The sequence below is a fragment of the Microbulbifer sp. S227A genome, assembly GCF_049800935.1.
The window spans coordinates 115,344-171,751 of the sequence record NZ_JBNAFZ010000004.1 but is presented as its reverse complement, the minus strand read 5'-3'; the positions used below and the strand labels follow the sequence as shown (position 1 = coordinate 171,751).

Genomic DNA, 56,408 nt, shown 5'->3' with positions numbered 1-56,408 from the left:
AATTCGGCCCGACCCAGAAGGACCGCGTGAGCGAACATCTGGCCAAGACCTTCAGCGGCTGGCTCGGCACCGGGCCGGACAATCGCGACACCTTTGTGAGCGTCGGTCAGTAGCCCCTCGACCGGAGCGCCCGAAACATGGCCGAGACGCTTGCCCAGATGGCGACCGTGGTTCTGCAAACTGCGGATGGGCGGGAAAAAACCAGGGTGTCGCGGGAATGCGCGGCGCGCTGGTTCGCGGCGCGCAAGGGTCAGGCCAGCGACATTCCCATCGGCACCGCCATGCCGCCGCTGCACCCGTCGCGGCCCCAGCGGCCCGAACTGTTATCCCCGCGCGACGTTCCGCGCCGGCGTCCTGGCAGCCCGGCGGGCCGGATCGCACTGCTGCACGCGGTGGCCCATATCGAGCTGAACGCGGTCGATCTGCACTGGGACATCATCGCGCGCTTTGGCGACATCCCGATGCCGATCGGTTTCTATGACGACTGGGTCAAGGCGGCGGACGAAGAAAGCAAGCATTTCAACCTGATCTGCGATTGCCTCGAAGAACTTGGCAGCCATTACGGCGCGCTGCCCGCCCATGCGGGCATGTGGCGCGCAGCCGAGGACACGGCGGATGATTTCATGGGACGGCTCGCGGTTGTTCCGATGGTGCTCGAGGCACGCGGTCTGGATGTGACACCGGGCATGATCGAGCTGTTCCGCAAGGCCAGGATCGATCATGCGGTCGCGGCACTGGAAACCATCTATGCCGAAGAGGTCGCCCATGTGGCCTATGGTTCGAAATGGTTCCACTTCCTCTGTGGCCGCCACGATCTTGACCCGCGCGAGGTGTTTCACAACCTGGTCAGGCGTTATTTCCACGGCCAGCTCAAACCGCCGTTCAACGAAGAGAAACGTGCCGAAGCCGGGATTCCGCCCGACTTCTACTGGCCCCTGGCCGAGCGGCAAAACAGCGCGGAGTAATTCGGGTGCCCAATAAACGGGCGGCAATTCCTTGCCGATGGAGCAATCAGAGCCCATTGATTTCGGCGGGATTTCGCCGGTTTTGCCCGACATCCCCTGTCATCGGCCCGTTACAGACTGCGGGAACTTGCCCAAAAGTCACGCGATGAGTACTCAGCGCTCAGGCGCGAGGTCCTGAGCAGGTCCGTCAGCCGCCAATGGGGATGGATCAGGGATGAGCGCGTGCGGACAAGGCTTGCGATAAGAATTCATGCGGTGATGGAACGGTTGTTCCCCGAACGCCGGGTATTTCTCAAGTCTGACACGGACACGCGCTTTGTGCGCCTGCGCCCGTCGACGCAGTTGTTTGTCGGTATCGGAGCTTCGGCAATTGTCGCCTGGGCGATCATCGCGACGGCAGTGTTGTTGATGGACAGCATCGGGTCGGGAAATTTCCGCGAACAGGCCAAGCGCGATCAGGACATGTACCAGGACCGGCTGAATGCGCTCGCCCTGGAACGCGACGCCCGCGCCGAAGAGGCACAGGCCGCGCAACAGCGCTTCAATGCCGCCCTCGCCCAGATCTCGATCATGCAATCCGACCTTCTGGCCTCGGAAACACAGCGCCGCGAGCTTGAGACCGGGATCGAAGTGATCCAGTCGACCCTGCGCGACACCATGGGAGACCGCGAGTCCGCGCGTTCGGAACTCGCCGCTCTGCTGGCCGAACAGGCGGAACCCGGTGCCTCCACCGGCAGCGCCACCGGTTCGCCCGCTTCGGTCGATTTCATGGCAGAGGCGCTCGCCCGGACGGCACGCGAACGCGACGAAATCGAACAGAATGCCCGGCACGCCATTGAGCGGGCCGCCGAGCTTGAGCTCGACCTCAAGCTCAAGGAAGAGCAGAACGATCAGATTTTCCGCCAACTCGAAGAAGCCATGACCATCTCGGTGGCACCGCTGGACAAGATGTTCCGCTCGGCAGGCATGCCGACCGACAAGATAATCGAGCAGGTTCGCCGCGGGTATAGCGGTCAGGGCGGTCCATTGACCCCCCTTACCTTTACCACCCGCGGCGAAGATGAACCCACCGTCGACGAATTGCGGACCAACCGCATCCTGTCGCAGATGGACCTTCTGAACATGTACCGAATCGCCGCCGAGCGCGCGCCATTCGCCAGCCCGGTGCGCGACGCGGTGCGCTATACCAGCGGTTTCGGCTATCGGCGCGACCCCAAGACAGGCGGTCGCCGGATGCATAACGGCTCGGATTTCGCGGGTCCGGCGGGCACCGATATTCTCGCCACCGCCGATGGGGTTGTGATCCATGCAGGCTGGCAATCGGGCTATGGCCGGCTGGTCAAAATCCGGCATGATTTCGGTATCGAAACCTACTATGCCCATAACTCGCGCATTCGCGTTAAGAAGGGCCAAAGGGTCTCGCGCGGGGAACACATTGCTGATATGGGTAGCACCGGACGGGTGACCGGCACGCATTTGCACTATGAAGTGCGCGTAAACGGCACACCTGTTAACCCCATGATCTACATCAAGGCTGCAAGTAATGTTTTCGAAGAGCAAGATAAACGAGCCAGGTTCCAAGACGTCCGATGAGGCGAAACCGGCGGCTCCCACAGGGGCCCCTGCCGCACCCGCACCGGCCGGTGACTACAAGGCCAGCGCCCCCAAGGCCAAGCCTCCCGCATCGACCCTGTCGTCTGACCTGCACATCACGGGCAACCTCAAGACAACCGGCGACATCCAGGTCGAAGGCACCGTCGAGGGCGACATCCGCGCGCATCTGCTGACCATTGGTGAGACCGCCACGATCAAGGGGGAAGTGACCGCGGATGACGTGGTGATCAATGGCCGAATCGTTGGCCGTGTGCGGGGCCTGAAGGTCCGCCTGACCTCGACCGCCCGTGTCGAAGGCGACATCATCCACAAGACCATCGCCATCGAGAGCGGCGCCCATTTCGAAGGCTCGGTCCAGCGTCAGGACGATCCGCTGAACCCCGGCGGCGCGGGCAAGGCCCAGGGCGCAAACCCGGCCACCGCCAAGGTATCGTCGTAAGCCGAAACCCTATGAACCGGCTGATGGGGCACCGTTTTTGACAAACGCGTGCCCCTTGTCATGCGGGGCTATCCGGTCGCCATCTCATGCCCCAGACGCGCCGGCCCCGCCCCAGACGCGCACCGGCCCCGGTGGGTGTTGCAAATAAAAAAAACACGGCCCCGCGCGTTGCGAAACCGTGTCTTTCATATGCGCCCGGCGGGACGCAGGTCATGTTGCGCGCCAATACAGGCGCGGATCAATCGATGACGGTCACCGATTTCATAGTGTCTGGCGTGCCGATTACTGCCCCGTTCGGACCGGTGCCTCGCTTGATGGCATCGACCACGTCCATACCATCGGTCACACGCCCTACCACGGTGTACTGACCATTCAGGAAATGGCCGGGTTCGAACATGATGAAGAACTGGCTGTTGGCGCTGTCCGGGCTTTGTGCCCGGGCCATACCGACAACGCCGCGATCAAACGGAATATCCGAAAATTCGGCGGCGAGATCCGGACGCGTCGACCCACCCGTGCCCGCCCGGCTCAGATCACCCCCAAGTATGCCGTTCTCGACATCCCCGGTCTGGGCCATGAACCCGTCGATCACACGGTGAAACACCACCCCGTCATAGGCCCCTTCCGAGGCCAGCGCGGCGATCTGTTCCACGTGGCCCGGTGCCACATCTTCCAGCAGGTCGATGACCACGGTGCCATTGGCCCCCTCGCCTTCGATCTCGACCTGTAGCCCGGTGGCCAGCGCCGGGCTGGCAACCAGCGCAAACAGCGCGGCCAGCTTACGCATCTGCCGCCACCTTGACGCTGATCATGCGGTCGGGCGACGCGGGCGGCTCGCCACGGGTGATGGCGTCGACATGTTCCATACCTTCGATCACGCGGCCATAGACGGTGTACTGACCGTTCAGGAAGCTGTTGTCCTTGAAGTTGATGAAGAACTGGCTGTTGGCGCTGTTGGGGTTCTGCGAACGCGCTGCACCCAGCGTGCCGCGGTCATGGGGCAGTTTCGAGAACTCCGCCGGAAGGTCGTCCATGTCCGAGCCGCCGGTGCCCGCACGGCCAAGGTTAAAGCCGTCTTCCATGTCGCCGTGCTGCACATCGCCGGTCTGGGCCATGAACCCGTCGATCACGCGGTGAAAGCACACGTTGTCATAGGCACCGGAACGGGCCAGGTCCTTCATCCGCTGGGTGTGCAGCGGTGCCACGTCGGGCAGCAACTCGATGGTGACGGTGCCGTCCTTCAGTTCCATCAGGATAGTGTTTTCGGGGTCTTTGATCTCGGCCATCTGGCTCTCCTGTCCAAGCTGTGTTGCGCAGATACCTAAGCCGGAGACGCGGGAATGCCAAGTGAACCATTGACCATGAGCAGAAATGTGAGAAAAAAGCGCGGGAATTGATATGGGCACAGGGATTGACCGATGAGCTGGAACACGCTGGACAACATGGAAATCGCAGGCAAACGGGTTCTGGTCCGGGTCGATATCAACGTGCCGGTCGAAAATGGCGTGGTCACCGATGACACGCGGATCCGGCGGGTGAAACCGACCATCGACGATATTCTGGCCAAGGGCGGAAAACCGGTGCTGCTCGCGCATTTCGGGCGTCCCAAGGGGCAACATGTGCCCGAAATGTCGCTGTTGCCGCTGGTTCCGGCGCTCGAGGCCGGGCTGGGCGTGGCGGTGTCATTCTGTGCCGATTGCCGGGGCGATGCGGCCAAGGCCGCGGTGGGAGCGATGGCCGAGGGCACGGTTCTGCTGCTCGAGAACACCCGGTTCCAGCCCGGCGAGGAAAAGAACGATCCCGCGCTTGCCGCCGAATTTGCAGCACTTGGCGATGCCTATTGCAACGATGCCTTTTCCGCGGCGCACCGGGCACATGCCTCGACCGAGGGCGTGGCGCGCTTGCTGCCCGCTTGCGCCGGGCGCTTGATGGAGGCAGAACTGACCGCGCTCGAAGCTGCCCTGGGCACCCCCGAACGCCCGGTGGCGGCGGTGGTGGGCGGCGCCAAGGTCTCGACCAAGCTCGACCTGCTGGGCAACCTTGTGGACAAGGTCGATCACCTGATCATCGGCGGTGGCATGGCCAATACCTTTCTCGCCGCGCAGGGAATCAATGTGGGCAAATCCCTGTGCGAACACGACATGACCGACACGGCGCGCGCGATCATGGCCAAGGCGGAAACCGCGGGCTGCGCGATCCTGCTGCCGGTGGATGCGGTCGTGGCACGCGAATTCAAGGCCGGGGCGGAAAACCAGACGGTGCCCGCCGATCAATGCCCCGATGACGCGATGATCCTGGATGCTGGCCCGGAAACGGTAAAACAGGTGGCGGCAGTATTGGACACGGCCCGCACCCTGATCTGGAATGGGCCGATGGGAGCCTTTGAAATCGCGCCCTTTGACGCCGCCACCAATGCCGCCGCCCGCAGCGCCGCCGAACAGACCCGCGCCGGTGCGCTGATCAGTGTCGCGGGGGGCGGTGACACGGTTGCCGCGTTGAACCAGGCGGGCGTTGCGCAGGATTTCACCTATATTTCCACCGCGGGTGGCGCGTTCCTCGAATGGATGGAGGGCAAGACCCTGCCTGGCGTCGCGGCGCTCCAGGGCTGAGCCCGGTGGCCGGGGCCCTGTTCGCGCTAACGCAATTGCAACCGGCAGGTCCCTGTTTTAAACCCCTGCAAGACAACGACAATGCCCCGCGTGGGCCAGAACCAACAAGGTAGATGACCCATGGCAGACCCCCGGCAAACCGAACAGATGACCTCGGGCAAGGGATTCGTTGCGGCGCTTGACCAGAGCGGCGGATCGACCCCCAAGGCGCTCAAGCTCTATGGCGTCGAGGAAACCGCCTATGGCTCGGATGCCGAGATGTTCGACCTGATCCACCAGATGCGCAGCCGCATCGTCACCTCGCCGGCCTTTGGCGGCGAACAGGTTGTCGGTGCCATCCTGTTCGAGCAGACCATGGACCGCGACATCGACGGCATCCCCACCGCGCAATACCTGTGGGAAAGGAAATCGGTGGTGCCTTTCCTCAAGGTCGACAAGGGGCTGGAAGACGAGGCCGACGGCGTGCGCCTGATGAAACCCATGCCCGGCCTTGACGCGGTTCTGGATCGCGCCGTGGCCAAGGGGATTTTCGGTACCAAGATGCGCTCGGTGATTGATGCCGCCTCGGCCAGCGGCATCGCCGCCAACGTGGCGCAGCAATTCGAGATCGGCGCGCGGATCCTCGCCAAGGGCCTTGTCCCGATCATCGAACCCGAAATCACCATCAGCATCAGCGACAAGGCCGAAGCCGAAGCGATGCTGCGCGACGAGCTGACCCGGCATCTTGACGCCCTGCCCGCCGATCAGCAGGTCATGCTCAAACTGACCCTGCCGGAAACCGCCAATACCTATGCGTCGCTGGTGGATCATCCGCGCGTGATGCGGGTGGTGGCATTGTCGGGCGGCTATTCGCGCGAGGAAGCCAATGCGCGCCTGAGCGTCAATCGCGGGGTGATCGCCTCGTTCTCGCGGGCGCTGACCGAGGGGCTTTCGGCCGGGCAATCGGATGACGCGTTCAACGCAACCCTGGGCGAAACCATCACCAGCATCTACGACGCATCGGTCGCGGGCTGACCCGGTTCTGCGGCCTTTTGGCCACGCGGTCCGAAATTTCGATTTTCGCCTGTGCCTCCCCATAAACAGGGATTCACAAGGCGAATCGCCTATGTCATAGTGCAGCGAGAACGCCCATCAAGGGCGCCATGAGGCAGTGCAGTTTGACCCGTCTGACGCGCCCCGGCTTTGGGGGCCTGATCTATTTTGCCGCGACCTTTGCGTTGTGCGCCTATTTCACCTTTGCCGCCGTGCAGGGGGATTTCGGCCTGTTCCGGCGCGTCGAGATCACCGCCGAGGCCGATGCGCTGCGCCAGACGCTGATCCGGCTTGAGGCCGAGATCGCATCCACCGAAAACCTGACCCACCGCCTGTCGGACGAATATCTCGATCTCGACCTTCTCGATCAGCAGGCCCGCTCGGTTCTGGGCCTGTTGCGGGCCGACGAGATCGTCATCCGTTAGGCGCGCCACGTCAATTTCACTCGCCATCCGCCCGCCAAGCCGTTATCCATAGTTTAGCACTAAACTATATGGACGAAGAGGGGGTGCGCCGCGATGGTCACGCGAAAGAGCAGCAGGAAGCCGAATGTTTCCGCCGAGGAACTCAAGACCTTCTACCGGGAAATGCTGTTGATCCGGCGCTTCGAAGAGAAGGCGGGACAACTCTATGGCATGGGGCTGATCGGCGGGTTCTGCCACCTTTATATCGGTCAGGAAGCAGTGGTGGTCGGGCTCGAATCCGTGACCGAAGAGGGCGACAAGCGCATCACCTCCTATCGCGACCACGGCCACATGCTCGCCTGTGGCATGAGCCCCGACGGCGTCATGGCCGAACTGACCGGGCGCGAGGGCGGCTATTCCAAGGGCAAGGGCGGCTCGATGCACATGTTCTCCAAGGAAAAGCACTTTTATGGCGGCCATGGCATTGTCGGCGCACAGGTGCCCATCGGCGCCGGGCTGGCCTTTGCCGACAAGTATCGCGACAACGGGCGCGTGACCTTCACCTATTTCGGCGATGGTGCGTCGAACCAGGGGCAGGTCTATGAAACCTTCAACATGGCCGCGCTCTGGCAATTGCCGGTGGTGTTCGTGATCGAGAACAACCAATACGCCATGGGCACCGCACAGCAACGCTCGACCTCGACCCCCGACCTGTTTACCCGCGGCGAGGCGTTTGGCATCCCCGGCGAGATTGTCGATGGCATGAATGTCGTCTCGGTCAAGGAAGCCGGGGCCAAGGCCATCGCCCACTGCCGGGCGGGCAAGGGTCCCTATATTCTCGAGGTCAAGACCTACCGCTATCGCGGCCACTCGATGTCCGACCCCGCCAAGTACCGCACCCGCGAAGAAGTGCAGAAAATGCGCGAGGAACGCGACCCGATCGAACAGGTGCGCAGCATGTTGCTGACCGGGAAACATGCCAGCGAAGACGATCTCAAGGCGATCGACAAGGAGATCAAGAACATCATCAACGCCTCGGCCGATTTCGCCAAGGACAGCCCCGAACCGCCGCTGGATGAATTGTGGACCGACATCTACGCCGATGCGGCCCCCCGGAACGAGGTCGCCTGATGCCACATTTTGAAATCCAGGTGCAGGATATCGACGCCGCCAAACGCTTCTATGCCGGACTGTTCGGCTGGCAATTCGAGATGATGCCGGGCCTGGAAGAGGCCGGTTATCACCTGATCCGGGGCAAGGGGATCGACGACGGCACGGGCCTGACCGCCGCCCTGATGCTGCGCGCGGGCGAGTCCCCTGCCCCGGGCTCCCCGATCCGTGGCGGCACCATGACCTTCGAGGTCGCCGATTGCGACGCGCGCTATGACTGGGCGCTGGCCCATGGCGGTGCCGAGGCGCTGCCGCCAACCGATTATCCCGGTATCGGGCGATGCGCCTCTGTCGAGGATGGACAAGGAAACGTGGTCGGGCTGATTACGCCGGCCGGGGAGGATCACTGAACATGGCAACCGAAATCCTGATGCCCGCCCTGTCTCCCACGATGGAAGAGGGAAAACTGGCGAAATGGCTGGTCAAGGAGGGCGACAGCGTATCCGCCGGCGATCTGCTGGCCGAGATCGAAACCGACAAGGCGACGATGGAATTCGAAGCAGTCGACGAAGGCACCATCGGCAAGCTGCTGATCGTCGAGGGCAGCGAAAACGTGGCGGTGAATACCCCGATCGCCCTTCTCCTCGCCGAAGGTGAAAGCGCGGCTTCGGTGCCGCACGCGCCGGAACCCGCGCAAGCGGGTGACGCGGACGCCAAGGCGGTCCCCGCAGGGGGCCCCGCGAAGTCCGCCGCCCCTTCGCCGCAACCCCCGGCGGTCCCCCTCACCCCGGACTGGCCCGAGGGCACCAGGCTCAAACAACAAACCGTCCGCGAGGCGCTGCGCGACGCGATGGCCGAAGAAATGCGCGCCGATGACAGCGTGTTCCTGATGGGCGAAGAGGTGGCCGAGTACCAGGGCGCCTACAAGATCAGCCAGGGTCTGCTCGACGAATTCGGCAGCAAACGGGTCATCGACACCCCGATCACCGAACATGGCTTTGCCGGTGTTGCGGTTGGCGCGGCCTTTGGCGGCTTGCGTCCGATTGTCGAATTCATGACCTTCAACTTCGCCATGCAGGCCATCGACCAGATCATCAACTCCGCCGCCAAGACGCTCTACATGTCCGGCGGGCAAATGGGCGCGCCCATGGTGTTCCGTGGTCCAAACGGGGCCGCCGCGCGAGTCGCCGCGCAGCACAGCCAGGACTATGCCGCCTGGTACATGCAGATCCCCGGCCTCAAGGTGGCGATGCCCTATTCCGCGTCAGACGCCAAGGGGCTGCTCAAATCCGCGATCCGCGATCCCAACCCGGTGGTGTTCCTGGAAAACGAAATCCTCTACGGACGCAGCTTTGACGTACCGGTCTTGGATGATTTCACCGTGCCCTTCGGCAAGGCCCGTATCTGGAAACAGGGCGATGACGTGACAATCGTCAGCTTTGGCATCGGCATGAAATACGCGCTCGACGCCGCCGAAAAACTCGCCGAAGACGGCATCAGCGCCGAGGTCATCGACCTGCGCACCCTGCGCCCGATGGATACCGCGACGATCATCAACTCGGTGATGAAAACCAATCGTTGTGTCACCGTGGAAGAAGGCTGGCCGCAGGGCTCGGTCGGCAACTACATCGGCGCGGTCCTGATGCAAGAGGCGTTCGACTATCTCGACGCGCCGGTCATCAATTGTGCGGGCAAGGATGTGCCAATGCCCTATGCCGCCAATCTGGAAAAACACGCGCTGGTCACCACAGACGAGGTGATCGCCGCCGTGAAACAAGTGACCTACAGGTAAGGAGCAAGCGATGACGACGGAAATCCTGATGCCCGCCCTGTCTCCGACCATGGAGGAAGGTACGCTCGCAAAATGGCTCGTCAAAGAGGGCGATAACGTCGCGTCCGGCGACCTGCTGGCCGAGATCGAAACCGACAAGGCGACGATGGAGTTCGAGGCGGTCGACGAAGGCACCATCGGCAAGCTGCTGATCGCCGAGGGAACACAGGGGGTCAAGGTCAACACGCCTATCGCGGTGCTGCTCGACGATGGCGAAACTGCGGACGACATCGCCGCGCCCGCCTCATCCGCCACCAACAGCGACACACCGGCCCAGCCCGGGGAGGCCGCAACACCCGCGCGGGCCCCGGCTGCGCCCGAACGAGAGGGTGACCGGGTGTTTGCCTCGCCGCTGGCGCGGCGGATCGCGGCGGACAAGGGGATCGACCTGCGCGAGATCACCGGCAGCGGCCCACGCGGGCGCATCGTCAAGGCGGATGTCGTGGCAACCCCGGCCAGCACGGCCAGCCCCACCGCTGAACCGGCCACAGCGCGCACAGTATCCGCCCTGCCCCCTGCGCCGGCTACCCCGATAGCCACCGGCCCCTCGCCAGACACGATCACCCGGATCTATGATGGGCGCGCCTATCAGGAGGTTGCGCTTGACGGCATGCGCAAGACCATCGCCGCGCGGCTGACCGAAGCGAAGCAATCGATCCCGCATTTCTACCTGCGTCGCGATATCCGGCTCGACGCGTTGCTCGCCTTTCGGGGGCAGCTGAACGCGCAGCTGGCAAACCGTGGCGTCAAACTTTCGGTCAATGATTTCATCATCAAGGCCTGCGCCCTCGCCCTGCAAGCGGTGCCCGATGCCAACGCGGTCTGGGCCGGCGATCGGATCCTGCGGCTTGCCCCTTCGGATGTGGCTGTCGCGGTTGCCATCGATGGCGGTCTCTTTACCCCGGTTCTGAAAGACGCCGAACTGAAATCGCTCTCGGCCCTCTCTGCCGAAATGAAGGATCTGGCCAGCCGCGCCCGCGATCGCAAGCTGGCACCGCATGAATACCAGGGCGGCAGTTTTGCGATCTCCAATCTCGGCATGTTCGGCATCGACAATTTCGATGCGGTGATCAACCCGCCCCACGGGGCGATTCTGGCGGTCGGTGCCGGGGTCAAAAAGCCCGTGGTCGCCGAGGACGGCACGCTGTCGGTCGCAACGGTGATGTCGGTCACGCTGTCCGTCGATCACCGCGTCATCGACGGTGCCCTGGGCGCACAATTGCTTCAACAGATCGTGGACAACCTGGAAAACCCGATGGTCATGCTCGCCTGACACCGGGGGCAACGCGCCGGGCGACGCCATGCTGCCGGGCAAGCCCCTGGCACAGTGATCGCTCGCCCGGCGCGCCAGTTCCGACATGTTTCGCGGCAACCGGGCTGACCCAGCTTTCCGGCACCAACCGGCCCCTTCAAAGCGTCCAGCAGCCAGCATGGGCAAGTTCCTTGGCTACCCCTCGGAACCCATGTCCTCGATCAGTTCTTCGCCATCATCATGCAGGCCGAATCTTTGCACCCGATGATGTTTCAACGCCGTTCCACGCCCCAGATCGGGATCGTTGCTCCCTGCGAGCCACGCCTCCTGCTCGGCGGTGTTCAACAGGACCGGCATGCGATGGTGGACCCCGGACACGCTGTCATTGGCCGCGCGGGTCAGCATCGTGCAGGTCAGCAGGTCATTCCACCGAGACGCCAACCCGGCGGCGAACAGGTTTTCCTCATTGCCCGCCGACTGGATGAAATGCGGCGTCTTTTGACCCTTGTCGCCGGTCCATTCATAATAACCGCGCATGGGGATCAGGCACCTGCCCTTGTTCCACACGGCCCGGAATGACGGTTTCCCGGCCGCATCCTCAAACCGCGCGTTGAACGTGATGGCCTTCCAATCCTTGACCTCACCCTTGTGCCAGGACGGGATCAGCCACCAACGCGCCAAAAGCGGGCGCAAATCCGGTGCCAGGATCACAACATCCTGCGTGGGCTTCACATTGAACCGAGGCTCCCAACCCGCGAAGGGCTCGATCCTGAGCCAGGACGTATCCAGCCCGGCGCTGCGAAGGTTCGGATCGACAAACCGGCCGCACATTTTGGCCCCTCATAAATTGACTGCACCGTCGCGAGCCTGTTCCGACTAAGATGGCTTGCAACGCAAAGGTATCGGGCCGGCTATACTCAATCAACGGTGCCGATCACATCGCGGTCGCCCAAACGCGGCAAAGCGAAAGACAGGCAGCAGGCAGGTTGTCGGGTTTATGGTACCACCTCCCCGGCTCGAACGGGGGACCTCCTGATCCACAATCAGGCGCTCTAACCAACTGAGCTAAGGCGGCACTGGCACGGGATTTAGCCAAGCCACGGTATGAATGCAAGTGGGTTAGAGCACAATCTGCCAGCTTTGTTCCACCAGATCGACGCCAAATGAGCGCACCGGCCGGCTCTCGACAAGTTGCCAGCCCGACGCCCGGTACAGCCCACAGGCAGCACGGTGACTTTCATGGGTCCAAAGCCGCATGTCCCGATAGCCATGGTCGCGCGCGAACCCCGTGCAGGTCGCCAGCAATCGTTTGCCCACCCCCTGCCCCCGCGCCTCTGGTATCAGCAGGAACAGGCGCAGCTTGGCGGTGTGCTGCCGCTCGGCAACACAGAATATGCTGCCCAGCCGCTGTGCCCCGCGCATGGCGATCCAACCGCGCTCGCGGGTCGGGTCATGGTTCGCGATGAAGTCATCGAGAACCTCGGCAACAAGCTTTCCAAAGCTCGCATCAAACCCTTCATCCCGCGCATAGAGATCGGCGTGCTGGCACAGCAGCCACCCGGCATCTGACGGCGCAAACCGGCGTATCGTCACCTCATCCATATGTCACACTGACCGCGCGGGCGCTTGATTCTCAACCCCTGCCAAGCTAGCAGGAACAACAGAGTCACGGAGGCACCCCATGGGCATCAACACCGAACGCGATATAGAAGCGAACATGCAGATCGGGCCGACCGATGCCGGCATGGTGCGTATCTTTATCGAATCCCAGGGGTTTGAGGTGCCGATGGACTTTGACCCGGAAGAAGCCGAGGAAATCGCCGAAGAGATCCTCGCCGCCGCCAAGGCCGCGCGTTCGGTCGCCGAGAAACCGCGCCGCTGACCCAACGGCTCAGCCCGCATCGCCCCCCGCCGGCTCACCGGAAGACACCAGCGCCGCCACCCCGGGATCACGCAACGCCTGTAGCCTTCGCGCCGCGTGCACCGCGAATTTATGCACCATCACCTTGCGCCGCGCCGGGGGCAGCTTGTGCTCGGGTGCCATGCGGATGATCTCGGCATCATACGAATCGGCGATGATCAGCCCGGTTTCCGACGGCAGCAGATCGGTCGGAAAATCCTGGTCGACCGCCCAGAAATAGCGGTCACACCATTCAAGATAGCCCTGCCACTTGCTATCCGACTGATAATCCGCGCGGCTGGATTTGCATTCGATGACCCAGATTTCGCTCTTGGGGCCAAGCCCCATCACATCCACCCGCAGCCCGCGGGTTGGTACGAGTTCTTCAACGGAAACAAAGCCATGCCCCTTGAGATGGCGACAGACACCGCGCGCGAGCAATTGCCCTGGTTTGACCAGTGAAGATTGCGTTTCCAACATCCCCCAACCATGAACAAGACGTGAACATTATGCAAGCACCCGGCATGGCATCGGTTCAGGCTTGACATGATACCTTTTGGTATCGAAATAATGGGATACCAAAAGGTATCTCAAATGACATCCGATCCGATACAGCCCTGCTTTCGCGCCCTCGCCGATCCGACCCGGCGCAACATCGTCATGATGCTGACCAAGGGCGACATGACCATTGCACAACTGACCGACCAGTTCGACATGACCCGCGCCGCCGTCAAGAAACACCTGACCGTTCTGTCCGACGGCGGGCTGATCACCGTGCACGCCCGCGGGCGCGAGCGCGTCAACAGCCTGAATCCCGAAGGGCTCGGGCCGGTTCTGGACTGGCTGTCGCATTTCGACAGCTTCTGGGATGCGCGTCTGGATGCCCTCAAATCCGCCATCGAAGGGAAAGACACATGAGCGACAACATCATTCAAAAGTCAATCTACCTTAAGGCCAGCCCACAGCAGGTCTGGAGCTTTCTCACCGAACCGGACAAGCTGGCGCTGTGGTTCCACCGCCCTTCCGCCCCGCTGTTGCAGGGCAACGTGTTCGAAATGCATGGCTCCGAGAGCGGCAAGCGGCTGATCTGGGGAAAGGTCACGGTAGCCCGCGCGCCAGAATATCTCGAATACACCTTCACGGTCGAGCCGATGGGTGACAGTGAAAGCCTCGCCCAGTGGGAGCTGACACCGGTTGCCGGCGGCACGCGCCTGTCCCTGGTGCATCGCGGGCTGCCGCAAACCGCCGAGGCATTTTCCCTGCTCCTCAGCCTCGATGCCGGTTGGGAGGAACATATGGGCCGGATGCGCAGTCTTCTGCATGAATCCGGCTGATCCCCCTTGCCCGGTGCGCCAACTGCGCCTATCTGGGGGCGGTGGCGGGTTCTGCCCTGCGCGTGAACGGTTGCATTCCGGTGGCCTTAAGCAAATCCGAGGGAGCTGGCTCTGTGCGGATCCTGGTCCGTTTACCTGGCGCCCACCTGTATATACAGGTCCTCGGGAATCAGAACCACACGGTTGATTGGTGGTCCCGTCACATTATATTTTTCAACACCTTACAGGCAATTTTTGACGTGATGGTTCCGTTTGTACGCGCGCGCCACCGCAGGCTGAAAATCGCGTCGCGCCGGTGTTCCGCCGCGCCCACCGCCCGCGTTCCCGGCCAACGACATCACTGCCCATGCAAACTGTACCCCGGCGAAAACGATGCCATGCATGAACCACAACAGGAACACAGCGAGAATGCCCACATCGGAATGCGTGACGAGATGCCAGATGTTCATCACGTTGAACCACAGCAGCATCGCCACAAAGGCGGCTGCAATGGCAAAGCCGATAATCACGTTGCGAATATAGAGTTTGACCAGTTTGGGCATGAGCCGCCTCCGACATTCCGATCATAGCATATGACCGATGCCCGGCAAAGCACCCCCGGCCTGTCAAATCGTCGCGCCAGGCAGGTTCAAAAGGCTTCGGGCCTGGCCTCGCGCGCCATGTGATCGAGCACCGCGTTCACGAATTTCGGCTCTTTGCCTTCCGGAAAAAACGCCCGTGCAATTTCGACATATTCAACGATCACCACCTTGGGTGGCGTGTTGCTGTTGGTCAGCTCCGCCCCCGCCGCCCGGAACAGCGCGCGCAATGTCGGGTCGATCCGCGCGATCGGCCATTTCGCCACAAGGGCACGGTCGGTCATCTGGTCGATCCGTGCCTGGTGGTTCACCGCATCCGCGACCGAGAGGCGAAACAGCCCGATGTCACCATCCAGCATCTCGTCGCCCTCATAGGTCGCACCAAACCGATGTTCGAGAAACTCGGCGATCACCTGATCGCTGGTCTGCCCGCTCTGCTCCATCTGGAACAGCGCCTGCACCGCATACAGCCGCGCGGCGGATTTCATCTTGCGTTTCTGATTGCCCGACAGGGCGGTTTTCGAACTGGTCATGCCGTGGTGGATCCGTCGCCTTTTTCCGCCAGCAGGATCGGGTCTGATGGGGCACGAAACCCGACACCCTTGCGCTGGCCGCCCCACTTACGGGCGAGCGCGACCAGATGCAAGGCCGCGGCGGCGGCACCTCCACCCTTGTTCTGGCCGCCGGTCTCGGCGCGCACAACCGCCTGGTCACGTGTCTCGACGGTCAGAATGCCATTTCCGATACACAGCCCCTGCAAGCCCATCAACTGCAACGCGCGGCTGCTGTCATTGCAGACCGTCTCGTAATGCGTGGTCTCTCCCCGGATCACGCAGCCAAGCGCCACGTAGCCGTCGAAATTCGACTGCCGGTCCGAAATCGCAATCGCGGTCGGCACCTCGAGCGCCCCCGGCACCTCGACCAGGTCCCAGCTCCCCCCGACCGCCTCGATCTCGGCCTTGGCACCGGCCACCAGGTCGTCGGCGATATCCTTGTAATAGGGCGCCACGACGATCAACAGCTTGACCGGCTTGTCAAATTCCGGACGCGGCAGGACGTAATGTGTTTCTGATTTGGCCATGGTCTATTCCTCGGACATGATCGGGCGGGTATCGACGATCGACAGCCCGTAGGCATCCAGCCCCAGATACCGTGTGCGCGGTGAATCCGTCAGCAGGATCAGTTCCTTGACACCCAGCTTGGACAGGATCTGCGCGCCAAGCCCGGTCCGCTTGATGGTGCGTGGCCCCTCTTCCTCGCTGGCATAGAGCGAATGGCGCGGCTCCCGGAACAGGCAGACGACACCGCGCCCCTCCCGGGCAATCAACTCCATCGCCCGCGACAATTCGCTCGCCGGCTTTGGCCCCAGCCCGAGCAGATCGCTCGCCTCGTGCAATGCATGGGTCCGGGTCAGAACCGGCTCGGGCGTGGTGATGTTCCCCTTGATCAGGGCCACATGCTCCACCCCGTGGGTCTGGTCGGTGAATATCCGCATGTCCCAGTCGCCGCCAAATTCCGAGGTCACCGCCTGCTGCGCGGTCTGGTCCACCAGGTTGTCATTGAGATTGCGATAGGCGATCAGGTCCGAGATCGTACCGATCTTCAGATCATGGGTCCCGGCAAACTCCACCAGCTCGGGCAAACGCGCCATGGTGCCATCCGCATTCATGATCTCGCAGATCACCCCCGCCGGGTTCAGCCCGGCCAGACGGGCAATGTCCACCGCCGCCTCGGTATGCCCCGCGCGCACCAGCACTCCGCCATTGCGCGCCCGCAGCGGAAAGATATGCCCCGGCGTCGCCAGCGCCGCCATGGTGTTCTGCTCGTTGATCGCCACCGAAACCGTATGCGCCCGGTCCGGTGCGGATATCCCGGTGCTGACCCCTTCGCGCGCCTCGATCGACACGGTAAACGGCGTCTCGTGCCGCGATGAATTGTTGACCGCCATCATCGGCAGCCCCAACCGATCAACCCGCTCCGCCGTCATCGGCAAACAGATCAACCCACGCCCATGCGTCGCCATGAAATTGATCGCCTCGGCATCGGCAAACTCGGCGGCAATCACCAGGTCGCCCTCGTTTTCGCGATCCTCGTGATCGACCAGGATGAACATCTGGCCGCGCCGCGCCGCGTCGATGATATCCTCGATCGGAGAAATGGCATGGCGCAGATCCGTTTCGACCTGACCCGGGGTTTCAAAGCTCATGAAATCGTCTTTCCGTGCGCAGTTGGCTCGGGGCGCAAATACCCCACGCGCGCCGCGATGGCCAGCCCCGGAACGCTGCGACTTCGGCGAAAACCGGTCCGCCGCCTCTTCATCTTTGGAAAAATACTCCGGGGGTGAACGGCGGAAATCCCTGATTTTCGCCGGAGGGGGCAGCGCCCCCTGCCCGGGCGCCTATGACGCGGTGGTCTCCGCCAACCGCGCCACATAGCGCGCCAGCGTATCGATTTCGAGGTTCACCCGATCCCCAAGGCCGACATCCCCCCAGGTGGTGGCCTCCTTGGTATGCGGAATGAAATTGATCCCGAACGACGCCCCGTCCACCTCGTTCACGGTCAGCGAGGTTCCGTTCAGCGCCACCGATCCTTTCGGGGCGATGAACCGCGCCAATTCCCGCGGTGCGCGCAGGGTGACGCGGGTGCTGTCCCCCTCGTCCACGACAGCGATCACCTCCGCAACCCCGTCCACATGGCCCGACACGATATGTCCGCCCAGCTCGTCGCCCACCTTCAGGGCCCGCTCCAGGTTCACCCGCTTGCCGGCGCGCCAGTCGCCCAGGTTGGTCTTGGATACCGTTTCGGCGCTCACCTGCACGTCATACCAATCCTCGCCCAGGGCAATCACCGTCAGGCACACGCCGTCGCTGGCGATCGACGCGCCGATGTCGATCCCCGCCGTGTCATACCCGGTGGCGATCCGCGCGCGCAAATCACCCTGTTGCTCCAGTTCGCGCACGGTGCCGATATCGGTGATGATGCCTGTGAACATGCCGTTTCCCTTCGAATTCCGCCTATCCACGTAACCAGCGCCACCGCGCACGACAAGCCCCGGATCTTGCAAATCACCGGCCTGCGGACAATAATTCACATGTTTCCCAGTGCCGGTGTCATCAGATCGAACCTTTCAGCCCACCCCCTCCCCCCATGACCCGGCCGGGCCGCGTGTTCCTGTTCCTGCAGGGCCCGCACGGGCCGTTCTTCAACGCGCTTGGCCGTATGCTTCGCAAGACCGGGGCGCAGGCTCTGCGCGTCGGGTTCAACGCCGGTGACCGGGCTTTCTGGTTCGACCGGACGAGCTATATCCCCTTTCGCGGCCTGCCCCGGGACTGGCCCGCCACACTGGATGACCTGTTCGATCGGCATGGCGTCACCGACATCGTGCTCTACGGCGACACCCGCCGCATTCACGCCAACGCCATCGCCGCCGCACGCGCTCGCGGGATCACCGTTCATGTCTTTGAGGAAGGCTATCTGCGCCCCTATTGGGTGACATACGAGCGCGACGGATCGAACGGCCATTCCCGGCTGATGACCATGGATGTTTCGCAGATGCGCGCACAGCTGGAACAGGCCGATTGCGACGCGCCGCCGCCGCCCGCCCATTGGGGCGATATGCGCGAACACATGTTCTATGGGGCCGCCTATCATTGGTTCGTGATGTTCACCAATCGCGGATACCGGCATTTCCGCCCCCACCGGGCGCTGCCGGTCACGCGGGAATTCCTGTTGCATCTCAAACGGCTGTTGCTGATCCCGTCACATGCCGCCGAGCGCCGTCTCCGGACCGCGCGCATCCGGCGGGGCGGCTACCCCTATCACCTCGCACTGCTGCAACTCGAACATGACGCCAGTTTTCGCGAACACTCCCCCTTCAACAGCATGACGGATTTCCTCGCACAGGTCATCGAGGGCTTTGCCCGCGGCGCGCCACGGCACCATCACCTCGTGTTCAAGGCGCATCCGCTGGAAGACGGGCGCACTCCCCTGGCACGCGATATCGCGCGCCTCGCGGCGGCGCAGGGGCTGCGCGAGCGGGTGCATTTCGTACGCGGCGGCAAGCTGGCCCGGCTGATGGACGATGCCCGCAGCGTGGTCACCGTCAATTCCACCGCCGGGCAACAGGCCCTGTGGCGCGGGCTGCCGCTGCGCATCTTCGGACGCGCGGTCTATGACAAGCCCGAGTTCATCTCGGATCAGCCGCTGCATGACTTCTTTGCCAATCCGCAGCGGCCCGATACCGCCGCTTACCTGCTGTTCCGCCGCTACCTTCTTGAAACCAGCCAGGTGCCCGGGGGGTTCTATTCCCGCCGTGGGCGGCAAAGGCTGCTGCGCCGGGTTGTCGACATGATGCTTGCTCCGGATGACCCCTATGCGGCGCGCAAAGCCGGCAAAGAGGCACAGAAACCACATTTGCACCTGATCCGCTGATCCGGCGTTACCACGGCTGGCTATCCCCCGCCGATTCCTCTAGGTTGCGCGACAATGGTTAACGCACATATCGGGTCGAGGGGGCCGCTCCGTGAAAACTGTTTCTTTTCGATGGGTTAGAGTCGCCGCAATCACCGTCATCGCCGGCACGCTGAGCGCCTGTTCTCTGCCGCAGGCCGGCCCCACCAAGGACCAGATATACGACGGATCGCTGCAAAAGGATGGCGACGCCTTCATTGTCGCGGTCAATGATCGCGTGACGCGCGCCACGGCGGTGGTTCCGGCGCTTGGCTTTTCGAGCGATTTCCGCACCACCCCGCAACTGACCTCCGACACCATCCGGCCCGGTGATACGCTGGGCCTGACGATCTGGGAAAACGTCGATGACGGGCTGCTCGCCGGGGATGTGGGCAACTCGACCGCCCTCGAAGAAGTGCAGGTCGACAGCGACGGCTTCATCTTTGTCCCCTATGGCGGGCGCATCCGTGCCGCCGGCAACACGCCCGAGCAACTGCGCGCGATCATCACCGAACGGCTGATGGATCAGACCCCCGATCCACAGGTCGAGGTGCGCCGCCTCGCCGGTGACGGCTCGACGGTTTCGCTGGTCGGCTCGGTGGGCGCGCAGGGCGTTTACCCCATCGAACGCCCCACCCGCACGCTGGCCTCGATGCTGGCCAAGGCCGGCGGCGTGGTGATCGAGCCGGAAATCGCCCTGGTGACGGTTATTCGCGGCACCCGCAAGGGCACGGTCTGGTTCCAGGATCTCTACAAGGACCCCAACCTTGACATCGCCCTGCGCGGCGGCGACCGGATCCTCGTGGAAGAAGACAGCCGTGCCTATACCGCGATGGGCGCCACCAACCAGCAGGCGCGGGTGAAATTCGAAACCCAGACCCTGTCGGCGATGGATGCGCTGGCACAAGTGGGCGGGCTGATCTCGGTGTCGTCCGACCCTACCGGCATCTTTGTGTTCCGCAATGAAAAGGCCGCGATCGCCAACCAGGTTCTGGGCCGCGACGATCTGCAAGGCGCACAGCGCCTGGTCTATGTGCTGAACCTGAAAGAGCCCAACGGCGTGTTCCAGGCCCGCGATTTCGTGATCCATGACGGCGATACCCTGTATGTGACCGAAGCGCCCTATGCCCAGTGGAGCAAATCGATCTCGCTCATCGTGGGCGGCCTGACCCCCATCGCGAACGTCGCCACCCTGACCCAATAGGCATGCGCGGCCCCCGGCGGTGCCCCGGAACGGATAGCCGGTCGCGGGTCTATGCCTATAGTGGCGGCTTTCTGACCCAGCGACGGCTCCACCGTATCCTGCATCTTGCGGGGTACGATCTGCGCCTCGGACTGCCCGGGCCGCAGGATCTCGTCGCGATCTGGGGCGACAGCCCGACAGCGCATCGTGGCCGTGCCATCGCCGACCGGCGCGGGGTTCCCTTGTTGCGGGTCGAGGATGCGTTTCTGCGTTCCATTCATCCGGGCCGCGCGGGCGAGGCCCCTGTCGGGCTGCTGCTTGACCGGTCGGGGGTGCATTTCGACGCGTCCGAACCCTCCGATCTCGAACAGATCCTGTTGCACGATCCGCTGGATGACACCGCGATCCTTGACCGGGCACGCGGTGCGATGGCGCGGATACGCGAGCATCACCTGAGCAAGTACAACAATCACGACATGGCCCTGACACCGCCGGACCCCGGCTATGTGCTTCTTGTCGATCAGCTCCGCGATGATGCCTCGGTACGGGCCAGCAAGGGCAATGACGCGCTGTTTCGCGAGATGCTGGTCTTTGCGCAGGAAGAAAACCCCGGTGCCCCGATCCTCATCAAGACCCATCCGGAGACACGTGCCGGGTTCCGCCCCGGCTATTTCACCATGAACGATGCCAATGACCGCATCCGCCTGTGTGACGACCCGTTCAGCCCGTGGAGCCTTCTGGACGGGGCCATCGCGGTCTATACCCTGTCTTCGCATCTCGGCTTTGAGGCCCTCCTTGCCGGGCACAGGCCGCGCGTGTTCGGGCAACCGTTCTATGCCGGCTGGGGGCTGACACGCGACGAAAACCCGGTGCCGCGGCGCAACCGGCAATTGACACGCGCACAGCTTTTTGCCGCCGCGATGATCCTGTATCCGACATGGTATGACCCGTTTCACGACCGGTTATGCGCGCTTGAAACCGTGTTGGACAATCTCGAAGCCCAGGTCGGTGCCTGGCGCGAGGATCGGAACGGCTGGGTGGCTAGCGGTATTCGGCTCTGGAAACGCCGCCAGATGCAAAAGACATTTGGTCAGGTCAAGCGCGTCACCTTCGGGACGTCCCCGCCGGGTCAAACGGATCGCCGCCACATGACCTGGGGCAGCCCCGCCACCAGCAGCGGCAACACGGTGCGTGTCGAAGACGGGTTCCTGCGATCACGGGGGCTGGGTGCGGAGCTGGTTCCGGCGATGTCGCTGGCGCTGGACGATCTGGGCATCTATTACGATCCCCGCCAGCCCAGCCGGCTTGAGGCGCATATCACCGCCCGCGCCACCCTGAGACCCGACCAGCGATTGCGCGCCGAGCGGCTGATCGCGACGCTGACCCGTGGCGGGATCAACAAGTACAACATCGGCGGTGCCGCCCCGCCATTGCCCGACGGGCATCGCATCCTGATCCCCGGTCAGGTCGGGGATGATGCCTCGATCCGGCTGGGCACCGGCGACATCGCGACCAATGCCGACCTGTTGCGCGCGGTGCGGGCGGCGCGCCCCGATGCGGTGCTGATCTATAAACCCCATCCTGATGTCGAAGCCGGGCTGCGCCCCGGTGCGATCGACGCGAAAGAGGCCGATATCGTGGTCTCGGACACCAGCCCCTCCGCCCTGCTCGGACAGGTGAACGAGGTCTGGACCATGACCTCGCTGCTTGGCTTTGAAGCCCTGATGCACGGGGTGCCCGTCACCACGCTGGGCGCGCCGTTCTATGCGGGATGGGGGCTGACCACCGATCTGGGCGACGTGCCGACACGTCGCCGGGCGCGCCCCGAATTGCCGGGGCTGGTTCATGCCGTGCTGATCGATTACCCGCGCTATGTCGATCCGGTGACCGGTGCGATCTGCCCGGTCGAAGTTGTCGCCGCGCGGCTTGGCGATGCCGATTTGCCGCCGCCGGGACCGGTCAACCGAAGCCTGTCGAAATTACAAGGGCTGCTTGCCACCTATGCCCACCTGTGGCGCTGAACCGGGCGCTCACTGACCGCCACCAATCCTCGCTCGCCCTAGATCGCGCGACGCCAGCGGTGCATCACATCGGGCCCGACCATCCGTGTTTCAATCAGGTCAAAACGAGGGGCCCTGGCCAGTTGCGAAATTCCGATCCCGCCGATGGCGGGCAAGCCGTCGCCACCGATGGTCAGCCCGGCGGTGAATCCCACCAGCTCATCCACCAAGTCCGCCGAGAGCAGCGAGGCCGCCAGCGCGCTGCCGCCTTCGCAAAACACCCGCGTCAGCCCCGCATCGCCCAGTTGCCGCAGGATGTCATGGGGATCAAGCTGCATCCCCCGCGCCCCGCAGGGCAAGAGACGTGCGCCCAACCCATCCCAGGCCCGCAACCGCTCGGCATCGGCCCCTTCGCCGTGACAGAGCCACAGCGGGATCTCGTTGGCGGTCCGGGCCAGCGTGCTCATGAAAGGCAGATCAAGATAGCGCGACACCACAACCCGCACCGGTTGCCGTTCGATCCCGAGATCACGCACGGTCAGCGACGGGTCATCCGCCCGCGCCGTCCCGGCCCCCACCATCACCGCATCATGGCACGCCCGCATGCCATGCACCGCACGCCGCGCCATGGGGCCGGTGATCCACTGGCTCTGGCCCGTCGCGGTGGCAATCCGGCCATCAAAGCTGCTGGCGAGCTTCAGCGTGACCAGCGGCCGCCCCTGTTCCGTCCTGAGAAAAAACCCTGCATGGTCACGCGCCGCCTCGTCGGCCAGTACGCCAGTGGTCACCGCGATGCCATTCTCGCGCAGCCGGGCAAACCCCTGACCTGATACCCGCGCGTCGCTGTCTTGGATCGCTGCGACCACCCGCGCCACGCCCGCCGCAATCAGCGCGTCGGTACAGGGCGGTGTCCTGCCATGATGCGCACAAGGTTCCAGCGTCACGTATACCGTCGCGCCGCGCGCCAATTCGCCCGCCTGGGCAAGGGCAACCGGTTCCGCATGGGGGCGACCACCGGGCTGGGTCCAGCCACGACCGACGATGCGCCCGTCGCGCACCACCACGCAGCCCACCGCAGGGTTGGGCCAGCAGCCCCCCTGTCCGCGACGGCCCAGGGACAGGGCCATCGCCATGAAACGTCGGTCGGTGTCGCTCACTCTTCCGGCGGCTGCGGGCGCAGTTCGTGGACAAAATCCTCGAAATCATCTGCGGCCTGGAAGTTCTTGTAAACACTGGCAAACCGCACATAGGCCACGGTGTCGATCCGGGCCAGCGCCTCCATCACGATCTCGCCGATCTTGCTCGACGGAATATCGGTTTCGCCCATGCTTTCGAGCCGGCGCACGATGCCCGAGATCATCTGGTCGATACGCTCGGGTTCGATCGGGCGTTTCTGCATCGAGATACGGATCGAACGCTCAAGCTTGTCCCGGTCGAAATCCTCGCGCTTGCCATTGGTCTTGATCACCACGAGGTCGCGCAACTGCACCCGTTCATAGGTGGTAAACCGACCGCCGCAAGCCGGGCAAAATCGCCGTCGCCGGATCGAGACATGATCTTCGGCGGGCCGGGAATCCTTGACCTGCGTGTCGATATTTCCGCAAAACGGGCAGCGCATCAGCCGTCCCCCTATGGTTTCTGCCACTCGTTGTGGGTGCTCAAACCCTCTTGCCGAGAACTATAGGCCAGCCTCTAGGATTTGGGTAGGGGGGAATTCACACCCCAAGATGCGGATATCACCCGAAATGCGCCGCCACCCGGCGACGATGCGGTGCCGTGCGGTGTTCAAACAGGTAGACCCCCTGCCAGGTGCCCAGAACCGGGGCGCCGCCGGTGACCGGGATCGTCAAGCTAACCGGCAGCAGCGCCGACTTGATATGCGCGGGCATGTCGTCGGGCCCCTCATAGGTATGGCGCAAATAGGCCATCGACGGGTCGGTGCTTGGCGGCACCAGCCGGTGAAAGAACGCGGTCAGATCGTCCCGCACCTCGGGATCGGCGTTTTCCTGGATCAGCAGCGAACATGAGGTGTGGCGCACGAACAGCGTCAGCAGCCCGTGGGCCTGGCCGGTCTTTCGCACCCAATCGACCACGTCGCGCGTGAATTCATAGAACCCCGCGCCACGACTCTGGATTACGAATTCGGTCTGCGCGGCCATATTCGCCCCGCCCCTAGCCCGCCTGTCCGGTTTGCGGGACGCACAGGTTCCACGCCCCCCAGGCGCTGAGATTGTCGCCAGGCCGGGTCACGGTCAGCAGCAGTCCGGGCTTCAAATCTGCATCCGCAGGCGGGTCCAGCGAGAATTGAACCGCCGATTTCGCGTTTTCGGTTTCCGCATGACCGCGTGGGCGCGAGATATAGATCCGCTGGTGCAACGGCGCCTCCAGCACCCGCCGCGCGTAATCTCCGGCAGCACACCAGTAGTCCACGCTGGATATTCCGCCACGCCCGATCACCTCGAACGCGGTTGGCGAGAGCGGATTGACCGTGTGGCTATTGGTGGCCCGCCAGGCCAGCGACGGCGTCGCGGCGATCATGATCGCGCTGACGACCGCCAGCAATCCCGGCCCTTGTCGCAAGGTCATCTCCACTTACCACCTGTTCCAGATATCGGTCTCGTCGAATTGATAGCAGTATTGAACCGCCGCGTGACGCGCAAGATTGTCGCCCGCCCGTTTCACGGTCAGGGAATAGCCCGTCGACGTATCCGCTCCGGGGGGCGGCGACATCGAGAACTGCACTGCTTTTTTTCCCGGACGGTTCACGCTCGGGCCGACCGGCTTCCAGATATAAATCCGGCTGGTGGCGGACACGCCGAGCACCCGCTGGGCGAAATCGCCAGCGCCGCACCAGTAATCCGCGGCACTGGTGCCGACACCGGCGACAACCTCCCATACGGTTTCAGAGACCGGGAACACTTCGAGCCGGTTGAACGCCCACCAAGCCGACCCCCAGGTCGGAACAATCGCCAGGCACGCCACCGCCGCCGCGCGAATCGCCATTTTCATCATTTCACCTCGCAACGCGTCAGACCGTCCATGATTTCAATATCCTAGCATGATCCAACGCCGCTTGTCCCGGGCAACATCGTCCCCGGCCCGCAGGCCCCACCGATCAGAAGACCGGCGCAATGCGACAGAAGCCATGGGCCTCTTGTACCGACATGCTCTCTCCGACCTTGAGCGCGTTCAGGCTGAGCGAGGACGGGGCCGGCGTGATCCCGGCGGCTTGTGGATCGAGGGTGAACTGAACCGATGATCGCCGCCCCGTTGTCACGCTGGGCGCGCGTCCTCGGGCGATATAGATCTTGTCCCGCCATGACGCACCAAGTTCACGCTGGGCATAATCGGCGGCACTGCACCAGAAGACCTGGCCATCGCCGCTGCTCTTGGGAACCACCTCGAATACGGTCGAATTGACCGGGTTCACCCGCGCCCCCAGGGTGCTGGTAAAGGCCTCGCCGGTCTGTGGCAGCGCCAGCGCCAGGCCGGTCAACAGGGCAAAGCTCGCGATTTTCGTATGCATGTCGTTTTCCTTCCGGTTGCAAAGGCGACATTAGGCCTGAATGCGCCCGGGCAAAGGGGCCATCACGTCCTGTTTACCCGATTTGCGCCAATGGTCCCGGTTCGCCCCCCTGCAAATGAAAACCCCGCCGGCTCGCGGCGGGGTCCTGACACGTCTACTGGTCCAGAAAGCTTCGCAACTTGCGGCTGCGGCTGGGATGCTTGAGCTTGCGCAGCGCCTTGGCCTCGATCTGGCGGATACGTTCGCGGGTCACGCTGAACTGCTGGCCGACCTCTTCCAGCGTGTGGTCGGTGTTCATGCCGATGCCGAACCGCATCCGCAGCACCCGTTCCTCGCGCGGTGTCAGGCTGGCCAGCACGCGGGTGGTGGTTTCCTTGAGGTTTTCCTGAATCGCGCTGTCCAGCGGCAGTACCGCGTTCTTGTCCTCGATGAAATCGCCCAGCTGGCTGTCTTCCTCGTCGCCGATGGGAGTTTCCAGCGAAATCGGCTCCTTGGCGATCTTCATCACCTTGCGGACCTTTTCCAGCGGCATTTGCAGCTTTTCCGCCAGTTCCTCGGGCGTCGGCTCGCGGCCGATCTCGTGCAGCATCTGGCGGCCGGTGCGCACCAGCTTGTTGATGGTTTCGATCATGTGCACGGGAATACGGATCGTGCGCGCCTGATCGGCGATCGAGCGGGTGATCGCCTGGCGGATCCACCAGGTCGCATAGGTCGAGAACTTGTAGCCGCGGCGGTATTCGAACTTGTCCACCGCCTTCATCAGGCCGATATTACCTTCCTGAATGAGATCAAGGAATTGCAGGCCGCGGTTGGTGTATTTCTTGGCAATCGAAATCACCAGGCGCAGGTTGGCCTCGACCATCTCCTTCTTGGCCTGACGGGCCTCTTTCTCGCCCTTTTGCACCTGCTGAACGATGCGGCGGAACTCGCTGATGTCGAGCCCGACATATTGCCCGACCTGCGCCATGTCCGCGCGCAGTTCCTCGACCTTGCTTGTGCTGCGCTCGATGAACATCTGCCAGCCACGCCCGGGCTTCTCCGCCATCTCGGCAAGCCAGTTCGGGTCCAGTTCGCGGCCGCGATACTCTTCGATGAATTCGCGCCGGTTGATCCGCGCCTGGTCGGCCAGTTTAACCATCGAACTGTCAAGCGACATGACCCGGCGGTTGATGCCGTAAAGCTGGTCGATCAACGCTTCGATGCGGTTATTGTGCAGGTGCAGCCCGTTAACCAGTTCCACGATCTCCGAGCGCAGCGCCTGATAGGTCGCCTCTTGCGCCTCGCTGAATGAATTGTCCTCGTTCAGCGTGGCGGAAATCCGGCTGTCCTGCATCTCGGACAGTTGCGCATAGTCGTTCGAAATGGTTTCCAGCGTGGTCAGAACCTGATCCTTGAGCGCGGCTTCCATCGCCGCAAGGCTCATGTTGGCCTGTTCGTCCTCGTCGTCATCATCGTCCTTGGCGATCGGGTTGCCATCGGCGTCAAGCTCGGGCTTTTCCTCTTCCGCCGGCTTCTCGGCCTTGGCGCTGGTGTCGACAACCGGGGCCTGGATCTCTTCATCCTCGTCCATCTGGTTGCCAAAGGTGGTTTCAAGATCGATCACGTCGCGCAGCAGGATGTCTTCGCTCAGCAATTCGTCGTGCCAGATGGTGATCGCCTGAAAGGTCAGCGGGCTTTCGCACAGCCCGGCGATCATCGTGTTGCGCCCGGCCTCGATCCGCTTGGCGATGGCGATCTCGCCCTCGCGGCTGAGCAGTTCGACGCTGCCCATTTCGCGCAGGTACATGCGCACCGGGTCGTCGGTACGATCCAGCTTTTCGGCGGTGCCGGTGGCGACGGTGACTTCGCGTGCGCTTTCGGTGGTGGCGACTTCGGTCGAGCCCTTCTGCTCTTCCTCCTCGGCCTCTTCATCCTCGATGATGTTGATGCCCATCTCGCTGAGCATCGACATCACGTCTTCGATCTGTTCCGAATTGACCTGGTCGGGCGGCAGGACCTGGTTGAGCTGGTCGTACGTGATATAACCCTTTTCGCGCGCCTCGCCGATCATCTTCTTGACGGCGGCCTGGCTCATGTCGAGCGAGATCTCGGCGTCCTGATCCTCGGATTTGCGGTCGTCATTGTCTTTGGCGGCCATGCGTTGCTCCTGCTAGGGCGTCTCGGGTGATTCGCGTGAAACGAATCATTAGCGCGATCTACTGATTCGGCTACCCGTCTACCCGGTTTTCTTTAGTGATTCTTTACCAAAACACTCACCGCCGCGATTTGGGCTGCCCGATCTGGTCCAACAGGGCCTGAAAACGCTCGCGCTCATCACGGTTGATTCGCGCACCATTGTCGCCGGTGTCATACTCTGCCTTGTCTTCATGTTCACTGCGTGCGGCCCGGTTGCGGGCTTCGGCGGCCTGTGACAGCCGCCAGGTCAAGGCCTCATCGGCGCCGCCCGCGACATCTTCGAGGGCTTCGGCAATTTCGGCGGTCAGCCCGCGTTGGCTACTGAGTTTGGCGAGTTCCTCGGTCAGCGTCATGCGCGCCATGTCGACATCGCCCGGGTTTCGAACGCAGGGATTGATAGCGACATGGCGAAGGGCATGCAGGTTTTCAAGGGCGGCAGGGCCAATTTCTTCGGCCAGGATCTCGGCCAGCGCGCGATCTTCGCGATGGGCATGGCGCAACACCAGGTCGCGCAGGCGCGCATGTTCCGGATCCGCGCAGGCCATGCGCTCGAATTCGGTCTCGAATTCCGCAACGACCTTTGGCGTCGCAATTGCCGTCGCCAGCACCACCGCCTCGCGCAGATGCAGTTGGGCGGCTTCGTCCGCCGCCGCCAGCAGCGACGCCTTGGTCCCGCTCAGAGGAACCGACACCGCCTTGTGCCCCGGCCTCCACGGCTTGCGCCCCGGCCCCGGCTTGCGTTGGGAAAACAGCTGCCAGCGCAGGTCCTTGATCGCCTGTCCATAATGCCCCTTGATCGACGGGTCGCGGATCTTCTGGATATGTTCGCGCAGCGTAGCATCAAGTGCCGCGCGCCGCTCGGGGCTGTCAAACACCCTGCCCTCGGTTTCCCGTTGCCACAGCAGTTGCACCATCGGGATCGCCTGATCCAGCAGCTTTTGCATCGCCGCCGCACCCCGATCGCGGATCAGGTCGTCGGGGTCCATCTTTTCCGGCATGATCGCGAAACGCAGGCTCTGTCCCGCCTCAAGCAGCGGCAGTGCGAGATCGATCAGCCGCATCGCCGCGCGCAGACCCGCCGCATCCCCGTCCAGCGCGATGATCGGCTCTTGCGCGATGCGCCACAAGAGTTGCAGCTGGTTCTCGGTGATCGCAGTGCCCAGCGGGGCAACCGCCGCATCGAACCCCGCAGAGGCCAGCGCGATGACATCCATATAGCCTTCGGCCACCACCAAGGGCCGGCCCTTGCCCGCCGCGCTGCGCGCCGGTCCGTGATTATACAGGCTGCGCCCCTTGTCGAAGAGTTCGGTCTCGGGCGAGTTCAGGTATTTCGCATTGTCATTCGGGTCCATCGCCCGACCACCAAAGGCAATGCACCTGCCCCGCGCATCGCGGATCGGGAACATGATGCGGTTGCGAAACGTGTCATAGGGATTGCCGCCCTTGCTCGATGGCTTGGCCAGCCCGGCGGCCAGGATCATCTCGTCCGGCACGGATTTTGCGCGCAAGTGATCCCACAACCCCCGCCAGCCATCGGGGGCAAACCCGATTTCCCATCGCTCCTGCCGCGCCTCACTCAGCCCACGGCGGTCAAGATAGGCGCGCGCGTCGGCGGCGGCTCCGGTCTTGAGTTGCAGGCGAAAGAACTGCACCGCCTGCTCCATCACCTTGGCAAGCTCGGCGCGCCGGTCGGTCTTTTCCTGCGCCCGCGGATCGCGTGCGGGCATGGTCATTCCCGCCTCGCGCGCCAGGATTTCGACCGCCTCCATGAAACCGACATTTTCGGTTTCGGTGATAAAGTTGATCGCGTCTCCCTTGGCGTGACAGCCAAAGCAGTAATAAAATCCCTTGCGGTCATCGACGTGGAACGAGGCGGTCTTTTCCTGGTGAAACGGGCATGGCGCCCACATGTCGCCCTTGCCCTGGTTGGACTTGCGCGGGTCCCAGATCACCTTGCGGCCGACAACCTGCGACAGGCTGGCGCGCGAGCGGAGTTCATCCAGAAAACCCGGTGGCAGCGACATCTCAGCCTTTAAGCTTCTTCTGCATTTCCTGAATTTGATCCCAGTTTTCAAGGCATTGCTGACGCAAGTTCGCCCCCAGGTCGGTGTTCTTCAGATCGCGTTTCTTCTGGCTGTAGACAAATTCGGTCAACTGCGGGATCGCCGCGTTGTAATTGGCCGGCCAGGTCGGGTTGGACGCCGCGATGGTCGACGCCACATCCGCCTGTTTCACCCGGTCAAGCCGCGCCTTCTGGATGGCACTGATGACCTGTGCCTGGTAGCCACAGCTTTGCTCCTTGGTTTCCGCAGCCAAAAGCGGCGTGGCAAACAGGCAAGCGGCAAGCGCGAGACGGATCATGGGGGTACTCCGGAATCAGTTTGGATCGACGCAGTTTACCCCCGTGCCGCGACACCCTCCATAGCCGATCTGAGATCGTGAACGAGAGTTTCCGCCATGGACCGAAACACCATGATCTGAAAACAATCCGCTCCGATCCGGGTTATCGATGCGTTCATATGCAGCACCTGCGCGCGCAAGGTATGGCCAATCTCGAACGCCGCGCGGCGCAGATCGACCGGCACCAGCCGCGCCAGAACGTCCTCGGCGGTCTCCCCCTCCAGCGTGACAACAGCCCAGGCATCGGATTGATCGGTCAGCGCCGCATGGGCCGCCAGCGCCGGATCCGGATCGGCCCCGAGCAACATCACCTGCCCCCGCGCGAACCAGATCACCCGGCCCCCGGCGCCGCCGCTGCTGCGGTTGGGTTCCGGAAAATCGAGCCCATGCGCCGCTTTCAGAACCTGCGCAACCCGATCCTGCCGCCCCTTGAACGGTGCGATCCCGCTCATGCGGCCAACCGATGCCTCGCGCAGAACGGATCGGCCAATTTCCAATGGCAACAACCCATTGCAGGGCGTTCTTGCAACAAGCTCAACCACGTACACGCCCCCCGTCAGGGTCAAGAAACACCGGGTCGACCACCTCGCACTGGGTCTCAAGATCGCGCAGGTGATCCACCACGTGCACCCGCTGCCCATGGCGCGCGCGCCCGTTCCTGAGAAAGCCAAGCGCCAGCATCTGACCCAGCGTCGGCGAATAGCAGACCGAGGTGACATAGCCCTTGCCGTTCACCCGCACCGCATCATCCTCGGGATCAAACAAATGCGCCCCGGCGGTCAATTGCCGGACATCGCCCACCGGCCTCAGCCCCACCAGCTGTTCCCGCGCGGACCCGGACAGGCCGGGCCGCTCGCTCATGGTCTTGCCGATGCAATCCTTGGCCGATGACACCATCCGCCCCATGCCGATATCGTCCGCCGTGGTCCGGCCATGGATCTCGGCATGGGTGATATGCCCCTTTTCGATGCGGAGTACGTTCAACGCCTCCATCCCGTAGGCACCGCCACCCATCCCTTCGGCATGTTCCAGCAGCAACCGGAACAGGCTGTCGCCATATCGCGACGGAACCGCGATTTCATAGGCATGTTCGCCCGAGAACGAGATCCGGAATAGCCGCCCGGCCACCCCTTTCACGCGCACCGCACCGCAAGCCATGAACGGCCAGACCTCATCGCTCAGCGGCTTGTCGAGCAATTGGTTCAAGAGGTCGCGCGATTTCGGACCCGCCACCGCAAACTGCGCCCATTGCTCGGTGACCGAGGCAAACGCCACGTCCAGTTCGGGGCACAGGCCCTGGTGCACGAATTCCAGATGTCGCATCACCTGTCCCGCCGCAGCGGTCGTGGTCGTCATGACGTAATGCCGCTCGCCCAATCGCGCGGTGGTGCCGTCATCCATCACATGCCCGTCCTCGCGCAGCATCAGGCCATAGCGCACCCGCCCCACCTGCAGCGTGCTGAACCGGTTGGTATAGACGAAATCAAGAAACGCCGGCACATCCGGCCCCTGCAGGTCGATCTTGCCAAGGGTTGAAACATCGCAAATGCCCACCGCCGCGCGCACCATCGCCACTTCACGATCACAGGATTGCCGCCAGCTGGTTTCGCCCGGAGCAGGGAAATAGCTCGGCCGATACCACAATCCCGCCTCGATCATCGGCGCACCCCGCTCAACGCTTGCGGCGTGGCTGGTGGTAAACCGTTCCGGGGCAAAACCGGTGCCCTGCCCCCCGGCCCCCATGGCGGCAATCGACACCGGGCTATAGGGCGGGCGAAAGGTCGTGGTGCCGGTTTCCGGGATCGCCCGCCCGGTGACATCGGCCAGGATGGCCAGCGCCGCGACATTGGAATTCTTACCCTGGTCGGTCGCCATGCCCTGCGTGGTATAGCGCTTCATGTGCTCGACCGAACGGAAATTCTCGACCGCCGCCTGTTTCACATCCTTGACCGTGACGTCATTCTGGAAATCCAGCCAGGCCCGCCCGCGTCCCGGCACGGCCCAGAGCGGTGCCAGCCGATAAGCATCATCCAAAGCGCGCGGCAAGGCAACCTGCGGGGTGGCACGCCCCAGATCCGCCAATGCCCGCCCCGCCGCCTCATGACCTTCGCGCAGACAGGCCGCCGTCGAAAACGCGCCATTGCACGCCCCCGCCGCCCGCAACCCCGGCACCGCACCCGGCAACGGCACAAAGGCCAGGATGTCTTCGCGCCAGACCGGACGGCTGTTGGTGTGGCAGGTCAGGTGCACGCTGGGGTTCCACCCGCCCGACATCGCCAGGCAATCCACCGCCAGCTGGTCTTCGCCGCTGACGCTGCGGATGGTGATGCTCTCCAGGCCCCGGCGTCCCCGGCTATTGGCGACCATCGCCCCCCGGAACATGCGCACCCCGGCGACGTCCGGGGCGTCATGGCGGCTGTCGATCAGCGCCGCGACATGAACCCCCGCCGCCGTCAGATCGCGCACCGTCCGATGCGCATCATCATTGTTACCAAAGACCGCCACCCGATGCCCCGGTGCCACGCCCCATCGATTGAGATAGGCCCTCACCGCGCCGGCGGTCATGATCCCGGGGCGGTCATTGTTGCGAAACGCCACCGGGCGTTCGATGGCACCTGCGGCGAGGATCGCGCGCCCGGCCACGATCCGCCAGAATGTCTCGAGCGGCAGCGCTTCGGGGCGCGCCGCCAGATGCTGCCCCACCCGCTCCAGCGCACCATAAGTGCCCTGGTCATACGCCCCGCTCACCGTGGTGCGCAGCATCACGCGCACATTGGGCATCGCCTCAAGTTCGGCAACAACCTCCGCGGCCCACAGATGGCCGGGCTTGCCGTCAACCTCTTCGGTCTCGCCCAGCAGACGCCCTCCGGCGCAAAACCCCTCATCGGCAAGGATGACATCCGCCCCTGCCCGCGCCGCCGTTAGCGCCGCCATCAACCCGGCCGGACCCGCGCCGATCACCAGCACGTCGCAAAAGGCATAGGCCTTTTCATATCGATCCGGGTTCGCTTCACCCGACAATGCCCCAAGCCCGGCAGCCCGCCGGATCACCGGCTCATAAAACCTCTCCCAGAACCCGCGCGGCCACATGAAGGTCTTGTAGTAAAACCCCGCCCCCAGGAACGGGGCCGCCAGATCATTGACCGCCATGAGGTCATGGCGCAGCGTCGGCCAACGGTTCTGGCTCTGCGCCGTCAACCCTTCATAGATCTCCTGCACCGTGGCCCGCACATTCGGCTCCGCAGCCACCCCGGAACCGATGGTCATCAACGCATTCGGCTCTTCGCTGCCCGCACTCAGCACTCCGCGCGGACGATGATACTTGAACGAACGCCCCTGTATCCGGATCCCGTTGGCAAGCAATGCCGAGGCCAATGTATCGCCCGCGAACCCGTCATGGGCCACGCCGTCAAACGTGAAGCGAACGGGCCGCGCGCGATCGATCACACCTTTCCCCGCAAGCCTCATGCCCGCGCCTCCGCGTCGCTCGCCAACGTCACCTTCAGGACCGCGTGGCTCACCGTGTCGCGCGTCACCACCAGCCAGGCACCACAGCCCGCCTCGTGATACCAAAGATCCCGCACCACCCCCGCCGGATTCTCCCGCAGATGCAGATACGCGTCCCAGGCCGCCCCGCCCGCATCCGGGGCCGGACGCCGCAACGCCACCGCATCGCCCTGGTAATAAAATTCACGCCGGTCCCGTTCGCCGCATATCGGACAGGTGATCCTCATCGCGCTTGTCCCACCTTCATCTTTGTCGAAATACTCCCGCCGGAGGCTCCCATCCCGTCCTCCCGCGCCTAGTGCAGATTATGCTGCGCCCCGGTTCCCTCCTCGTCCATCAAGCCTTGACCGGTCCTGAACCGGTCCAGCCGGAACCGCGTCGCCGCGCCATGCGGCCGGTCGGTCGCCATCAGATGGGCAAAACAATGCCCCGAAGCGGGCACCGCCTTGAACCCGCCATAACACCACCCGCAATCCACATAGAGCCCATCGATTTCCGTCCTGTCGATAATCGGCGAACCGTCCGGCGTCATGTCCATGATGCCGCCCCAGCTGCGCAATACCTTTGCCTTGCCGATCATCGGCATCAGGGTCATGCCCGCCTCCATCACATGCTCGACCATCGGCAGGTTGCCCCGCTGCGCATAAGACGCATAGAAATCGAGATCGCCGCCAAAAACCAGCCCACCCTTGTCAGACTGGCTGATATAGAAATGCCCCATGCCAAAACTGATCACGTGATCGATCACCGGCTTTAACCCCTCGGTGACAAAGGCCTGCAACACGTGGCTCTCGATTGGCAAACACATCCCCGCCATGGCGGCCACCTGCCCGGATCGTCCGGCGGTCACGATCCCGACCTTGCGTGCCCTGATCGCACCGCGCGTGGTCTGCACCCCGCGTACCTGGCCGTTCTCGACATCGATGCCCGTCACTTCGCAGTTCTGAATCAGGTCCACCCCACGTCGATCCGCGCCGCGCGCATAACCCCAGGCCACCGCGTCATGTCGCGCCGTGCCGCCCCGAGGATGCAGCAACCCGCCCAGGATCGGGAACCGCCCATTGTCGAAATCCAGATAGGGCAGGTATTGCCGGACACCGTCCCGATCCAGCAGCACCGCATCATCGCCCTGGTTGATCATGGCGTTGCCCCGCCGCGCAAAGGCATCGCGCTGACCGTCTGAATGGAACAGGTTGATCAGCCCGCGCTGCGAATGCATGACGTTGTAATTCAGCTCGTCTTCCAACCCCTCCCACAGCTTCAGCGAATGGGAATAGAACTCCGAATTGCCCGGCAGGAAATAGTTGGCCCGAACGATCGTGGTATTGCGCCCGACATTGCCGCCGCCGATATAGTTCTTTTCCAGCACCGCGATATTGGTCAGACCGTGCTCGCGTGCGAGGTAATAGGCGGTGCTCAACCCGTGCCCGCCGCCGCCTATGATGACGATGTCATAGGCCGGTTTTGGTTCGGGATCGCGCCAATGCGGGGTCCAGCCCCGGTTCCCGGTGAGACCTTCCTTCAGAACCTTCCATCCGGAAAACCGCATGTCACACCCCTGTTATGCGTCGCCCGCGCAACCGCCCGTTATCCAAGACCTAGCAGCGGACGGGCGCAAAACCTGTCGCATTGTGACAGGTTTCTGCCAGAATACGACACGACATGACGCAAATGGCAATTGCGATCGCGACCAAGCCCGCGGGGCTTGCCTTGACATGCCCCGCGTCTGCAACTCCGCAGAGTCGCCCGCTGCCTGCGCTCAAAGGCCCTTGGCGCGATAGCTCGCCGCGACCTTGTTGATCGACACGAGATAGGCCGAGGTGCGCAAATCTTCCACGTCATCCCGGCCATGCCAGACCTCGCGCATCGACTGATAGGCGGTGCGCATCGTGTCATCGAGCCCCGAGCGCACAAGCTCCAGCTCGTCCGCGCCACGCAGGTATTTCTTCTTGAAGTCCGGCGACATCGACCAGGCATCGCCAAGATATCGGTCCAGCCGCTCGAGCTCGTCCACCACCAGCTGGTGACGCGCCTCTTCCTGGCGGCGCTGCATCCGGCCAAAGCGGATATGGCTCAGGTTCTTGACCCATTCGAAATACGATACGGTCACACCGCCCGCATTGGCATACATGTCGGGGATGATCACCGTGCCCTTGGCGCGCAGGATGTCGTCGGCCCCGGCGGTGATCGGGCCATTGGCCGCCTCGATGATCAGCGGCGCCTTGATCCGCTCTGCATTCTCGAGATTGATCACCCCTTCCAGCGCCGCCGGAATCAGGATGTCGCAATCTTCCTCAAGCACCGCGGCCCCTTCGGCGGTATGCGCCGCATCCGGGAACCCGGTGACCCCGCCGCGCCCGCGGATCCAGTTGAACACCGCCTCGACGTCCAGCCCCTTGGGGTTGAACAGGGCCCCGTCGCGCTCGATGATCCCGGTGATGACGGCGCCGTCCTCCTCGGCAAGAAATTTCGCCGCGTGATAGCCCACATTGCCCAGCCCCTGGACAATGACCCGCTTGCCGTCCAACGTTCCCGACAGACCCGAGCGGGTCACGTCATCGGGATGCCGAAAGAACTCGCGCAAGGCATATTGCACCCCGCGCCCGGTCGCCTCGACACGCCCTGCAATGCCACCGGCATTGGGCGGCTTGCCGGTGACACAGGCGCGCGCGTTGATGTCGGTGGTGTTCATCCGCGCATATTGGTCCGCGATCCAGGCCATCTCGCGCTCGCCGGTTCCCATGTCGGGGGCCGGTACGTTCTGGCTCGGATTGATCAGGTCACGCTTGGCCAGCTCATAGGCGAAACGGCGGGTGATCTGTTCAAGCTCATGTTCGTCATACTGGCGCGGATCGATTCTCAGCCCCCCTTTCGATCCTCCGAAAGGCGTCTCGACCAGCGCACATTTATAGGTCATCAGGGCCGCCAGCGCCTCGACCTCGTCCTGGTTCACCCCCATGGCATAGCGGATCCCGCCCTTGACGGGTTCCATATGCTCTGAATGCACCGACCGATAGCCCGTGAACGTCTGGATCTGCCCGCGCAGGCGCACCCCAAAGCGCACGGTATAGGTGGCGTTGCAAACCCGGATCTTTTCCTCGAGCCCCGGCGGCAGGTCCATCAGCGCGACCGCGCGATTGAACATCAGATCAACGCTTTCGCGGAATGTCGGCTCGTTTCTCTGGCTCATATGGTGCTCCTCCCGAACGCTCACAACGACTCATCTGTGCTGTGTTCTAGAAGCCAACCTATGACGAGATGGTGAAGTTTGGCGACATTTTTGACATGTTCCTGTACATGCCAGCATGAAATCGACCATAATACCCGATGGAAACGAGCGTGGGCAGACCGGCCCCGCAACGCCGGACCAGGCAGAAATGGGGTTAGGATTGTAGTAAACTTGTTGCTAATATACGCATTGTAGCGCGAATTACGTCCTATTTCCGTCATGTTCTGCAACGATAGAGTAACAGATTTATTGTCCCATGCCCCCGACCGGGCGGATAAGGTTTAACGATGAGTTCCAATGCCGAGACCCGCAGTCTGAACCGTCTTGACCACGAACCGGCGCGTACTGCTGCCCGGACGGGGTTCCTGCGCGCCTTTGCCCGCGACGAAGACGGCGCGATGCTGATCTTTGGTGTCTATGCATTCCTGATCATCCTGATGGTGGCCGGGATCGGCATCGATTTCATGCGCTTTGAACGCGATCGCTCGCGGTTGCAGGCGACATTGGACCGCGCCGTGCTCGCTGCCGCGGACCTTGACCAGACGATGGATCCCAAATCCGTGGTCGAAGATTACTTTGCCAAGTCCGGGCTGGGTGACTATCTCACCTCGGTAAGTGTCGACCAGGGGCTTGGCTATCGCGTGGTCTCGGCCACCGCCAGCACCGAGATCGACACCCAGTTCATGCATATGAACGGTGTCGATACGCTTGTCGCACCTGCCGCCGGCACCGCGGAGGAACGGATCGACGGAGTCGAGATTTCCCTGATTCTCGATGTTTCCGGCTCGATGAACAACAACAATCGCCTGACGAACCTGATCTCGGCGGCACAGGAATTCGTCGATACCATGGCCGACAACAGCGCCGATGGCGACATGACAATGTCGATCATTCCCTACGCGACCCAGGTCGCGGTGCCACAAACCCTGATGGAGCAGTTCAACGTCTCGGAAGAGCAGCGCTATTCCAACTGCATCAACTTCCAGAGCGCCGATTTCGACACCGCGGCGTTGTCCTATACCGCGCCGTATCAACGCACGATGCATTTTGACCCGTGGTACGAATTCAACGGGTTGAACGGCGATGACATCACCCTGGTCGGCAATGACGCGGACGGCGTTTCGCTGCCGGTCTGCGAGGCCGACGAGGATCGCCAGATCCTGCTCATGCAATCCGATCCCGAAGCGCTGAAAGCCTATATCAGGAACCTGACCGCACGTGGCAACACCTCGATCGATGTCGGCATGAAATGGGGCACCGCCCTGCTCGACCCCAGCCTGCGCCCGGCGATGACCACGCTGAGCACGATCGGCGATGTTCCCGCAGTCGCGGCCACCCTGCCCAGCAACTATAATGACGGGGAAACGCTCAAGGTTATCGTCCTGATGACCGATGGGCAGAATACCGACCAGTACTTCATCAATGACGGGTTCCGCGAAGGTCCGTCGAACGTCTATTTCAACAACGAGGAAAAGGCCTATTCGATCTATCACCCGCCGGTGAATGCCTATTTCTGGCCCGACGACAACAAGGGACATTACGACCGGCATGGCAACTGGGTGAATGACGGCAACAAGTGGGCCGATCACCCCTATGGCGAGAACCATCCCCCGGGGCGCGACAAAGGCTGTATCGGCTCTTCGCCGGGTGAATGGTCCTGCCGCGAGCGGTCGGAACCCGGGTCCGCCATCAATCTCAGCTATCCCGATCTATGGGCGCATGTCAGCCTCAAGTCGAACCTGTTCGACAATTACTACCCGTTCCTGCACCCGTCGGAAGCCAACCGGAAATGGTATCACGACATCCGCAACTATGTAGAAACCTGGGTCAAGAACGATCGCACCGAACGCATCTGCGATATTGCCAAGGGCAACAACATCATCGTGTTCACCATCGGCTTCGACGCGCCGAGCGGCGGCGTCGACATCCTCAAATATTGCTCGAGCTCCGATTCGCATTTCTTCGAAGTCAAGAGCGACGTGGATGGTGAAAAGATCAGGATCGTGTTTTCCTCGATCGCGTCATCGATCCGCAAGCTGAGGTTGACCCAGTGATGCGTCGCCTGTCGATCCTGGCGAAACGCTTTCTGCGGGCTGAGAACGGCAACGCCACGATCGAGTTCGCCATCACCTTTCCGGCCATGCTGCTGTTCATGCTGTCCGGGATCGAACTGGGCATCATGACCCTGAACCATTCCAGCCTCGAACGGGCGATGGACCTGACGGTGCGCGACATACGGCTCGGGACCGGGTCCGCCCCGCAGCACGATCAGATCAAGGACCTGATCTGTGACCGCGCGGGCTTTATCAAGAATTGCAAATCCAATCTCAGGCTCGAGATGATCCAGGTCGACCCGCGCAATTGGTCCGGGGTCAGGCGCGAGGCGACATGCACCGATGCCTCCCGCCAGGTACAGCCCAAGATCACCTTCAAGAATGACGCCGGCGACAACGACCTGATGATCCTGCGTGCCTGTGCCAAGATCTCCCCGGTGTTCCCGACCACCGGGCTTGGCAAGAACATCGCCAAGGATGGCGCCGGGCAATACGCGCTGGTTTCGACATCCGCCTTTGTGCAGGAGCCGAGATAGACCATGCGACTTGCACGACTTCGGACCCTGACCGGCAATTTCTGGAGCGACACGCGCGGCAGCGTGACTGTGGAATTCATCCTCGCCATGCCCTTTGTGTTCTGGGCGTTCATGGCAACCTATGTCTATTTCGACGGCTATCACCAGAGCACCGCCAACCTGAAAGCGGCCTATACGATCAGCGACCTGATTTCGCGGGAAACCAGCGACATCAACGACGCCTATGTCGACAGCATGTACGAACTTTTTGGCATGATGACCCACACGCCAAGCGACATCGCGCTGCGCATCTCGGTGATCCGCTGGGATGAATCGGATTCACGTTACTATGTCAACTGGTCAGCGAATCGCGGCTTTCCCACCGAATTGGACGACAGTTCGGTCAGCCAGTTTGCTGCGCGCCTTCCCAACATGCCCGACAATGAAATTGTCATCCTGGTCGAGACCGAGAATACATTTACGCCGCTTTTCCGGATTGGCATGGACGAGAAGAAGCTCGAGAATTTCGTCTTTACCCGACCGCGCTTTGTCGATCAGCTCAAGTGGAACGGGCAGAGCAGCCTGAGCTGACCGCCAAGGCCCTCATGCCCTTGCGGCCAGCAACTCGGCAAGGCGATCGGCCATGTACTTGGCCTGCGGCCCCGAGACGACCCCACCGATTCCAACGCGCCGCCCGAACCGCCACCACAGGCCGGGCCGCCAGCACCGAGCGGTTGGGGCATGGGTGCGCAGGACAAATCCATTGGTCGGCTTGAACGCCAGAAGCCCCCGATCCAATGCGGCAATCTCGTCCAGCGTGGCGATGGCGAGACCGCTGCTATCGCGCAACCCGTCGCCGGTCAACTCGATGCGGTGTCCGGTTGCGCGGTGCAACCGGACGGCAATGAGCGCGGACATTGCCCCAAGCGCCACGGCGCAGACCTGCAAGAGCAACTCCGCCCCGGCCCCGATCCCCGCGTAGATCAGCAGCACCGACACCGCCGCCAACGTGACCACCGCCATCCACCGGCGAAAGGCGCTGGCCTCGATCACCGCGATAATGTCCGTTTCCATCGAAAGCTCCTGCCCCAAGCGTCATCCGGCGCATATCGCAGTCGGAGTACCTCTGTACAGCCGATCTCTATGGCGCAGGCGAAATGATCACCTCGGCCCCCGGTTCTTCCGGTTCGTCGTCAACCATCTCGGACGGAAAGCCCGGCGCGCGGATATCAAGACCCGTGACCTCTTCCAGGCGTCGGATGATGTTGGGCGACAATTCGCGGGGGCCGAACCGCCCGATTCCGTCGGCGAAAATATCGATCAGCTTCGGATTGATGTCGAGCGGCACCCCCGAGCGGTCCGCCACCTGTTGAAACAAGCCGATATCCTTGGCCACCAGGTCCATCGTGAACGAAATGTCACGACTGCCATTCAGGATCACCTGGCTTTCAGTCTCGTGGACGAAACTGGTGCCCGAACTGATCCGGATAGCTTCATAGGCCACGTTCAGATCCATGCCGGCGGCCTTGGACACCACCAGCGCCTCGGCACAGCTGACCAGGTTGGCGGTGGCGAGATAGTTGGTCACGACCTTGAGAACGCTCGCACTGCCCAGCCCGCCGGTATGCAGCACCCGCCGCCCCATCGTGGTCAACAACGGCAGGACATGTTCGAAAGTCGCCCGGTCACACCCCGCGAAGATGCTGATATTGCCGCTCTCCGCGCGGTGACAGCCGCCGGAAACAGGGCAATCCACAGCCGCCCCGCCCCGTTCCTGAACCGCGTGCCCCAGACGCCTGACCTCGGCCTCGTCGGTGGTGGACATCTCCATCCAGACCTTGCCGGCGACCACCTCGTCCAGCATCCCGGACATCACCGCATCGCTCGCCATGGGGCTGGGCAAACAGGTGATGACCACGTCGCATCCGTGCATCATCTCGGCCGGGCTCCCGCCTGCCTGTGCGCCACGCGCGACAAAGCCTTCGACGCGATCCGGGGCAAGATCGTGAACCGACAGATCGACCTTGTTGCGCAACAAGCTCCCCGCCAGCTTGCCGCCGACATTGCCCAATCCGATGAATCCCACGCGCATGTTGAAATCTCCCTGATGCGACTTTTTTTGCCAGCGTCGCCCGTTCGACCCGCAATATCTGATCTGTTTGCGACACCGGCAGGAACTGCGCGCCACCGCACAACGCCGGTTCGCCCCCTCGGATTGCGGCGCGCCTGCACACATCTATGATAATCACAACGCAAGTCGGAACAGGAGGACGACCATGTCGCTCAGACCAACGCTTGAAACCCGCAAGGCCATTCCGACCATGGAAGGGGCCGGCGTGAAACTGCACCGCGCCTTCGGGTTCCAGGATCCGACCGAACTCGATCCGTTCCTGTTGTTTGATGACTTTCGCAATGACCGCCCCGAGGATTTCATCAAGGGCTTTCCCTGGCACCCCCATCGCGGCATCGAAACCATCACATATGTATTGTCCGGCAGCGTCGAGCATGGCGATTCGCTGGGCAATCACGGAACATTGGGGGCCGGCGACGTGCAATGGATGACCGCCGGTTCGGGAATCATGCACCAGGAAATGCCGCGCGGCAACGCCACCGGTCAGATGCATGGATTTCAGCTCTGGGGCAATCTGCCCGCCGCGCAGAAGATGACCGCACCACGCTATCAGGATGTGGGCGCGGCCGAGATTCCCGAGGTGATCGATGATGACGGCACCCGCATCCGAGTCATCGTCGGGACGTTCTGGGGCCAGACCGGGCCGGTGGACGGCATCGCCGCCGATCCGCAATACCTGGATGTGTCGGTGCCTGCCGGAATCCGCAAGAGCTTTCGCATCGACACCTATCGCCGGGCTTTTGCCTATGTGTTCGAGGGGGCGGCGGCCTTTGCGGATGCATCCGCCCCAACCGGCATCCTGCTGGAAAAGGAAGTCGCCGGGCAAGAGGTGAACATCCGTGATCTTTCGGGCGACCGGACTCTGGTTCGCTTTGGAACCGGTGACGAAATCACCGTTCAGGCAGGTCCGGACGGGGTTCGCTTTCTGCTGATCTCGGGCGCGCCGATCGCCGAGCCGGTCGCCTGGCACGGGCCGATCGTGATGAACACCAAAGCGGAGTTACGACAGGCAATGGCGGATCTGCGCAATGGCACATTTATTCAACCGTCACATTGATTGTCGACGCCAACATGTTGATATATAGTCACGATTGAACGTCAGGGGGCAACCGCCTTGCGCACCATGTCCCAATAGATCGTTTCAACCTGTTGCACCGAAAGACGGCCACCAGTGCGATACCAGGTATTCACGCCGGTCAGCATCGCGATAAGCGCAAGTGTCGCGATCTTGCTGTCGGGAACCGAGAACAGGCCGACCGCCACGCCGCGTTGCAGGATGGCTTCCAGCTCGTCTTCGTAACGGCTGCGCAGGGACTCGATCGTGGCGAAATTCCCGGCATCGAGGTTGCGCAATTCCATGTAGGACACGAACACCGCATCCGCCCGCTCCATGTGAAAGGCAATGTGAAACCGGGTGAAATCCTCGAGCTGCGCCAGCGGGTCGTCGGGTACATCGCGGGCGGCGCGGGCAGCGAGCAATTCTTCCATATGTTCGCGCATCAGCCCAAAGAGCAGACCTTGTTTGTCCGGCGTATAATTGTACAAGGCCCCTGCCTGCACCCCGACGCCGGAGGCAATCTGGCGCATCGACACCGCGGCATAGCCATGCTGCGCGAACAGGCGCATCGCAACCTCGCGAATGCGCGGCCCGGTGATGTCGGAATGGGAACCCGTGGTACGTGCCATGAATTGAATGTATCTGAACATTTGTTCAGATAAAACCCCTGCTTGCACCACAATCTTCAAACGGGCATGACCGGATACAGAACGTGATGCAAGAGGTAGCCATGTCGCCGCAGCCCCGAAAGACCGTTGCATGGATTGGAATGCTTTTGGCGGCGCTTGTGCCGGCGGCTTGTGCGCAGATACCGCAGCTGGACGACACCGTACCCGGCCATCTGGAACAGGCCGGCTATCCGGCGCTCGCGCCCATCGAAACGCTGCTTGTGCCGCAACCCGATCCGCAGGAGCGCCACCAGGACGTGCAGCAGGACCTGCAAGGGCGCGTTGCCAATTTGCAGGATCGCGCCCGGCGGCTGAACAATGCCCCGGTGGTGGACCGGGAAACCCAGACGCGGATGCGGGCCGGCGTACAGCAATGAACGACGACATCTGCCACGTTGCGCCCCTGCGCCGAACCCGCTAGAGCACGGCGAGCAACAAGAACAAGGGACAGGTTGATGACAGCACCTCTGCGGCTCGGAGTAGCAGGTTTGGGCACCGTTGGTGTGGGCGTGGTCAGGATCATTCGCAGCCAGGCAGCGCTGTTGTCGGCCCGCACCGGGCGTGACATCCGGATCACCGCCGTATCGGCGCGTGATGCGAACAAGGATCGCGGCGTCAACCTGAGCAGCTATGCCTGGGAAAGCGACCCGGTTGCCCTGGCGAAACGCGACGATGTGGATGTGTTTGTCGAATTGATGGGCGGCACCGATGGCCCCGCCAAGGATGCCACCGAAGCGGCGCTGGACGCGGGCAAGGATGTGGTCACCGCGAACAAGGCGATGCTGGCGATCCATGGTCAGGCGCTGGCCGAACGGGCCGAGGCACTGGGCCGTGCAATCCGGTTCGAGGCCGCGGTTGCCGGTGGCATTCCGGTGATCAAATCGCTGACCGAGGGGCTCGCCGCAAACGAGATCACCCGCGTGATGGGTGTGATGAACGGCACCTGCAACTATATCCTGACCCGGATGGAAAATGCCGGCCTGCCCTATGACGCGGTGTTCCAGGAAGCCAGCGACCTTGGCTATCTCGAGGCCGACCCCAACCTGGATGTGGGCGGCATCGATGCCGGGCACAAGCTGGCGATCCTGTCGTCGATCGCGTTCGGCACCCGGCCGGATTTCGACGGGATCGAACTCGAAGGCATCCAGCGCATCACCATCGACGACATCCGGCAGGCCGCCGACATGGGCTATCGGATCAAGCTGCTGGGGGTGGCACAGCGCACCGGGCGTGGCCTGGAGCAGCGTATGCAGCCCTGCCTGGTGCCGGCCTCTTCGCCGCTGGGACAGCTTGAAGGCGGCACCAACATGATCGTCATCGAGGGCAACGCCGTGGAACAGATCGTGCTGCGTGGCCCCGGTGCCGGTGAGGGCCCGACAGCCAGCGCGGTGATGGGCGATGTCTGTGACCTGGCGCGGGGCCTGCGCCTGCCGACCTTTGGGCAACCGGCGGCGACGCTCACCGATGCGCCCTCGGCGCGAGCGGTGCTTCCGGCCCCCTATTACCTGCGCATGGCGCTGCTGGACAAACCCGGCGCGCTGGCCAAGGTCGCGACGATTCTCGGCAATGCCAGTGTTTCGATCGACCGGATGCGGCAATACGGCCATTCCGACTCGACGGCACCGGTGCTGATCGTGACGCATAAAACCACCCGCGCGGCGCTCGACGATGCGCTGGCCGAAATGCAAAAAACCGATGTCATCGCCTCGCCGCCGGTTGCGTTGCGCATCGAGAGCGTATGATATTCAAACGAACATTGCCCGAAACAGGAGCTTTTGATGACCGATACCAATGAATTCCACGATCGCATGTTGTCGCTGGGCCTCGCGCGCGTTGCCGAACAGGCCGCGCTCGCGTCGGCATCGCTGATTGGCCGGGGTGATGAGAAGGCCGCCGACCAGGCAGCGGTCAACGCCATGCGCGAACAGCTGAACCTGCTGGACATTGCCGGGGTCGTGGTCATCGGGGAAGGTGAACGGGACGAGGCGCCGATGCTGTATATCGGTGAAGAGGTGGGCACCGGCAACGGGCCGGGCGTGGACATTGCGCTCGATCCGCTGGAAGGCACCACGCTCACGGCCAAGGACATGCCCAACGCCCTGACGGTGATCGCGATGGGTCCGCGCGGCTCGATGTTGCATGCGCCCGACGTGTACATGGACAAGCTGGCCATCGGGCCGGGCTATTCCGAGGGGCTGGTGTCGCTCGACATGCCGCCGGCGACGCGGGTTTCCGCGCTGGCGTCCGAAAAGGGCTGCTCGCCATCCGACATCACGGTCTGCATCCTCGAACGCCCGCGCCACGAAGAGATGATCGCCGAAGTGCGCAGCACCGGCGCGTCGATCCGGCTGATCACCGATGGCGATGTGGCCGGCGTCATGCATTGCGCCGAGTCCCACAAGACCGGCATCGACATGTATATGGGTCAGGGCGGCGCACCCGAAGGTGTGCTTGCCGCGGCGGCGCTGAAATGTATGGGCGGTCAGATCCAGGGCCGCCTGCTGTTCCGCAACGACGACGAAAAAGCACGCGCCACCAAGGCCGGGATCACCGATCTGGACAAGATCTATACCCGTGACGAGATGGCCCAGCAGGACGTGATCTTTGCCGCCACCGGCGTCACCGGCGGCACCCTGCTCGCCGGTATCAAGCGCGAACCGGGCTGGCTGACCACCCAGACCCTGTTGATGCGCTCCAAGACCGGCTCGGTTCGGCGCATGGAATACCGCACCCCGGTCTGATCACCCCCCTGACATTTGTCGGCTGGCCGCCCCGGTGGCCCGCCGGCCAGCCCCCAAATGAACAGCATAAAGGGACTCGTCTTGGCATTTCTGGACATCGAGTCCTCGCTGACCGGACGCCGCTGGATCGGGCCGGATGTGGAAACCGAACGCGCCGCTGACGCGATGGTGCAGGATACCGCCCTGCCCCGCGCGGTGTGCCAGGTTCTGACCCGGCGGGGTGTGCCCGCGGCCGAGGCCCAGGCGTTCCTGTCCCCGCGCCTGCGCGACCTGTTGCCCGACCCGCGCGGTCTGCGCGACATGCAGGTGGCGGCAGCCCGGTTTCTCGACGCCGTCAAGCGCCGCCAGCGCATCGCGATCTTTGCCGATTACGACGTGGATGGCGGCAGTTCTGCGGCGCTGCTGATCGTGTGGCTGCGGCAGATGGGGCTTGCCTCTACCCTCTATATCCCCGACCGCATCGACGAAGGCTATGGACCCAATGTCCCGGCGATGACCCGGCTTGCCGCCGCGCATGACCTGATCGTCTGTGTCGATTGCGGCACGCTTTCGCATGACGCCATCGCGGCGGCGCGCGATGCGGATGTCATCGTTCTGGACCATCACCTTGGCGGCGAAACGCTGCCCGCCGCGCTCGCCGTGGTGAACCCGAACCGCCAGGATGAGAGCGGCGATCTGGGCTATCTCTGTGCTGCCGGCGTCGTGTTCCTGATGCTGGTGGAAACCGCGCGCCAGATGCGCGAGGCCAAGATGCCGGCGGGGCCGGACCTGATGGCGTTGCTTGATCTGGTGGCGCTGGCCACGGTTGCCGATGTCGCGCCGCTGATCGGGGCCAACCGGGCGCTTGTGCGCCAGGGGCTGAGCGTCATGGCCCGCCGCGAGCGACCGGGGCTGGTTGCGCTCTCCGATGTGTCGCGCATGGATTCCGCGCCCAGCAGCTATCACCTCGGGTTCCTGCTCGGACCGCGGGTGAACGCGGGCGGGCGGATCGGCAAGGCCGACCTGGGGGCCCGTCTGCTGGCCACCGACTCCGCCTCCGAGGCCGAGGCCATGGCCGCGCAGCTTGACCTGCTCAATACCGAGCGCCGGGACATCGAAAGCGCGGTACGGGCGGCGGCGCTGGAACAGGCGGAAGAGCGCGGTCTGGACGCGCCCCTGGTCTGGGCCGCTGGCGAAGACTGGCATCCGGGGGTCGTTGGCATCGTCGCCTCGCGCCTCAAGGACGCGGCCAACCGCCCGGCCATCGTGATCGGGCTTGAGGGCGACGAGGGCAAGGGCTCGGGCCGATCGGTCGCCGGAATCGACCTTGGGGCCGCGATCCAGCGTCTTGCCGCCGAAGGGTTGCTGCTCAAGGGTGGTGGACACAAGATGGCCGCGGGGCTGACCGTCGCGCGCGACCGCCTGCCCGAAGCGATGGCGCGCCTGTCCGAGTTGCTGGCGCGGCAAGGCGCGGGCACCGCCGGCCCCGCCGATCTGCGGCTGGACGGGGTCTTGATGCCACAGGCCGTGACCATCGAGTTGATCGAACAGATCGAACAGGCCGGCCCGTTCGGCGCGGGGGCCGCGGCACCGCGTTTCGCACTGCCCGACCTGCAGGTGCGCTATGCAAAGCGCGTCGGGGACTCGCATCTGAAACTTTCGCTCAGCGACGGTATGGGCGGGTCTCTGGATGCAATTTGCTTTGGCGCGTTCGACACGCCGCTGGGTCAGAAGATGGCCGATCACGGCGGCGCGCGATTCCACGTTGCGGGCCGTCTGGAGATCAATGAATGGCGCGGACGCAAGACCCCACAGCTGCGCCTGGACGACGCCGCCCCCGCGCAATCCGCCTGATCGGGCCGCTCGTTCACTTTCTTTTCGATTTCGGTATTTTTTCTCTTGCGCCCCCCCGTGCGATTGCCTAATGAACGCCCACCAACGCTGGCCCGTTCGTCTATCGGTTAGGACGCCAGGTTTTCAACCTGGAAAGAGGGGTTCGATTCCCCTACGGGCTGCCACTTGGTTCTTCCAAAAATACTGTACAATTTCCGAATATTACCGGGCTTTCTTCGACCCGTCGGGTCAAGGTTCCGCGCCGGTTTCCCCGCGAAGCTGTGTGCCGGCCTGGCGGACGATCTCGGCGACCTGCATCAATTGCTCGCCCAGCGGATTGGTCTTGCGCCAGATCATTCCGATGCGGCGCGAGGGCTGTGGTTCGGCGAAGCGGGCAATCGAGACCGACGCCGCCCGTGTTTCGATCGGCACAGCCATGTCGGGAATCAACGTGACCCCCATCCCCGCATCGACGATCTGAACCAGCGTCGACAGCGAACTGCCATCCAACCCGTCGCGCGGCAGGGAAGACTGGATGTTGCAAAAGGCCAGGGTCTGGTCGCGAAAGCAATGCCCCTCCTCCAGCAACAACAGCCGCATCCGCCGCAGGTCTTCGCCATTGGGAACCGGGTTGTCCGCCTCTGCCTTTGGACGGATCAGCACGAAATTCTCGGAAAACAGCTCGATCTCGACCAGCGACGGCTCACCAATCGGAAGCGCGACAATTGCCGCGTCCAGACGGCCGTCCAGCAACTCCTGGACCAGCCTGGGCGTCATCGTTTCGCGCACAAAGACATCCAGATCGTTATGCGCCTGCGAGAGCCTGCCTATGATCGACGGCAGCAGATAGGGCGCGACGGTCGGAATCACCCCAAGCCGCAAGCGTCCCACCAGCCCCGCATGCGAGGCCCGCGCGAGATCCCCCAGCCCTTCCACCGCCCGCAAGACATCCTGCACCCGCGACAGGAATGCCTCGCCCAGGGTGGTCAGCCTGACCTGCCGCGCCGCGCGTTCAAAGAGCACCGCGCCAAGCTCCTGTTCCAGTTCCTTGATCTGAACCGACAGCGCCGGTTGCGTGATCGCACAGGCTTCGGCGGCGCGGCCGAAATGCCCGTGCTGGGCGAGCGCTTCGAAATAGCGCAACTGTTTGAGCGTGACATTTTTCATAAGAAAATTTTATCGCAACAATGAAAAAATACAACTTATAGAAATCGCCCGGCCTTGTTATAACGATTCTAGAAATCAGGGGGATGTCACGGGATCGACCCGGATACGGGCCGCGTTTCTTGCCAATGGCGACGCGAGATCGTTGACGACGTGCGAACGCGGTGCCGTTTGGGCCGGCGCGGCGACGTGACATGCGCCTGTTTCAAGACGCCAGTTAGAATAGCCAGAACGGGAGCTAAGACATGGACGGAAACGATATCGACAGCTCGGGCAAATGCCCGATCCTGCACGGTAGCAATACCGAAAGGAACAAGTCGGTGATGGATTGGTGGCCGAATGCGCTGAACCTCGACATCCTGCACCAGCACGACACCAAGACCAATCCGATGGGCCCGGACTTCAACTATCGCGAAGAGGTCAAAAAACTCGATGTCGAGGCGCTCAAGGCCGATCTGCGCGCCCTGATGACCGAGAGCCAGGACTGGTGGCCCGCCGACTGGGGCAGCTATGTGGGCATGTTCGCCCGTGTTGCATGGCATGCGGCGGGCTCTTATCGCCTGGCCGACGGACGTGGTGGCGCCGGCACCGGCAACCAGCGGTTTGCGCCGCTGAACTCGTGGCCGGACAACGTCAACACCGACAAGGGCCGTCGCCTGCTGTGGCCGATCAAGAAGAAATACGGCAACAAGATTTCCTGGGCCGACCTGATCATCCTGTCGGGCACCGTGGCCTATGAGGTCGCCGGTCTGAAGACCTTTGGCTTTGGCTTTGGTCGCGAAGACATCTGGCACCCCGAGAACGACGTCTACTGGGGCGCGGAAAAGGAATGGCTGGCCCCCAGCGACGGGCGTTATAAAAACGTCGAAGAGCCGGCCACCATGGAAAACCCGCTGGCGGCTGTCCAGATGGGTCTGATCTATGTGAACCCCGAAGGCGTGAACGGCCAGCCGGATCCCGCCAAGACCGCGGAACAGATCCGCGAGACCTTCAAGCGCATGGCGATGAATGACGAGGAAACCGCCGCGCTGACCGCCGGTGGCCACACCATCGGCAAGAGCCACGGCAACGGCTCTGCCGAGGACCTCAGCCCCGATCCGGAAGCCGCGGGGCCCGAATTCCAGGGGATCGGCTGGATCAACACCAAGGGCCGTGGCATTGGCCGCGACACTGTGGTCTCGGGCATCGAAGGGGCATGGACCGCCAACCCGACCCAGTGGGACATGGGCTGGTTCGACATGCTGTTCGACCATGAGTGGGAACTCAAGAAGAGCCCCGCCGGCGCATGGCAGTGGCAGCCCGTCGACATTGACGAGGCCGACATGCCCGTGGACGTGGAAGACCCCTCGATCCGCTGCATGCCGATCATGACCGATGCGGACATGGCGATGAAGGTCGACCCGGCCTATAACGCGATCTGCGAAAAGTTCCGTGCCGATCCGGATTACTTCTCGGAGACCTTTGCGCGTGCGTGGTTCAAGCTGACCCACCGCGACATGGGCCCCAAGGCACGTTACATCGGGCCCGACATTCCGCAGGAAGACCTGATCTGGATGGACCCGGTGCCCGCCGGCGCGACCGGTTACGATGTGGATGCGCTCAAGGCCAAGATCGCCGAGAGCGGGCTGAGCCTGTCGGACATGGTGTCGACCGCCTGGGACAGCGCCCGCACCTATCGCGGTTCGGACATGCGCGGTGGCGCCAATGGCGCGCGTATCCGCCTGGCACCGCAGAAGGACTGGGAAGGCAACGAACCCGAGCGCCTGGCCCGTGTCCTGTCGGTTCTGGAACCGATCGCGGCGCAGGCCGGTGCCTCGGTTGCCGATGTCATCGTGCTGGCCGGGAATGTGGGTGTCGAACAGGCCGCCAAGGCCGCTGGCATCGACGTGACCGTGCCCTTTGCCCCCGGACGCGGCGACGCCACCGACGAGATGACCGACGTCGAGAGCTTTGACGTGCTCGAGCCTCTGGCGGATGGCTATCGCAACTGGCAAAAGGCCGATTACGTCGTGAGCCCGGAAGAGCTGATGCTCGACCGCACCCAGTTGATGGGCCTGACCGCTAGCGAGATGACGGTTCTGATCGGCGGTATGCGGGCGATGGACACCAACCATGGCGGCACCAAGCATGGCGTGTTTACCGACCGTCCGGGCGCGCTGACCGCCGATTTCTTTGCGAACCTGACCGACATGGCCTATCAGTGGATCCCGGTCGAAAATGGTCTCTACGAAATCCGTGATCGCAAATCCGGCGAGACCCGCTGGACCGCGACCCGCATGGACCTGGTGTTCGGCTCGAACTCGATCCTGCGCTCCTATGCGGAAGTCTATGCACAGGACGACAACCAGGCAAAATTCGTCAATGACTTTGTCGCCGCATGGACCAAGGTGATGAATGCGGACCGGTTCGACCTGAACTGATCCGGCATATGAAACACAGGGGCGGCGGCAACACATGTCGCCGCCCCTTTTTTGTGTCCAGCGATCCGGCAACGGGCAAGCCATCACGCCGCCGCGCGTTGCAGCGTTTCGCGTGTCACCAAAACACCCGGCATCCTGCAACCCGTTGAAATCCCAGATTTCAGACAGCGGCAGATGAGACCGGTTCAGCGCAGGCGTTGCGCGATCTGTTCGGAGAGCGCCAGCAAGGCTGCACTTGTCGCGGCCGCCACCGAGGCCGGCGTCTGGTCTGTCATCGGGCGCAGGATCTCGAAACGCTCGATCCGCTCGCGCACCACCAGGTCCGGCGAAGAGATGGCATATTGCCCGCTCAGGCGAAACTGGCCATCAAACTGTGCGACCATGCGCTCTACCCGGACATCGACCCGCGCATCCGGCGGCTCGGCCAGCGGCCAGGGCTCGGTGATCGCGGTTGCCGACGAGGCCGCGTCGAGATTGCGTGCAAGCGCCAGCGAAATGCCCCGCACCGGGTCATCCGCCCAGATCGCACTGGGCAGCGGCAACAACGCACCGGCCTCGTCCTGCACCACGATTTCCGATGCCGAGGCGTAATCGGGCAATTCCACGTCACGAACCTCGATGGTGCTGACCCGGACACCGACACGCTGCGCCGGGGATGGCGCGTCGAGCAGATATCGGGCGGCGGTTTCGCCGCAGCCCCCAAGCAGCGGCGTCATCGCCAGGCACAGGGCCAACCGGCTGAATACAGTCATGGCATCACTTTCCAAACAGGATCGAATTGGGGCTGCGCTCGAGCGTGCGAACCAGCGCCGCGATGCTGCGCGCCGTGGTCCGCACCTCGCGCAGCATGGCCAGGGTTTCCGCGTTGAAATCCGAGCGCGCGCCATAGGTCGCCATCAGCGCCTCGGCCTCGCTCACGATCCCCTCAAGGCGGCTGACCACATCGGGCAGACCGGCAACCGCCGTTTCCACCGACTGGGCGGCATCCTTGGCCGAGGTCAGCGCCGCGTTGACATTGCTCACCGCCTCGCCCTGGCGCAGATCGCCCAGCAGGCTGCGGATTTCGTCCAGCGCCGCGGTGAGCGCCGGCGGCAACGCGCGCGCGCCCTCGGTATCGATCAGGGCATTGGCGCTGTTCATCAGGCCGGTCGCCGCATCCACCAGCTCTTCGGCCCGCAGGGCGGCGATCTTGGCGGCCACCTTGCGCAGTTCCTCGACCACCGCGGGCACGTCATCGGCGGCGGTATAGAGGCTGTCGGCGGCCTCTTCCGCGCGTTTCAGGGTCGCGACCAGCTGGTCGACCAGGTTCTCGGCGTTGGCCTTGGCAATCGTCGTGCGCAATTCGTCGATGGTTTTGCGCAGATCACCGGGCAGCGCCTGCATCTCTTCGCTCGCCACCAGCGCACGGGCATCCTCGACCAACCCGACGATCTCGCCAGGGGCGGCGCGCAGCTTGTCGCTCGACGCAAAGGCCTCGACGCTTGCCATCATGCTGGTCGCCCGTTCGATCAGCTCCTCGATCTTGAGCCCGTTGACCCGTTTCATCATGCCTTCCATCGTGGCGTTCAGGTCAGGCAGGTCGGTTTCCACGCTCGGGATCATCGGAAAGGGTTCGGCCTCGCGGTCAAAGGCGGCCGGTGTGGCGTCATCGATCTCGACCAGTTCCACGATCAGCGACGAGGTCAGGAGGCTGGCCTTGTTCAGCCGCGCCCGCACGCCGCCTTCCACCGCCAGCCCGATAAAATCAAGCGCCTCTTCGGTGGTCGCGCCCTCGGGCAGCCCCATAAGGTCCGGATCGACCTTGAGCGTGACCAGCTGGTGAACCTGTGGCGTGACCTCGTCCTCGCTGACAAAGGCCGACAAGGTATCGACCTCGCCGATCTTCAGCCCCTTGAAATTCAGCGCCGCCCCCGGTGACAGGCCCGACACGCCTTCCTGGAAGATGGTCGCCACCGTTACGGTCCGCGAGGACACCCGCGAAAAGGCGTTCTCGCGCGCCACGTCCTCGTCGGTGTAGAGATCATAGACCTGCCCCTGCGTCACCGGCCTGCCGCCGGAGAAAAAGGTGTTGAACGACACGCCGCCGCTGATCAGCGTTGCAAAGCTGCCCACGTCCAGTTTGAGCCCCGACGCGCCAAGCGACACCGCAAAGCCGGAATTGTCCCAGAACCGCGTCGCGGTGGTCAGGTACTTGTCGTAGGGCGCTTCGATCATCGCATCGATCAGCACCGCCGACCCGGCCTTGTCCAGCCGCGGCGTTTCGGTGCGCCCGACGCGGATGCCCCGGTAGAACACCGGCACGCCGCCGGAAATCACCGTCCCGTCCGACACGCGCAGGGTAACGCGGGTGCCCTTTTCATTGAGATCGATCAGCGGCCGGTTTTCAAGCCCGACAAAAGACGTGACCTCGGCACCGCCGGTATTCTCCCAGCTGCTGTCGATATAGACCCCGCTCAGAACGGTGGACAGGCCGGAAACCCCTTCCGCCGACACTTCGGGGCGCACCACCCAGAATTGCGCCGTGTCATTGATGAAAGGCGCGACCTCTTTCTGGACGCGCACCGACACCTCGACGGTTTTCAAGCCCTCGGAGAACCCGATCTTTTCCACCGTGCCTATCGTGACCTCGCGATAGCGCAGCGTGGTTTCCCCGGCCTTGATCCCGGCGGCGTTCTCAAAGCTGATCTCGATCAGCACGCCGCGGTCGGAATAGGCTTTCCATGCCACCAGAAGCGACACCAGCAACGCCAGCACCGGCACCAGCCAGACCACCGACAGGTTGCGCAAGGGCGAGCGCGAGGGCGGGCTTATGTCCATCTCCGCCGGTTTGGAGTCATCAGTCATGTTGGATCGGCCTCATCCGCGTCCCAGATCAATCGGGGATCGAAGCTTTGCGCGGAAAGCATCGTGAACGCAACCGACAAGGCAAATGATACCGCCGCGATCCCCGGATGCACATTGGCGACAAACTCGAATTGTACAAGGGCCGACAGGATGGCGACGACAAATACATCCAGCATCGACCAGCGCCCGATGAACTCGACAACTTCATAAAGGTGCAGGCGTGACCTGGCGCTCAGGATACTGGCCCGCCGGATGCTGAGCGCGAGAAAGGCAATGGCGACGAACTTGCCCATCGGGATGATCACCGAGGCGATGAACACGATAAGCGCAACACCGTAGGCATGATGCGCGAACAATTCAAAGATGCCGCCGATGATGGTGCTCTGGCTCTCGTGCCCCAGCGTCGCGGTGCGCAGCATCGGGTAGACATTGGCCGGGATATACATGATCAGACCAGCGAACCACCAGGCCCAGACCCGTTGCAGGCTGCCCGGTTCGCGGCTGTGCAGGCGCGAACCGCACCGCAGGCAATGCGCCTCGCGCGGATGATGCACCTTGCAACAGGTGGTACAGGCCACAAGGCCCGCGCGGCGCGCGGTCAGGACCGCGTTCGGTCTTCGAGCGTTTTCCAAATCGTCAGCCTGCACATTACCGTATCATTCAGCGTCGTCACGAGCACCAGCGCGACAAAGGCCCAAAAAGCCGGCCCCACCGCCACTGTCGCCAGCCCGCCGACCTTGACCAGCGCCACCGCGACACCGACGATGAAGATCTCGGCCATCGACCAGGGCCGCAGAACCTGGGCGAAACGGAACGCGGCGCTGGCGTGGCGCGCGGGCACATAGCCGATCATCATCGGACCGATCGCGTAGAGGATCGCCATCAGGCGCAGCGCCGGCAGGATCACGATCAGCGCCGCCACCGCAAAGGACAGCGGCAACAGCAGCCCGTCGGAAAAGGCGGTGATCGCGTCCAGCACCGAACTGTGCTGCTCGAACCCGCCGGCACTCAGGTCGAGGAACGGAAAGAACACCGCCGTGACCATCAGGATCAGCGCCGTCCCGGCGAGCATGACCACGCGGGTCATTGCATCGGGTTTGGGCGCAAACAGCACCTCGCCACAGCGATGGCATCGCGCCCGCGCATTGGCGGGCACGTCGCTGACCTGATGCAGGGCATCACAGACCGGGCAGGCAATCAGCGCATCGACATCCAGAGATGGTTCATCCACGGCGCATTCCTTTCGGCGTGCAGTCTAGGACGTTTCCGGACGAAGCAAAACCACCAACGCAATGGGCGCTAGAGCCGGAACGCGGGCAGGCTGTCGAGCGCGGTTTTCAGCGCCTCGCCCCACCCCTTGGACACGATTTCGAAATAGGGATTGTCCAATTCGATCCGCCCGGTATGGCCCGTCGTGAGCGTGTCGCGTTCATACAAATGATAGTCAAACGGCGCCCCCACCGTC

At 63.2% G+C, this 56,408-nt stretch carries 59 protein-coding genes and 2 tRNA genes (2 of these 61 cut by a window edge); 27 read left to right on the top strand and 34 right to left on the bottom strand.

The features are described from left to right. From ACP15R_RS11380 to ACP15R_RS11365, 4 genes are all read left to right on the top strand, one after another. Positions 1-113, top strand: the 3' end of a protein-coding gene (locus tag ACP15R_RS11380) for a DUF6778 family protein (protein WP_424986524.1). Its footprint begins 556 nt before the window's first position; 113 of the gene's 669 nt are visible here — the last part of the coding sequence; its start codon lies beyond the left edge, outside the window; the stop codon is at positions 111-113. Positions 114-137: 24 nt separating this feature from the next. Then, entirely contained in the window at positions 138-965 is an 828-nt protein-coding gene (locus ACP15R_RS11375) for a ferritin-like domain-containing protein (RefSeq protein ID WP_424986523.1), read from the top strand. A 222-nt stretch (positions 966-1,187) separates the two neighbouring features. Then, positions 1,188-2,558 carry a DUF5930 domain-containing protein gene (locus tag ACP15R_RS11370; protein WP_424986522.1) on the top strand — a complete coding sequence of 457 codons (1,371 nt, stop codon included), beginning with the start codon at positions 1,188-1,190 and terminating at the stop codon, positions 2,556-2,558. Then, complete coding sequence (locus ACP15R_RS11365; RefSeq protein ID WP_424986521.1) at positions 2,509-3,018, top strand: bactofilin family protein; 510 nt, start codon at positions 2,509-2,511, stop codon at positions 3,016-3,018. The genes ACP15R_RS11370 and ACP15R_RS11365 overlap by 50 nt, the downstream gene beginning before the upstream one ends. Before the next feature lie 238 nt (positions 3,019-3,256). On the opposite strand, the gene ACP15R_RS11360 is transcribed toward ACP15R_RS11365, so the two are convergent. Together ACP15R_RS11360 and ACP15R_RS11355 are read right to left on the bottom strand one after the other, a co-directional pair. Then, complete coding sequence (locus ACP15R_RS11360) at positions 3,257-3,805, bottom strand: peptidylprolyl isomerase (protein ID WP_424986520.1); 549 nt, start codon at positions 3,803-3,805, stop codon at positions 3,257-3,259. Further along, positions 3,798-4,304 carry a peptidylprolyl isomerase gene (locus ACP15R_RS11355; RefSeq protein WP_424986519.1) on the bottom strand — a complete coding sequence of 169 codons (507 nt, stop codon included), beginning with the start codon at positions 4,302-4,304 and terminating at the stop codon, positions 3,798-3,800. The genes ACP15R_RS11360 and ACP15R_RS11355 overlap by 8 nt, the downstream gene beginning before the upstream one ends. Before the next feature lie 132 nt (positions 4,305-4,436). On the opposite strand from ACP15R_RS11355, the gene ACP15R_RS11350 reads away from it, so the two are divergent. The 7 genes from ACP15R_RS11350 to ACP15R_RS11320 all read left to right on the top strand — a co-directional run bounded on the left by ACP15R_RS11350 (position 4,437) and on the right by ACP15R_RS11320 (position 11,277). Beyond that, positions 4,437-5,627 carry a phosphoglycerate kinase gene (locus tag ACP15R_RS11350; protein WP_424986518.1) on the top strand — a complete coding sequence of 397 codons (1,191 nt, stop codon included), beginning with the start codon at positions 4,437-4,439 and terminating at the stop codon, positions 5,625-5,627. Between the two features lie 120 nt (positions 5,628-5,747). Beyond that, positions 5,748-6,641, top strand: a complete 894-nt coding sequence (locus ACP15R_RS11345) for a fructose bisphosphate aldolase (protein WP_424986517.1) — start codon at positions 5,748-5,750, stop codon at positions 6,639-6,641. Between the two features lie 143 nt (positions 6,642-6,784). After that, a complete protein-coding gene (locus ACP15R_RS11340) occupies positions 6,785-7,084 on the top strand; it encodes an FtsB family cell division protein (RefSeq protein WP_424986516.1) in 300 nt (99 codons plus the stop codon). Positions 7,085-7,177: 93 nt separating this feature from the next. Beyond that, positions 7,178-8,194 (top strand): pyruvate dehydrogenase (acetyl-transferring) E1 component subunit alpha, encoded by a 1,017-nt coding sequence (gene pdhA / locus ACP15R_RS11335; protein ID WP_424986515.1) that lies wholly within the window; start codon positions 7,178-7,180, stop codon positions 8,192-8,194. Continuing rightward, the gene (locus ACP15R_RS11330; RefSeq protein ID WP_424986514.1) at positions 8,194-8,583 is read left to right on the top strand and encodes a VOC family protein; all 390 of its coding nucleotides are present in this window, start codon (positions 8,194-8,196) and stop codon (positions 8,581-8,583) included. The genes pdhA and ACP15R_RS11330 overlap by 1 nt, the downstream gene beginning before the upstream one ends. 2 nt (positions 8,584-8,585) lie before the next feature. Further along, positions 8,586-9,965, top strand: coding sequence for a pyruvate dehydrogenase complex E1 component subunit beta (locus ACP15R_RS11325; protein WP_424986513.1), 1,380 nt, complete (start codon positions 8,586-8,588; stop codon positions 9,963-9,965). Positions 9,966-9,975: 10 nt separating this feature from the next. Further along, on the top strand, positions 9,976-11,277 hold the full coding sequence (locus tag ACP15R_RS11320) for a pyruvate dehydrogenase complex dihydrolipoamide acetyltransferase (RefSeq protein WP_424986512.1): 1,302 nt from the start codon (positions 9,976-9,978) through the stop codon (positions 11,275-11,277). 174 nt (positions 11,278-11,451) lie between these two features. Here ACP15R_RS11320 and ACP15R_RS11315 read toward each other — a convergent pair whose 3' ends face one another. The 3 genes from ACP15R_RS11315 to ACP15R_RS11305 form a co-directional block, all read right to left on the bottom strand. Beyond that, positions 11,452-12,087 (bottom strand): SOS response-associated peptidase, encoded by a 636-nt coding sequence (locus ACP15R_RS11315; protein WP_424986511.1) that lies wholly within the window; start codon positions 12,085-12,087, stop codon positions 11,452-11,454. A 167-nt stretch (positions 12,088-12,254) separates the two neighbouring features. After that, positions 12,255-12,331: transfer RNA gene (locus ACP15R_RS11310), tRNA-His, on the bottom strand. Between the two features lie 44 nt (positions 12,332-12,375). Continuing rightward, entirely contained in the window at positions 12,376-12,858 is a 483-nt protein-coding gene (locus ACP15R_RS11305) for an N-acetyltransferase family protein (RefSeq protein ID WP_424986510.1), read from the bottom strand. Positions 12,859-12,937: 79 nt separating this feature from the next. Between ACP15R_RS11305 and ACP15R_RS11300 the strand changes: the two genes are divergently transcribed. Then, entirely contained in the window at positions 12,938-13,138 is a 201-nt protein-coding gene (locus tag ACP15R_RS11300; protein WP_424986509.1) for a DUF6324 family protein, read from the top strand. 9 nt (positions 13,139-13,147) lie between these two features. Here ACP15R_RS11300 and ACP15R_RS11295 read toward each other — a convergent pair whose 3' ends face one another. Further along, entirely contained in the window at positions 13,148-13,636 is a 489-nt protein-coding gene (locus ACP15R_RS11295) for an MmcB family DNA repair protein (RefSeq protein WP_424986508.1), read from the bottom strand. Between the two features lie 114 nt (positions 13,637-13,750). Here ACP15R_RS11295 and ACP15R_RS11290 point away from each other — a divergent pair, with 114 nt between their 5' ends. Then, the gene (locus ACP15R_RS11290; RefSeq protein ID WP_424986507.1) at positions 13,751-14,074 is read left to right on the top strand and encodes an ArsR/SmtB family transcription factor; all 324 of its coding nucleotides are present in this window, start codon (positions 13,751-13,753) and stop codon (positions 14,072-14,074) included. Then, positions 14,071-14,490, top strand: coding sequence for an SRPBCC family protein (locus ACP15R_RS11285; protein ID WP_424986506.1), 420 nt, complete (start codon positions 14,071-14,073; stop codon positions 14,488-14,490). Before ACP15R_RS11290 ends, ACP15R_RS11285 begins: the two co-directional genes overlap by 4 nt. Before the next feature lie 221 nt (positions 14,491-14,711). Here ACP15R_RS11285 and ACP15R_RS11280 read toward each other — a convergent pair whose 3' ends face one another. The 5 genes from ACP15R_RS11280 to ACP15R_RS11260 form a co-directional block, all read right to left on the bottom strand. Beyond that, positions 14,712-15,032, bottom strand: coding sequence for a hypothetical protein (locus tag ACP15R_RS11280; RefSeq protein WP_424986505.1), 321 nt, complete (start codon positions 15,030-15,032; stop codon positions 14,712-14,714). Between the two features lie 86 nt (positions 15,033-15,118). Then, positions 15,119-15,601, bottom strand: a complete 483-nt coding sequence (nusB, locus tag ACP15R_RS11275; protein WP_424986504.1) for a transcription antitermination factor NusB — start codon at positions 15,599-15,601, stop codon at positions 15,119-15,121. Beyond that, the gene (locus ACP15R_RS11270) at positions 15,598-16,149 is read right to left on the bottom strand and encodes a 6,7-dimethyl-8-ribityllumazine synthase (protein ID WP_424986503.1); all 552 of its coding nucleotides are present in this window, start codon (positions 16,147-16,149) and stop codon (positions 15,598-15,600) included. Before ACP15R_RS11270 ends, nusB begins: the two co-directional genes overlap by 4 nt. Before the next feature lie 3 nt (positions 16,150-16,152). Further along, positions 16,153-17,274: a 3,4-dihydroxy-2-butanone-4-phosphate synthase gene (gene ribB, locus ACP15R_RS11265; protein ID WP_424986502.1), complete on the bottom strand. Its 1,122-nt coding sequence runs from the start codon at positions 17,272-17,274 to the stop codon at positions 16,153-16,155. A gap of 192 nt (positions 17,275-17,466) precedes the next feature. Next, positions 17,467-18,060 carry a riboflavin synthase gene (locus ACP15R_RS11260; protein ID WP_424986501.1) on the bottom strand — a complete coding sequence of 198 codons (594 nt, stop codon included), beginning with the start codon at positions 18,058-18,060 and terminating at the stop codon, positions 17,467-17,469. A gap of 173 nt (positions 18,061-18,233) precedes the next feature. Between ACP15R_RS11260 and ACP15R_RS11255 the strand changes: the two genes are divergently transcribed. From ACP15R_RS11255 to ACP15R_RS11245, 3 genes are all read left to right on the top strand, one after another. Next, entirely contained in the window at positions 18,234-19,499 is a 1,266-nt protein-coding gene (locus ACP15R_RS11255) for a capsule biosynthesis protein (protein ID WP_424986500.1), read from the top strand. Positions 19,500-19,590: 91 nt separating this feature from the next. Beyond that, a complete protein-coding gene (locus ACP15R_RS11250; protein ID WP_424986499.1) occupies positions 19,591-20,721 on the top strand; it encodes a polysaccharide biosynthesis/export family protein in 1,131 nt (376 codons plus the stop codon). Positions 20,722-20,723: 2 nt separating this feature from the next. Next, positions 20,724-22,721, top strand: a complete 1,998-nt coding sequence (locus ACP15R_RS11245) for a capsular polysaccharide biosynthesis protein (protein WP_424986498.1) — start codon at positions 20,724-20,726, stop codon at positions 22,719-22,721. Positions 22,722-22,759: 38 nt separating this feature from the next. On the opposite strand, the gene ribD is transcribed toward ACP15R_RS11245, so the two are convergent. The 14 genes from ribD to ACP15R_RS11175 form a co-directional block, all read right to left on the bottom strand. Next, a complete protein-coding gene (ribD, locus tag ACP15R_RS11240) occupies positions 22,760-23,857 on the bottom strand; it encodes a bifunctional diaminohydroxyphosphoribosylaminopyrimidine deaminase/5-amino-6-(5-phosphoribosylamino)uracil reductase RibD (RefSeq protein ID WP_424986497.1) in 1,098 nt (365 codons plus the stop codon). After that, the gene (nrdR, locus tag ACP15R_RS11235) at positions 23,854-24,318 is read right to left on the bottom strand and encodes a transcriptional regulator NrdR (RefSeq protein ID WP_424986496.1); all 465 of its coding nucleotides are present in this window, start codon (positions 24,316-24,318) and stop codon (positions 23,854-23,856) included. Before nrdR ends, ribD begins: the two co-directional genes overlap by 4 nt. 118 nt (positions 24,319-24,436) lie before the next feature. Beyond that, positions 24,437-24,859, bottom strand: coding sequence for a secondary thiamine-phosphate synthase enzyme YjbQ (locus ACP15R_RS11230; protein ID WP_424986495.1), 423 nt, complete (start codon positions 24,857-24,859; stop codon positions 24,437-24,439). Positions 24,860-24,872: 13 nt separating this feature from the next. Beyond that, on the bottom strand, positions 24,873-25,286 hold the full coding sequence (locus ACP15R_RS11225; RefSeq protein ID WP_424986494.1) for a hypothetical protein: 414 nt from the start codon (positions 25,284-25,286) through the stop codon (positions 24,873-24,875). 6 nt (positions 25,287-25,292) lie between these two features. Continuing rightward, complete coding sequence (locus tag ACP15R_RS11220) at positions 25,293-25,709, bottom strand: hypothetical protein (RefSeq protein WP_424986493.1); 417 nt, start codon at positions 25,707-25,709, stop codon at positions 25,293-25,295. Between the two features lie 106 nt (positions 25,710-25,815). Continuing rightward, a complete protein-coding gene (locus ACP15R_RS11215) occupies positions 25,816-26,226 on the bottom strand; it encodes a hypothetical protein (protein ID WP_424986492.1) in 411 nt (136 codons plus the stop codon). A gap of 154 nt (positions 26,227-26,380) precedes the next feature. Beyond that, positions 26,381-28,363, bottom strand: a complete 1,983-nt coding sequence (gene rpoD / locus ACP15R_RS11210) for an RNA polymerase sigma factor RpoD (RefSeq protein WP_424986491.1) — start codon at positions 28,361-28,363, stop codon at positions 26,381-26,383. A 115-nt stretch (positions 28,364-28,478) separates the two neighbouring features. Then, positions 28,479-30,425 (bottom strand): DNA primase, encoded by a 1,947-nt coding sequence (gene dnaG, locus ACP15R_RS11205; RefSeq protein ID WP_424986490.1) that lies wholly within the window; start codon positions 30,423-30,425, stop codon positions 28,479-28,481. A gap of 1 nt (position 30,426) precedes the next feature. Next, positions 30,427-30,762 (bottom strand): hypothetical protein, encoded by a 336-nt coding sequence (locus ACP15R_RS11200; protein ID WP_424986489.1) that lies wholly within the window; start codon positions 30,760-30,762, stop codon positions 30,427-30,429. 35 nt (positions 30,763-30,797) lie between these two features. After that, entirely contained in the window at positions 30,798-31,253 is a 456-nt protein-coding gene (locus ACP15R_RS11195) for a sarcosine oxidase subunit gamma (protein ID WP_424986488.1), read from the bottom strand. Between the two features lie 82 nt (positions 31,254-31,335). Next, complete coding sequence (locus ACP15R_RS11190; protein ID WP_424986487.1) at positions 31,336-34,269, bottom strand: sarcosine oxidase subunit alpha family protein; 2,934 nt, start codon at positions 34,267-34,269, stop codon at positions 31,336-31,338. Continuing rightward, positions 34,266-34,535 carry a sarcosine oxidase subunit delta gene (locus ACP15R_RS11185; RefSeq protein WP_424986486.1) on the bottom strand — a complete coding sequence of 90 codons (270 nt, stop codon included), beginning with the start codon at positions 34,533-34,535 and terminating at the stop codon, positions 34,266-34,268. Before ACP15R_RS11185 ends, ACP15R_RS11190 begins: the two co-directional genes overlap by 4 nt. A 68-nt stretch (positions 34,536-34,603) precedes the next feature. Then, positions 34,604-35,857, bottom strand: a complete 1,254-nt coding sequence (locus ACP15R_RS11180) for a sarcosine oxidase subunit beta family protein (protein ID WP_424986485.1) — start codon at positions 35,855-35,857, stop codon at positions 34,604-34,606. Between the two features lie 210 nt (positions 35,858-36,067). Next, entirely contained in the window at positions 36,068-37,498 is a 1,431-nt protein-coding gene (locus ACP15R_RS11175; RefSeq protein ID WP_424986484.1) for a Glu/Leu/Phe/Val family dehydrogenase, read from the bottom strand. A 326-nt stretch (positions 37,499-37,824) separates the two neighbouring features. On the opposite strand from ACP15R_RS11175, the gene ACP15R_RS11170 reads away from it, so the two are divergent. The 3 genes from ACP15R_RS11170 to ACP15R_RS11160 are packed head-to-tail and all read left to right on the top strand — an operon-like array spanning position 37,825 to position 40,697. After that, on the top strand, positions 37,825-39,591 hold the full coding sequence (locus ACP15R_RS11170) for a pilus assembly protein TadG-related protein (RefSeq protein ID WP_424986483.1): 1,767 nt from the start codon (positions 37,825-37,827) through the stop codon (positions 39,589-39,591). Further along, complete coding sequence (locus ACP15R_RS11165; protein ID WP_424986875.1) at positions 39,591-40,127, top strand: TadE/TadG family type IV pilus assembly protein; 537 nt, start codon at positions 39,591-39,593, stop codon at positions 40,125-40,127. The genes ACP15R_RS11170 and ACP15R_RS11165 overlap by 1 nt, the downstream gene beginning before the upstream one ends. A gap of 3 nt (positions 40,128-40,130) precedes the next feature. Next, complete coding sequence (locus ACP15R_RS11160) at positions 40,131-40,697, top strand: TadE/TadG family type IV pilus assembly protein (RefSeq protein ID WP_424986482.1); 567 nt, start codon at positions 40,131-40,133, stop codon at positions 40,695-40,697. Positions 40,698-40,709: 12 nt separating this feature from the next. On the opposite strand, the gene ACP15R_RS11155 is transcribed toward ACP15R_RS11160, so the two are convergent. Beyond that, entirely contained in the window at positions 40,710-41,180 is a 471-nt protein-coding gene (locus ACP15R_RS11155; protein WP_424986481.1) for a hypothetical protein, read from the bottom strand. A 67-nt stretch (positions 41,181-41,247) separates the two neighbouring features. Continuing rightward, entirely contained in the window at positions 41,248-42,198 is a 951-nt protein-coding gene (locus tag ACP15R_RS11150; RefSeq protein WP_424986480.1) for an NAD(P)-dependent oxidoreductase, read from the bottom strand. 184 nt (positions 42,199-42,382) lie between these two features. On the opposite strand from ACP15R_RS11150, the gene ACP15R_RS11145 reads away from it, so the two are divergent. Next, positions 42,383-43,294, top strand: coding sequence for a pirin family protein (locus ACP15R_RS11145; RefSeq protein WP_424986479.1), 912 nt, complete (start codon positions 42,383-42,385; stop codon positions 43,292-43,294). Positions 43,295-43,335: 41 nt separating this feature from the next. Here ACP15R_RS11145 and ACP15R_RS11140 read toward each other — a convergent pair whose 3' ends face one another. Beyond that, entirely contained in the window at positions 43,336-43,923 is a 588-nt protein-coding gene (locus tag ACP15R_RS11140) for a TetR/AcrR family transcriptional regulator (protein ID WP_424986478.1), read from the bottom strand. 101 nt (positions 43,924-44,024) lie between these two features. On the opposite strand from ACP15R_RS11140, the gene ACP15R_RS11135 reads away from it, so the two are divergent. The 5 genes from ACP15R_RS11135 (at position 44,025) to ACP15R_RS11115 (ending at position 48,700) form a co-directional block, all read left to right on the top strand. After that, entirely contained in the window at positions 44,025-44,339 is a 315-nt protein-coding gene (locus tag ACP15R_RS11135; RefSeq protein ID WP_424986477.1) for a hypothetical protein, read from the top strand. Positions 44,340-44,417: 78 nt separating this feature from the next. Further along, complete coding sequence (locus tag ACP15R_RS11130; protein ID WP_424986476.1) at positions 44,418-45,704, top strand: homoserine dehydrogenase; 1,287 nt, start codon at positions 44,418-44,420, stop codon at positions 45,702-45,704. A 36-nt stretch (positions 45,705-45,740) separates the two neighbouring features. Continuing rightward, on the top strand, positions 45,741-46,703 hold the full coding sequence (gene glpX, locus ACP15R_RS11125; RefSeq protein WP_424986475.1) for a class II fructose-bisphosphatase: 963 nt from the start codon (positions 45,741-45,743) through the stop codon (positions 46,701-46,703). 81 nt (positions 46,704-46,784) lie between these two features. Continuing rightward, entirely contained in the window at positions 46,785-48,536 is a 1,752-nt protein-coding gene (gene recJ / locus ACP15R_RS11120) for a single-stranded-DNA-specific exonuclease RecJ (protein ID WP_424986474.1), read from the top strand. 89 nt (positions 48,537-48,625) lie between these two features. Next, positions 48,626-48,700 (top strand) — tRNA-Glu (locus ACP15R_RS11115). A gap of 64 nt (positions 48,701-48,764) precedes the next feature. On the opposite strand, the gene ACP15R_RS11110 is transcribed toward ACP15R_RS11115, so the two are convergent. Continuing rightward, the gene (locus tag ACP15R_RS11110) at positions 48,765-49,682 is read right to left on the bottom strand and encodes a LysR substrate-binding domain-containing protein (protein WP_424986473.1); all 918 of its coding nucleotides are present in this window, start codon (positions 49,680-49,682) and stop codon (positions 48,765-48,767) included. A 242-nt stretch (positions 49,683-49,924) separates the two neighbouring features. Here ACP15R_RS11110 and katG point away from each other — a divergent pair, with 242 nt between their 5' ends. After that, the gene (gene katG, locus ACP15R_RS11105; protein WP_424986472.1) at positions 49,925-52,099 is read left to right on the top strand and encodes a catalase/peroxidase HPI; all 2,175 of its coding nucleotides are present in this window, start codon (positions 49,925-49,927) and stop codon (positions 52,097-52,099) included. A gap of 185 nt (positions 52,100-52,284) precedes the next feature. On the opposite strand, the gene ACP15R_RS11100 is transcribed toward katG, so the two are convergent. From ACP15R_RS11100 to ACP15R_RS11080, 5 genes are all read right to left on the bottom strand, one after another. After that, positions 52,285-52,851, bottom strand: coding sequence for a PqiC family protein (locus ACP15R_RS11100; RefSeq protein ID WP_424986471.1), 567 nt, complete (start codon positions 52,849-52,851; stop codon positions 52,285-52,287). Positions 52,852-52,855: 4 nt separating this feature from the next. Further along, complete coding sequence (locus tag ACP15R_RS11095) at positions 52,856-54,943, bottom strand: MlaD family protein (protein ID WP_424986470.1); 2,088 nt, start codon at positions 54,941-54,943, stop codon at positions 52,856-52,858. Further along, a complete protein-coding gene (locus ACP15R_RS11090) occupies positions 54,940-55,575 on the bottom strand; it encodes a paraquat-inducible protein A (protein WP_424986469.1) in 636 nt (211 codons plus the stop codon). Before ACP15R_RS11090 ends, ACP15R_RS11095 begins: the two co-directional genes overlap by 4 nt. Next, positions 55,542-56,174: a paraquat-inducible protein A gene (locus ACP15R_RS11085; protein WP_424986468.1), complete on the bottom strand. Its 633-nt coding sequence runs from the start codon at positions 56,172-56,174 to the stop codon at positions 55,542-55,544. The genes ACP15R_RS11090 and ACP15R_RS11085 overlap by 34 nt, the downstream gene beginning before the upstream one ends. A 68-nt stretch (positions 56,175-56,242) precedes the next feature. Next, positions 56,243-56,408: the 3' end of a peptidase gene (locus ACP15R_RS11080; RefSeq protein WP_424986467.1), read on the bottom strand. 566 nt of this gene lie beyond the right edge of the window; the window shows 166 of its 732 coding nt (coding positions 567-732); its start codon lies off the right edge, out of view; it ends in the stop codon at positions 56,243-56,245.

Bases quoted from the DNA above. Each gene is read 5' to 3' on its own strand.
- ACP15R_RS11160 (WP_424986482.1), top strand. From the start codon at position 40,131: ATGCGACTTGCACGACTTCGGACCCTGACCGGCAATTTCTGGAGCGAC.
- ACP15R_RS11280 (WP_424986505.1), bottom strand. From the start codon at position 15,032: ATGCCCAAACTGGTCAAACTCTATATTCGCAACGTGATTATCGGCTTT.
- katG (WP_424986472.1), top strand. From the start codon at position 49,925: ATGGACGGAAACGATATCGACAGCTCGGGCAAATGCCCGATCCTGCAC.
- ACP15R_RS11175 (WP_424986484.1), bottom strand. From the start codon at position 37,498: ATGAGCCAGAGAAACGAGCCGACATTCCGCGAAAGCGTTGATCTGATG.
- ACP15R_RS11245 (WP_424986498.1), top strand. From the start codon at position 20,724: ATGCGCGGCCCCCGGCGGTGCCCCGGAACGGATAGCCGGTCGCGGGTC.
- ACP15R_RS11365 (WP_424986521.1), top strand. From the start codon at position 2,509: ATGTTTTCGAAGAGCAAGATAAACGAGCCAGGTTCCAAGACGTCCGAT.
- ACP15R_RS11295 (WP_424986508.1), bottom strand. From the start codon at position 13,636: ATGTTGGAAACGCAATCTTCACTGGTCAAACCAGGGCAATTGCTCGCG.
- ACP15R_RS11315 (WP_424986511.1), bottom strand. From the start codon at position 12,087: ATGTGCGGCCGGTTTGTCGATCCGAACCTTCGCAGCGCCGGGCTGGAT.
- ACP15R_RS11150 (WP_424986480.1), bottom strand. From the start codon at position 42,198: ATGCGCGTGGGATTCATCGGATTGGGCAATGTCGGCGGCAAGCTGGCG.
- ACP15R_RS11290 (WP_424986507.1), top strand. From the start codon at position 13,751: ATGACATCCGATCCGATACAGCCCTGCTTTCGCGCCCTCGCCGATCCG.
- ACP15R_RS11225 (WP_424986494.1), bottom strand. From the start codon at position 25,286: ATGACCTTGCGACAAGGGCCGGGATTGCTGGCGGTCGTCAGCGCGATC.
- ACP15R_RS11270 (WP_424986503.1), bottom strand. From the start codon at position 16,149: ATGGCCAAATCAGAAACACATTACGTCCTGCCGCGTCCGGAATTTGAC.
- ACP15R_RS11110 (WP_424986473.1), bottom strand. From the start codon at position 49,682: ATGAAAAATGTCACGCTCAAACAGTTGCGCTATTTCGAAGCGCTCGCC.
- dnaG (WP_424986490.1), bottom strand. From the start codon at position 30,425: ATGTCGCTGCCACCGGGTTTTCTGGATGAACTCCGCTCGCGCGCCAGC.
- ACP15R_RS11355 (WP_424986519.1), bottom strand. From the start codon at position 4,304: ATGGCCGAGATCAAAGACCCCGAAAACACTATCCTGATGGAACTGAAG.
- ACP15R_RS11300 (WP_424986509.1), top strand. From the start codon at position 12,938: ATGGGCATCAACACCGAACGCGATATAGAAGCGAACATGCAGATCGGG.
- ACP15R_RS11135 (WP_424986477.1), top strand. From the start codon at position 44,025: ATGTCGCCGCAGCCCCGAAAGACCGTTGCATGGATTGGAATGCTTTTG.
- ACP15R_RS11330 (WP_424986514.1), top strand. From the start codon at position 8,194: ATGCCACATTTTGAAATCCAGGTGCAGGATATCGACGCCGCCAAACGC.
- ACP15R_RS11195 (WP_424986488.1), bottom strand. From the start codon at position 31,253: ATGAGCGGGATCGCACCGTTCAAGGGGCGGCAGGATCGGGTTGCGCAG.
- ACP15R_RS11155 (WP_424986481.1), bottom strand. From the start codon at position 41,180: ATGGAAACGGACATTATCGCGGTGATCGAGGCCAGCGCCTTTCGCCGG.
- ACP15R_RS11145 (WP_424986479.1), top strand. From the start codon at position 42,383: ATGTCGCTCAGACCAACGCTTGAAACCCGCAAGGCCATTCCGACCATG.
- ACP15R_RS11320 (WP_424986512.1), top strand. From the start codon at position 9,976: ATGACGACGGAAATCCTGATGCCCGCCCTGTCTCCGACCATGGAGGAA.
- ACP15R_RS11220 (WP_424986493.1), bottom strand. From the start codon at position 25,709: ATGAAAATGGCGATTCGCGCGGCGGCGGTGGCGTGCCTGGCGATTGTT.
- ACP15R_RS11230 (WP_424986495.1), bottom strand. From the start codon at position 24,859: ATGGCCGCGCAGACCGAATTCGTAATCCAGAGTCGTGGCGCGGGGTTC.
- nrdR (WP_424986496.1), bottom strand. From the start codon at position 24,318: ATGCGCTGCCCGTTTTGCGGAAATATCGACACGCAGGTCAAGGATTCC.
- ACP15R_RS11200 (WP_424986489.1), bottom strand. From the start codon at position 30,762: ATGATCCGTCTCGCGCTTGCCGCTTGCCTGTTTGCCACGCCGCTTTTG.
- ACP15R_RS11140 (WP_424986478.1), bottom strand. From the start codon at position 43,923: ATGGCACGTACCACGGGTTCCCATTCCGACATCACCGGGCCGCGCATT.
- ACP15R_RS11180 (WP_424986485.1), bottom strand. From the start codon at position 35,857: ATGCGGTTTTCCGGATGGAAGGTTCTGAAGGAAGGTCTCACCGGGAAC.
- ACP15R_RS11165 (WP_424986875.1), top strand. From the start codon at position 39,591: ATGCGTCGCCTGTCGATCCTGGCGAAACGCTTTCTGCGGGCTGAGAAC.
- rpoD (WP_424986491.1), bottom strand. From the start codon at position 28,363: ATGGCCGCCAAAGACAATGACGACCGCAAATCCGAGGATCAGGACGCC.
- ACP15R_RS11260 (WP_424986501.1), bottom strand. From the start codon at position 18,060: ATGTTCACAGGCATCATCACCGATATCGGCACCGTGCGCGAACTGGAG.
- ACP15R_RS11215 (WP_424986492.1), bottom strand. From the start codon at position 26,226: ATGCATACGAAAATCGCGAGCTTTGCCCTGTTGACCGGCCTGGCGCTG.
- ACP15R_RS11285 (WP_424986506.1), top strand. From the start codon at position 14,071: ATGAGCGACAACATCATTCAAAAGTCAATCTACCTTAAGGCCAGCCCA.
- ACP15R_RS11350 (WP_424986518.1), top strand. From the start codon at position 4,437: ATGAGCTGGAACACGCTGGACAACATGGAAATCGCAGGCAAACGGGTT.
- ACP15R_RS11360 (WP_424986520.1), bottom strand. From the start codon at position 3,805: ATGCGTAAGCTGGCCGCGCTGTTTGCGCTGGTTGCCAGCCCGGCGCTG.
- ACP15R_RS11170 (WP_424986483.1), top strand. From the start codon at position 37,825: ATGAGTTCCAATGCCGAGACCCGCAGTCTGAACCGTCTTGACCACGAA.
- pdhA (WP_424986515.1), top strand. From the start codon at position 7,178: ATGGTCACGCGAAAGAGCAGCAGGAAGCCGAATGTTTCCGCCGAGGAA.
- ACP15R_RS11190 (WP_424986487.1), bottom strand. From the start codon at position 34,269: ATGAGGCTTGCGGGGAAAGGTGTGATCGATCGCGCGCGGCCCGTTCGC.
- ACP15R_RS11100 (WP_424986471.1), bottom strand. From the start codon at position 52,851: ATGACTGTATTCAGCCGGTTGGCCCTGTGCCTGGCGATGACGCCGCTG.
- nusB (WP_424986504.1), bottom strand. From the start codon at position 15,601: ATGACCAGTTCGAAAACCGCCCTGTCGGGCAATCAGAAACGCAAGATG.
- glpX (WP_424986475.1), top strand. From the start codon at position 45,741: ATGACCGATACCAATGAATTCCACGATCGCATGTTGTCGCTGGGCCTC.
- ACP15R_RS11130 (WP_424986476.1), top strand. From the start codon at position 44,418: ATGACAGCACCTCTGCGGCTCGGAGTAGCAGGTTTGGGCACCGTTGGT.
- ACP15R_RS11095 (WP_424986470.1), bottom strand. From the start codon at position 54,943: ATGACTGATGACTCCAAACCGGCGGAGATGGACATAAGCCCGCCCTCG.
- ACP15R_RS11325 (WP_424986513.1), top strand. From the start codon at position 8,586: ATGGCAACCGAAATCCTGATGCCCGCCCTGTCTCCCACGATGGAAGAG.
- ACP15R_RS11345 (WP_424986517.1), top strand. From the start codon at position 5,748: ATGGCAGACCCCCGGCAAACCGAACAGATGACCTCGGGCAAGGGATTC.
- ACP15R_RS11185 (WP_424986486.1), bottom strand. From the start codon at position 34,535: ATGAGGATCACCTGTCCGATATGCGGCGAACGGGACCGGCGTGAATTT.
- ACP15R_RS11375 (WP_424986523.1), top strand. From the start codon at position 138: ATGGCCGAGACGCTTGCCCAGATGGCGACCGTGGTTCTGCAAACTGCG.
- ribB (WP_424986502.1), bottom strand. From the start codon at position 17,274: ATGAGCTTTGAAACCCCGGGTCAGGTCGAAACGGATCTGCGCCATGCC.
- ACP15R_RS11305 (WP_424986510.1), bottom strand. From the start codon at position 12,858: ATGGATGAGGTGACGATACGCCGGTTTGCGCCGTCAGATGCCGGGTGG.